The organism is Psychrobacter sp. TB55-MNA-CIBAN-0194 (genome assembly GCF_040309505.1).
Lineage (GTDB): Bacteria > Pseudomonadota > Gammaproteobacteria > Pseudomonadales > Moraxellaceae > Psychrobacter > Psychrobacter fozii.
Genome location: NZ_JBEOOW010000008.1, coordinates 1 through 57,671 on the forward strand (window position 1 = coordinate 1; position 57,671 = coordinate 57,671).

Below are 57,671 nucleotides of genomic sequence, written 5' to 3' on the forward strand. Positions count from 1 at the left end.
CAGAAGTGAAACATCGTTGCGCCAATGGTAGTGTGGGTTCGCCCATGTGAGAGTAGGTCATCGTCAGCTCTCTATTCAAAGTTAAACCCCCAACGCTCACGCGTCGGGGGTTTTCTTTTGCCTATAGTTTGGGGGAAAATGGCTAACATACGAGGTATCGAGCAAAAATACTTAGCAAGTTCATCCCAACGCATATGTTATCTCCTTTACTATTGAGTAATGGGTTAGCTTGACAGTATGCATAAATAAGGCTACATTTTTGTTAGTTCTAAAAAGAAATCTATAAGGAAATAGATATGTATAGAGCACCTGTAGCGGTTGTAATCGGAGCAGGGGATGCAACTGGCAGTGCTGTTGCAAAACGTTTTGCAAAAGAAGGTTTTACTTTATGTGTGACTAGAAGAAGCGTCGATAAACTAAACACGTTAGTCAGTGATATTGAGGCAGCTGGTGGAGTAGCCAACCCATTTGGTTGTGATGCGCGTGTAGAAAAAGAGATGGTCGAGTTGTTCGCTCATATTGAAAAGGATATTGGGCCGATTGAAGTAGTGGTATTTAATATCGGTGCAAATGTACACTTCTCAATTATTGATACCACAGAAAGAGTCTTTCGAAAAGTATGGGAAATAGCAGCACTATCTGGATTTTTGACAGGTAGAGAAGCTGCAAAAGTTATGATTCCACGTGGAAAGGGCACGATTATTTTCACTGGAGCAACAGCTTCTTTGCGAGGCAGTAAAGGTTTTTCGGCTTTTGCTAGCGCTAAATTTGCGTTACGTGCTTTGGCGCAAAGCATGGCACGTGAGTTAGGACCAAAAGGTATACATGTGGCGCACCCTATTATTGATGGTGCTATTGATACAGCATTTATCCGTGACAATTTTCCGGAGCGCTATGCACTTAAAGACCAAGATGGCATCTTGAATCCTGAGCATATCGCTGAGCAGTATTGGCAATTGTACTGCCAACCGAGAGACAGTTGGACGCATGAGCTAGATTTACGCCCGTGGATGGAAACTTTCTAACATTTATCTAACGATAAATCCCTAAGGTTTTAATATATATTGCAAGGAATGCAAAGATGAGTAAACAAATAGAGTTTTTCTTTGATGTGGGCAGTCCAGCCAGTTATTTGGCATGGACACAATTAGAGAGCATAGCACAACGTCACAATGCTGAAATTATTTGGCGACCTATGTTGCTTGGAGCCGTTTTTCAAGCCGTTGGTAACACTTCACCAGCTGCAGTACCTGCGAAAGGTGCTTATATGCTCAAAGACCTTAAGCGCTTCTCAAATATTTATGAGGTACCGTTTGAGTTCAATCCATTTTTTCCGTTGAATACGATGCATTTTATGCGAGGTATTACTGCTTACTTAGGAGAACCTGAGTTTCCAAGTTGTCTAACGGCCATCTTTAATGCTTTATGGGCTGAAAAACTCAATATGGAATCATCAGAGGTAGTCGCTGAAGCTTTGGTCAGAGCGGGTATTGATGCCACTCATTTTATGACACGTATAAGCGATACTGAGATCAAGGAGCGTCTGAAAGCGACTACTGAGGAAGCTGTATCGCGAGGTGTATTTGGTGCACCGAGTTTCTTTGTAAATGGTGAAATGTTCTTTGGTCAAGATCGTTTGAATTTCGTTGAGGATGCTTTAAAAGACTCACTCTAATGGGTAGCATTAATGTATGAACTGAAAGTACCTGAATGATGGTTCTTTAAATACATAGAAAACCCCTGCTAATATTGAAAATAGCAGGGGTTTATTTTGGTGTCTTATAGCTGAAGCCTTTCTAACTTCTAGTTTAGTTATGATCTACTACAAGCACTAATGGCAATTTATTTCGCCTGTAAAAAATCCTTGACCTCTAACAATAATAGTTCATTATCATCTGCTCGATTTGGGTCTCGGCTAGAGGAAAAAGGCAGATTGTTATCATTACCTACTACGATGTGGCTTTCATCGATGATGTCTACATTTTCAATAGTAAAGAATGGAAATACAAATTTATCACCTACTAAAGGTTTTTTAGTCACGCCCTTGGTATCTTTAATAGCCATCAAGTCAATGTACGCCACTTTTTCAGCGATCTGACTTCTAGGGTCTAATTTGACCTTATATATACGTTTGAATACGGCTGGTTTGTCAAAGCACTGGCTTTTATCTACAGCTGCTTTTTGACAAGCTTTATCACTTACACCTTCTAAATTGTCTCGTTCAATAATCAAACCATAAGTATCATCGATCATATTGAAATCTCCGATCGCATACTCGTCATTATCAAGTATGTATTTCCAGCTCTTATCAGTATAGGTATTACGCTTGGTATCAAATTGCAGGATGCGCAAGAAGTTATGACCATCGACTGAATCATATTGTTGGCTGTTCTGATTATAAACAGCGCCTTCTAACATAGGATATAAATAACGTCCATCTGGGGCTGATGCCATACCTTCAAAGCCCTTAGAGCGTTTAATACTGTATAACGGTAGATTGTCATCGGGTTTGCTTGGTAATTGTAAAGCGGGATGGTCTGGAGAATGTACGGTCTCCCCATCTACTTTTGTGTCATACATGGCTTTAAGTGTGCCTTTGCTATCAAATCTTAGTAACCATGGGCCAAACTCCTCACCGACCCAAATATCACCATCAATGATTTGGAAACTTTCAGGATCAAAATCAGATCCTGTTAGATAGCGGCGATTACTGTCTTGATGCGTAATTCGGTGAGGTATCACTTTATTCTGGTCATTAAAGAAAATAGTTTTTATAGGTTCAAAAATGCCTTTATCCCAATCCATTCGATACTGACGCATGAATAACATGGCATCTGGTGAATTGGCTTTACTACCAAAACCATTATCGGTCAATATCCAATAACTGCCATCAGGCATATATTTGATACCAGAATGTCCTTGCACAGGTTGTCCTGGAAACGGCAGCTTGATACCAGTGGGACGACCTGCCGATTTACCTTCAACACTGCCCAGTTTTTCAACCAATTGCCCAGTAGTATATTTACCACTGACTTGCAAATCTTCGGGCGCATCAGTTGGAGCAGAGATAAATGTTTGAGAGGGTAGTAGGGCATGTGAGACCAATTCAGCAGGGTAGGCATCCGCTGCTGTTGCTAACTGACCAATACCAGTCGTGGCGATGATAGCCATACTTATTCTCAAAAAATTAGCCCTTCTTGTGTACATTTTTTTCTCCAATTCTTCAATTTATTATTGTTGATAGTTAATCAAGAAGATTGAATTATGGCTATGAAGTATGTCTGTTTAATGACATCAAGACTCACGCTAAAGAAGCTGTTTAACTTGGTTCAAGATAGTATGAAAGAGATATGGTTGTGCTTATCTATGTATACATGCTCATTCAAATCAAAAATCTATAGATTTCGTTATTTCGTTATTTCGTTATTTCGTTAGATGAGTGATAACTATTTCTACTATCTAATCGTTTTTTATACAGAAAAGCTATTTAAAAACTACTAAAATGAATTAAATTCATCTTTTATTTAAATTAAGTCGTTTTTATTCATGTTGCGATTCAGGCATAATCTACTCCATACACAAATTTGGTTTTGTCTCAGATAATGAGAATAGATTAAGGCAGTAGATACCATGAGTAAAGAATTTACCTGTTCAATTAAGCGCATTCGTTTTGACGAAAACTATCAGCCTGTAGACAGCACGCGTTTGACGACTAACTTTGCGAATTTGGCACGTGGTGAGCACCGCGAAGAAAATTTACGCAAAACATTACGCATGATAAATAACCGCTTTAACGCATTGGCGCATTGGGACAATCAGACGGCAGATCGCTATTCTGTTGAGATTGACATCATTTCTGTCGACATGGATATCGAAGGCAATGGTCATACCTTCCCAATCATTGAGACGCTGCAAACAACGATTGTGGATCATAAGGACAATAAACGTATCGACGGGATGATCGGTAACAGTTTCTCATCTTATGTACGTGATTATGACTTTAGCGTAGTATTGCCAGAGCATCGTGATAAGAATCTAGCATCAATAACGCCAGATAATTTTGGTGAGCTGCACGGTAAACTGTTTCAATACTTATTGAACTCAGAAGCTTACACTGCCAATTTTCATAAAAAACCAGTGATTTGCCTCAGTGTTTCGACCAGCAAAACCTATTATCGTACGGCCAATCAGCATCCTGTTTTAGGCGTTGAGTACAGACAAGATGACTATTCATTAACTGATGACTATTTTCACAAAATGGGCTTAACCGTTCGTTACTTCATGCCTGAAAGTAGTGCCGCGCCTTTGGCATTTTACTTTGCGGGTGATTTGCTGAGTGATTACACTGATCTTGAGCTAATCAGTGCTATCAGCACGATGGAGACGTTCCAAAAAATCTACCGTCCTGAGATTTATAATGCCAACTCGAGCGCAGGTGAAGTGTATCAACCGAGCTTAAAGTATCAAGATTACTCGCTGACTCAAATTGTGTATGACCGCGCCGAGCGTAGCCAGATGGCAGTGACACAAGGCAAATTCACTGAAGAACAGTTCATTAAGCCTTACCAAGCCATTCTGGAAGAGTGGGCTGCAAGCTACGAAGGGACAAGTGAAGTGGCCAAAAAAAATGTGGCTAAGAAACAAGCTGCCTAACTGATCCTCACTAATTAACATAATAAAAAATAAATAAGAAGATGAATCACATGACATTATTATTACCGACCTCAACCGCTGGCAGCTTACCGAAACCTTCTTGGCTAGCAGAACCAGAGAAAATCTGGTCACCTTGGGCATTAGAAGGTGAGCAGTTGATGGAAGCCAAACAAGACGCTCTACGTGTGTCATTACAAGAACAAGTACATGCAGGGATTGATATTGTCAGCGATGGTGAGCAGACCCGTCAGCACTTTGTGACCACGTTCATTGAGCATTTGGATGGCGTCGATTTTGAGAAGCGTGAGACGGTCAAAATCCGTAATCGCTATGATGCGAGTGTGCCGTCAGTGGTCGGTGCGGTGAGCCGTCAAAAGCCAGTATTTGTAGAAGATGCAAAGTTTTTACGTCAGCAGACCAATCAGCCAATCAAGTGGGCGCTACCAGGGCCAATGACGATGATTGATACCTTATATGACAGTCATTATAAAAGTCGCGAAAAACTGGCTTGGGAATTTGCTAAAATTCTAAATCAAGAAGCAAAAGAGCTAGAGGCAGCTGGTGTTGATATTATCCAGTTCGATGAGCCAGCATTTAATGTATTCTTTGATGACGTAAACGACTGGGGCATTGCCACGTTAGAGCGGGCTATTGAAGGTCTAAAATGCGAAACAGCAGTACATATTTGCTACGGCTACGGTATCGAAGCCAATAATAATTGGAAAAAGACACTGGGCTCAGAGTGGCGTCAATATGAGAAAGCCTTTCCTCAACTGCAACAGTCTAAGATCGATATTGTCTCACTTGAATGTCAAAATTCACGTGTGCCAATGGATTTGATTGAATTGATTCGCGGTAAAAAGGTAATGGTCGGTGCCATTGATGTGGCAACCAATACTATTGAGACACCAGAAGAGGTAGCAAATACACTACGCAAAGCGCTACAATTTGTCGATGCGGACAAGCTGTATCCTGCAACCAATTGCGGTATGGCCCCTTTGTCTCGCCAAGTTGCAAGAGGCAAGCTCGCGGCATTGAGCGCTGGTGCTCAAATCGTGCGTCAAGAGCTGACTGCCTAGCGTTTATTGGTACACATGAGTGTTTACTGATCTGAAATTTAGGACTTAAGCAATGATTAAAGATATGATTGAAGCAACTGACTTTAGAGATGCCATGTCTTTATTGACAACCGCAGTAAGTGTTGTCACCACAGAAGGCCCATCTGGCCTTCATGGGTTTACGGCATCTGCAGTATGTAGCGTCACAGATACGCCGCCGACCTTACTTGTCTGTATGAATCAGACATCACGCTCACATGCACATTTTATTGAAAACAAAACGTTGAGCGTCAATGTATTGGGCGCTCATCATGAATCAATATCCAATGCGTTTGCTTCTAAATTGAATTCAGAACAGCGCTTTAAGCAAGGGTCTTGGACTCAACTAAAAACAGGCGCTCCCATTTTAGAAGATGCATTGGTCAGTTTTGATTGTGAGATTGAGCAAGTGCAGGAAGTGGGTACGCATAGTGTGTTTATGTGCCGTGTTGTCGCAGTCAAAAAACAAACGGAACAACACAGAGGGCAGGAGGAAAGTTTGGTTTACTTTAATCGTGCTTATTCTCGTGTTGGTCAAGCAGAAATCGCTTAAGTCCACTGTTTCAGTGTTGGCTAACCACATAACTAAATCTAACTAAGAAGTAAATAATCCGTGGAATTAATCATTTTTTTAATCATAGGTGCTCTAGCAGGATTTGCTGCAGGGCTTTTCGGTGTGGGCGGTGGCACGATCATCGTACCACTGTTATTTATCGTCTTTACGCAAATGGGTTACAGTCCTGACAACATCATGCATTTGGCTTTGGGAACCTCATTAGCGACCATTATTATCACGTCTATCAGCTCGTTAATGGCGCACAATAAAAAAGGCGCAGTTATGTGGCCTGTCTTTAAAAATCTGGCACCAGGCCTAGCGATAGGGTGTTTTTTAGGGGCAGGGATTGCAGGGCAGATATCTGGATTGTATCTTCAGCTCATTGTTGGTGTATTTTTGCTTTGGGTTGCCTTTAAAATGTTTAAGGGTGGTAAAAAGGAAACCACTAGCGATACCAGTAATCTTCATACAGTATTGCCTTCAAAACCTAAGCAACTGGCGGCAGGCGGGGTTATTGGTATTGCTTCTGCCATCTTTGGTATCGGTGGTGGCAGTTTAACCGTACCTTATCTCACGCGTTACGGTGTGGTCATGCAAAAAGCAGTGGGTACATCAGCGGCGTGCGGTCTACCTATTGCCATTGCAGGTGCGTTAGGGTTTATGTTTTTTGGAATGAAGCAGCAAGTAGATGTGCCCAATACGATTGGTTTTGTCCACATTTATGCCTTTTTAGGTATCAGTATCATGAGCTTTTTTACCGCAAAGATAGGTGCGAAAGTGGCTCATATATTATCACCACAATTATTAAAAAAGTGTTTTGCGGTATTGTTGACCATAGTAGGATGCTATTTTCTTTATAAAGGACTGGTTTGAGTATTTATAGTGGTGTGAGATATAAAGGTCACGAATAATATTTTAGTATGCAATGCGGACAAAACTATGTCTGACTTAGTCGTCCGTTATAAGTGGTTACATTATATCAGTCTGTCTTAAGTAGTCTGTTAATAGGATTTGGGGTGAGGTGGCTAGTTCCATTGGAGTATTCTTTCATTGACTGTAATATAGTGATTCCTGCTGTTAAATCCGTATAAACAAGCTGGGGTTGTTTTAATCATGCAGCTTAACGGTAATACCCATTGTTTCTATAATTTGACTTTACAGGAACAACAGATAATTTTTTTTGGGGAGGGATATACCGCCTATTTCAGGCTCATTTTAATGAGATTCTACAGCTTTACATGGCGCTACGTTTTTAACCCCATCCCTTGGATCCATAATTTAGTAGTCGCTTTTTCACCTGCTACCAGTACTATGTCCAAATCTAGTACTTTACTTAGTGACTAGTTTTATACTACTCACCATTTTAGGATCGAATAGATACCCTCTGATAATCTTTTCTGCCGTTGCCAACACATATCTCATCAATAACCTTATATGATAAACTTATGTCCATTTATCATGTTAATATTCATATCTCAGTTATATTTAGGAGGTACTATGGCAGCTTATATCACCGTAGGCGCGACGACAACTCATGGCGGTAAAGTGATTAGTGGGTCACTACATACGACTCACTATGGTCTTCCAATATCGCGTAAAGGCGATAAGGTCATCTGTAAAAAATGTAAAAAGATGACCACTATTGTGACAGGTGACTCCTCGTATATTGTCGATGGTGCACCCGTTGCTCGCGCAGGAGATGCGACTAGCTGTGGTGCTAAACTCATTGCGGTTCAGCAGTCCTTCGGTGAATCTGATTTTGAGGTAGGAGGTATCGAGTCGGATCCAGAGGAAATGGCGAAATGGGCTGATGATGCAGTAGCGCAAGCAGAAGAAGATGGTCTTTGGGCGGGTCCTCCAATAGTCCATCGTAATCCTAATGGCAGTTTAGAAACCGAACAACTTTCACCATTATCATCAAAAAAGAATCTAGATAGACTTGCTACGAATTCTGAAATGTTTGATCACTATCGATTTGGTAAAGGAGAGGCTTTAACCTTAGACAATTTAGGAGCAACGGAAACATTAAATAAAGTGATATTAAGAAGAGGCGCTTTTGATCGAGAGGGTTCTATACAAAGCCGTTTTGGTGTACAGATTGCAGAAAAGTATGATAATGGTGATTCAGATTATTCATTCGATAATGGTTATAATTTTGGCGCGGAAGGGCTACCTTGGGCATTTGGATCAGGAGATTTGTCCGGCATATTTAATGGTAACATCAATAAACTTAGCAATGGTAGTTTCCATCTTCAAGGTCAAGTAACTTATAAGTTCTCAGATATTTTTCAGGATCCATATGATACGTGGGATTGGGTAGAAGGGTCGTGGGACCCCAATGGCACGCCGTACAAAATTACAGGGATGATAAAAAATAATATAAATACCGTCATAACCCCTGAGGAAATTAATTAGTTATGAAAATAATGAGAGTAATTTCGTCTGTTCTAGCTTTAATTATAGTTATATCTACTGCTATCTATTACTTGTATCCAATACAAATATTAGATGACTTAAAACTAAAAAGAACTATAGGTGGTGAGCATCGTCTAATTTTTGACAATCAGAAGCTAGGCTATATTAGTGGCTTAGATTCATGGTACGTCGAAGGATCACAAATCTACGGTTCAATGAGCTCCAACAGAGATCGAACAAATACATCACTATTTTATTTTTATGTCGATGTCTGTACTGGTGAGAATCTTCTGATAAGTAGCTATTCTAAATTTGAAGATTTTTTAGATGATAAAGATATATCAAAAGAGAGACGCAACTATATGAGTGGCAATAATCTTATAAATATGAAAAAGTTTGATTATTCATCATCTATAGATTGCTCATAATATTTTGAATATTCTGCTGTTTATTTAATTGAAGGTCGAAATTTGGCCAAATTTTTTCTACGAACTTGACAGCAATGAGTTCTAGTAATCATTAAGCTAAGCTCATTAAGTACATTCAGATATACACTGATTTAATTTAATATTCCATACGCATTGAAATCACTTGGGCTACAGCCCATTGTTCAAGCCCTCACTAGGAATACATTCTTTGTTCCCATAACAGCGCTTATGTTAAATGAAAATCACAAAAAAAAGCCACCGACCCGAACGCTCAAAAAGGCATCCTAACTCCCTCCCATCTCGCTAATGCAAGATGGCAAGGGGTTAGGATGATACTTTATTACTCAGGATGATAGCTAATTACTCAATGACAATCATAATTATATCTTGGCAACAATCATTCCACCGTGACGCTCTTTGCTAAATTGCGAGGCTGATCGACGTCAGTACCACGCATAACTGCCACATGATACGACAACAGCTGCACAGGTACGCTATAAACGATAGGTGCTAGTGTCTCACAAACATCCGGTACATAAACCACATGCAATCTATCTTCTGCAATCATCTGACTAGACTCACTGGCAAACACAAACAACTCACCGTGACGCGCGTGTACCTCTTGCATGTTGGCTTTGAGCTTATCAAACATGCTGTCTTTAGGCGCTAGTACGACGATTGGCATGTCTTTATCAACCAATGCCAATGGGCCATGTTTTAGCTCCCCTGCGGCATAGCCTTCTGCATGAATATACGAAATTTCTTTAAGCTTTAATGCGCCTTCTAATGCAATAGGGAACTGTAAGCCACGACCTAAGAATAAGCAGCTTCTTTTGTCTTCAAAGCTTTCGCTCATCGTTTTAATAGGGGAATCAAGGTTTAAGCTGGCATGTAGTTGGCCTGGCAGCAGTTGTAGCTCACCAATCAATTTGCTTAAATAATCATCAGTCATGCGCTGTTGAACGACACCTACTTTCATGATTAATAACATGAGAGCTGCAAGCTGAGCAGTAAACGCTTTGGTAGATGCCACACCAATCTCAGGACCTGCTAACGTCGGTAAGAAAATATCTGTCTCGCGCACCAGCGATGAAGTAGGAACATTACATAACGCTAAGCTGACCAAACCTGCTGGGGTATGCTTTTGAATATCACGTAGCGCAGACAAAGTATCAGCAGTTTCACCAGACTGAGAGATGCAAATAACTAATGAGTTATCAACGACGACGGGATTACGATAACGAAACTCACTGGCTACCTCAACAGAACAGGGGATACGAGTAAGACTTTCAAACCAGTATTTTGCAACCAGACCTGAGTGATAGCTGGTACCACAAGCGAGAACTTGCACATGGCGAATACCTGAGAGCTGAGTTTCATGACGCTGTAAAAAGTCATCACGCAGTTTAGAGGTTTCACTTTTATCGATACCCATTTCAAGGGTACGTGCGACGGCATCTGGCTGCTCATAGATTTCTTTGAGCATATAATGTTTGAATTCGCCTTTATCTGCATTGTGTTGGGTTGCATCAATTTCATGTATTTGACGCGTAACTTGCACTCCATCCGCGTAGACTTGAATACTTTTACGAGTCAATTTGGCGATATCGCCTTCTTCTAAGTACATAAAGCGGTTAGTGACTGGTAATAGTGCCAACTGATCTGAGGCGATAAAGTTCTCACCGATACCTACACCAATCACCAATGGCGAGCCTAAACGCACGGTAATAAGCTCATCTGGATAATCGGTATGTACGATGCCAAGAGCGAAGGCGCCATGTAATAGTGGAATAACAGTGCGAACTGCTTCTAGCAAGTCAGGCGTTGCTTTGTAAATGTCGTTAATCAGGTGCGCGACGACTTCAGTATCTGTTTGCGACGTAAACTCATAGCCTTTTGCTATCAGTGTTTCTTTAAGCTCAGCATAGTTTTCAACGATGCCGTTATGCACCACAGCAATCTTGCCTGAGACATGTGGGTGCGCGTTACGTTGTGCTGGCTCACCATGCGTCGCCCAACGTGTATGAGCGATACCGATATGACCATCAAATAACTCTGGATTGACAGCGACTGCATCAACCAATGCCTGTACTTTGCCCACTTGGCGCTCACGGTGTAATTCACCATCACGAATGACAGTCAGGCCAGCGGAATCATAGCCGCGGTACTCTAAACGTTTAAGACCTTCAAGTAAGATATTGGCGATATTACGCTCAGCAACTGCCCCTACAATTCCACACATGGCTATTCCTTAAGTTTAATTTTTGATGTTTCTAGATTTTAACTTTTCTATATAGAGGTGCTTTACCAATCAACAAGCTGGTTGGCAGATAAGCCGTTAATTTTATAGCGTGTTAGATATAATTAAGCAGCACCACAAAGATTGCCGCGCTGCTTAATTTGTTTAAGTCTGACTGCTATTGACTCAACGATTGGCGCATCGATTACTTTTTAGTTGGTCGTTGAAAATCGTCTTTCTGTGTTTGTCGCGCGCGACCAAATGCCAATGCACTAGCGTCCACGTTTTTGGTAATTACAGAGCCTGCCGCGACTGTTGCAGTTTCACCAATCGTTACTGGCGCGACTAAGCTAGCATTCGAACCGATAAAGGCATTGTCTTCAATGATGGTTTTTGATTTATTAACCCCATCATAATTACAAGTGATGACACCAGCACCGATATTGACGCCCGTACCGACGGTGGCATCACCGACGTAACTTAAGTGGTTTATTTTGCTGCCTTGACCGATGATCGATTTTTTAATTTCTACAAAATTACCGACTTTACTGTTATCAGACAACACTGTCTCAGGGCGCAAATGGGCAAATGGACCAACGTCGACACCCGCACCAATCTCAGCACGATCGATGACGCAGTAAGGCTTTATATGACAAGCATTACCGAGTTGTGAGTTTTTAATAACACAGCCTGCTTCAATATAGACGTTGTCACCTAGCGTACAGTTGCCTTCAAATACAACACCGACGTCGATAAACACATCTTGACCTGCTGTCAACGTACCACGAATATCGACACGGGTAGGGTCAGCAAACTGCACGCCCGCTTCTTGCAAGTCAGATACTAGTTTAGTTTGCCATGTACGTTCTAAGCTGGCAAGCTGTTGACGGTTATTGACACCTTCAATCTCAAAGGTATGCTCAGGTTCAATCGCCGCAATCGTGATGCCATCAGCGACTGCCATTTTGACAATATCGGTAAGATAGTATTCTTGTTGCGCGTTGTCGTTAGACAGTTCGGGTAAGTATTTATGCAGTAGAGCATTATCGACACAATAAATGCCGCTATTAATCTCTTGAATCTGTTGTTCGTCAGCACTGGCATCTTTTTGTTCAACGATGGCAGTGATATTGCCTACATGATCACGTTTGATACGGCCTAATCCAAATGGATTGTCTACCGTCAAAGTCAGCATAGACATGCCATTAGTATTGGCTGTCTTCAGTGCTGATAGGGTTTGATGGCTCACCAAAGGCACATCACCATAGAGAATAAGGCTTTGTCCTTCTTTCGGTAAATCAGACAGCGTCACTTTGACCGCATGGCCTGTACCTAGCTGTTCAGTCTGCGCAACCCAAGTAATTGGCGATTGCGTATACTGGTCGATAATTTCCGATTTAACTTGGTCGCCGCCAAAGCCATGAACAATAATGGTCTCGTTGACAGTTAGCTTATGACACGTGTCTAAGACGTGACTCAGCAAAGATTTACCTGCCAAGGTCTGAAGGACTTTTGGCTTAGCTGATTGCATACGCGTGCCTTTACCAGCAGCGAGGATAATTACCGAGAGAGGAGATGTCATAGTAGCCCTACAAATGTAACAAAGTATAATATTGGATTATAACGCAAATGTTCAGTTAAAAAAATGCTGGAATGTGCAGGCATTTGTAATAGAATCTAATAACGATAAATAAATTCTCTATGCAAGAGGATAGCATTCAAATTGCTAGCATAAGAGGTTACGTTGTGGTCACTCACTATCATACGGCTAGGGTTATTTATAACAGCACACCAAACATAACCACTACCCATAACACTGCTGCCATGATACCTGCGATGATGTCATCAAGCATAATACCTAACCCACCAGCGACCTTTTTATCGGCCCAGCCAATCGGCGGTGGCTTAATAATGTCAAAAAACCGAAAGAGTATAAAAGCGATAACAATGGCGAAAATAGAAAGCTCTTGAGAGACATCTTGCCAAAAGTTTGTGGTCGCCACACCCATGTAAGAAAAAGGAAGCAGGGTAATCCAGATACCAGACCATTCATCCCAGACGATATGCGGGTCATCATGTCCCTGCATCAGCTCAGAAGTACGTCCGCAGATCCAAACGCCAAAAATACAAGATAGAATTGTCAGAATTAGAAAAGGTATGAAGCCCAAGCTCATCAGTGGTATGGCGATGATTAACCCACCAACAGTACCCCAAGTGCCAGGTGCACGGCGCGGCAGACCACTGCCCAAACCAATGCCTAACCAATAGACCATACGGTCAAGAGCACTGGCATTCTTAGGCAATGGTGGGCAGTCATTGGCTTTGCTGATATCAGGCTTGGATAAATCGTGATCAGTCATGGGCTAACCTGTAAAATGTTGGTAACCAGTAAGATTGGGCCATGTGGCAAATGGCGCGTGCTGAGTTGGTGTGATTGGCTGATTTTGATAATACAGTGTAGGGTGTAATGCTATAGACCTGTTTGCATCTGTCACTAGATCATCTGACAGTGCGATTACTTCACCGATACAGGTAACTGGTGTATTACCAATAGGTGGTTCAATACGTGCAGGTAAAGTAAAAGCTAACTCGTAATCATCACCACCCGCCAGTTGGCACAACAAGCGTTCAGATAAATCAATAGTTGCCAATGGTTCGCTAGTAGGTAGCTGCTCCACATCAATACGCATGCCTACAGCGCTTTGCTGACAGATATGCCCGATATCTTGATAAAGGCCATCAGAGATGTCTATCATCGCCGTTGCGCCAATCTTTGCCAGTGCTGCCCCTAAGGCGATACGGGGCGTTGGCATATGTAACCTGTGAGCCAACTCTTTACCTTGGGTACTGTCAGGATGTTGCAGGGCATAACTGGCATCGCCAAGCGTCCCTGATACATAAATCTTATCACCAACTTGTGCACCTGAACGATATACAGCTGGGGTGTCTGCGGCAAGCAATCCTTGCGCGCTGACACTCAGTACTAAGTTGTCACTGCGTGTGGTATCACCGCCAATAAGGGCAACACCAAATAGCTGGCAGGCATGAAATAAACCTTTGGCAAATTCAGTGAGCCATTTTTCGTTAGCAAGTTGTTTAGGTAACGCTAGTGCCAATAAAATACTATGCGGGGTCGCACCCATCGCTGCGATGTCTGAGACATTGACAGCGACGGTTTTATAACCAATCGCAAATGCCAGCTCGTTGACTTGCTGCCAATCAGCACTAAAATGTCGACCTTGAACCAATGTATCAATACAGCTGACTAATCGTGACCCTGCTGGCAAGGCCATGACAGCTGCATCATCACCGATACCTTTTTCGATACCAGTTAATGGTGCATTTGCCGCTTGCATTTGCGAAAATATACGCTCAATCAGCTCAAATTCATTCATGGCTAGTCTTGTTTTTTAGCATCGTCAGCGTCTTTTTTGCTCGCTTTAAACTCGCTAATATTTGCACTGGCTTTACTAGCGCTATTGCGTTTGACACTAGTGTTATTTGCGCTAATACGAGGTTTGTTTGATGCAGTTGGGCTGTCATCAATAGCGCTTTCGTTTGTGGCTTCTGTGCTATCAACTGGTTTCACTTGAGCTTGTTTAGCCGCTGATTTTTGTGACGTACGCAGGTTGGCTTTGGTATCTGATTCTACTTCAGTAGCGCGTAGCTCAACGGCCATTCTATCTAATACCGCATTGATCAATTTATGCGCGTCAGTGGCACCGAAATGATTGTTAAGCTTCATCGCTTCATCAAGTACTACCTTGTAAGGAATCTCTAAGCGATTCTGCAGCTCATAAGTACCAATAAGCAAAATAGCGTGCTCAACGGTGTCCAACTTATCAATGTCGCGATCAAGATGCTGAAGGATTAGAGCATCCAACGCTTCAATTTGCTCTGGGATATCACGCATCATTTCGTGATAGTAGCCGATATGTACGGTGTGCATGGCATTGGTCGCGCGCGTACGGGCAGCGATATCATGCGGCGCATTGGCCTTCCAGCCAAGCTTGCCATCTACATCAAAGCGGCGATCAGTGACCAGCCATTCGTATAGACCTTGCATCGCAAAGCGGCGCGCCTTACGAATAGCAGTGTGACTGGTCTTATAAGAAGACTCACTCATATCGAAGGTTTGATCACCCGCACTGCTGCTCGCTATACGAGTAGCTTCCGCTTGTTTATCATTGATTTGTGCGGTTTTCGCAGCATTAATAGCGTGCTTGAGTTGGTCAGTCATAAGGGGTCAATACCTGAATTTTGAAATAGAATGTTAAATAGTGGTCGGCTGGCACGTTTTGCCAGTCAGTCTTGGATACTGGAGTTACAGGGTTAGGGCTATGGTAACAACCATAACCTTCATCAAATTCACAAACAATATTACTTATAGATGCTGCTTAAATAGCACTGCTTATCTGTGCTAATAAAACCGCTAGACAGTCAAATAGGCACTGTCTAGTGGTCAATACTAACGGTCAATAAAACTAAGCGTCATCGCTTTCGTCATCAATATCTAACTGTGATAAGACAGCAAGCATTTCTATGACAACCATTGCCGCTTCTGAGCCTTTATTACCAGCTTTCGTGCCAGCACGCTCAATTGCTTGTTCAATGCTATCAGTGGTCAATACGCCATTTGCAACAGGGATATTATAATCCATCGCTACAGCACTCAAGCCTTTTGCAGATTCGCTAGCAACAAAATCAAAATGCGGCGTGCTACCACGAATAATAGCGCCTAAAGCAACAATCGCGTCAAAGCGATCAGACTCAGCGGCACGTTGGGCAACCAATGGCAATTCAAAAGCACCAGGCACACGAATCACGGTGATATTGCTACCCAATACACCATGACGTAGTAGTGCATCAATTGCACCATCTACCAATGATTCAACCACAAAACCATTAAAACGACCGACTACGATACCAATACGAACGTCTTTGTTTTGATGTAAATTACCGTCGATATGAGTCACGTCATTGCGTTGCTGTTGTAGATTTGACATAAAAAATCCTTTGCTTATTTGGCTTTTAATAAAGATGTGGGCGTAAATGAGTCGCTAAATATAGTGATGTGTTCAGATAACAGGTTCGATTGTTTGGCTTGTTATTCAATAGATACTGATAATCAAAGAAACCGGCAGTTAAATGAACGAAAATAAGTGGTTAGCGCTATGATAACATTTTTTTCTAATTTATTTGTATTTTACCAGTGTGTTATATGGGGCATATTAGACATTTATAAATGGGCATTGCCAGGTTCGAATGTTCAATATGCCTTGGTCGGCTTAATCACATTTAAATACAGGGTAGGCGAGTGAAAATACTAAAAATAGTAGGTTCAGCACGCCTAACGCTATATTTGAGTTATATGTGATTGACTATAAACGCATCTGTATCCCTTGCGCTGCCATATATGCTTTGGCTTCTTGTACTGTGTATTCACCAAAATGGAAGATGCTGGCTGCGAGTACCGCATCGACGCCGCCTTCTAATACGCCTTCGGCCAAATGTTGTAAGTTGCCGACGCCGCCTGAGGCAATGACTGGTACATTCACTTGGCTAGTGATTTGTTGCATTAGAGCTAAGTCATAGCCTTTTTTAGTACCGTCGCCGTCCATCGAGGTGACTAATAATTCGCCTGCACCCAGCTCAGCCATTTTCTTGGCCCAAGCAACCGCATCAATGCCAGTTGGCTTACGACCACCGTGAGTGAAAATCTCCCAACGTGGTACGATAATGCCATTAACATTGATATCAGCGACACGTTTAGCATCGATGGCAACGACGATACATTGATTGCCGAATTTTTGCGAGGCTTCACCAACGAACTCTGGGGTAAACACGGCTGCTGAGTTAATCGCTACTTTATCCGCGCCAGCATTGAGCAAATTGCGGATATCAGCGATTTTACGCACACCGCCGCCGACTGTGAGCGGGACGAATACGGTTTCAGCCATACGCTCTACGGTATGATAAGTGGTATCGCGCTCATCATTGGTCGCCGTAATGTCTAAAAAAGTAATCTCATCAGCGCCTTGTTCGTTGTAGCGTTTGGCCACTTCGACAGGGTCGCCTGCGTCTTTGATATCGACAAATTGCACGCCTTTGACCACACGGCCATTATCAACGTCCAAACAAGGAATGATACGCTTTGCTAACATAGGGTCTTTCACCTTATAATCAATTCATTCTATAGGCGCTAGTCTAGCAAAAACACTGCCGTCTCAGGCAGGTTTTCGTAAGATTATTATGCATTTCGCCATAGTTTGCTCATGCGCGGTACAATTGCTGTGATTACCGCCTCAATCTATTCTATTTAACTTCTTATTCAATTGCTAAAAGTGAGATGTCATGTCCGTCTATACCCAGTTAACCGATGACCAGTTTGCCGCCTTTTGCCAGAGCTTTGGCGTGTCTTTCGTGCGTGCCATTCCGATTACCCAAGGGATAAAAAACTCAAACTGGTTTATTCAAACGACTGATGATGTAGATGGTGCATACTCCTATGTATTAACTTTATTTGAAGAGCGTCCACCTGCTGATATCGAAAAAATGGCGGTCATTCTTAATCAGTTAGATGGCAAGCTACCTGTTGCTGCACCGCTATCCGTTATTGAATCAAATGGTTCTCAAGCGAATGGCGATGATAAACGCTATGTCATTCATTACGAAGACAAAGCTATTACGCTAGTGCCATGCCTAGCAGGGTCGCATCCAGAGCAAACCACGCAAGCGATGTGCCATGATATCGGTGCTGCGCTAGCGATGTTGCATGAGACGTTGCAAGCATTACAGCCTGCTGAGCAGTATGGCGTGCCTTTATACCCGTGGGCAGATGTACGCGATCGTGAAATGCAGTTTATGCCGGGTGACGAAGCCAAGTTGATGAGTGATATTTGGTGCTCTTACACAGAGTTACCACTGACAACATTGCCAAATGGTTTGTGTCATTTGGATATGTTTGCGGACAACACTCTATGGAATCTGCAAAAAGGGGAGGAGCGTCTCACTGGTTTATTAGACTTTACCGAGGTCAGTGTTGAGCATTATGTAATGGACATTGCCATTACCATTAATGACTTTTGTACTACGTGGGGCATGGCTGAGCAAGGCGAGTCAGTGAATTTTGACCGCAGTAAAATGGCGGCATTCTTGCAAGGATATGAGTCTAAACGCTCACTTGGCATTGATGAAAAACGTGCGTTGCCTGTTATGCTAGCCAAAGCGGCAGTGATATTTTGGTTGCTACGTTTAAACGTCATCCATTACAACCGTACTGAAGGTCGTACGGGTGATAACATCATGGTCAAAAACCCTGACTTGATGAAACGTCTGGCCGCTTATCACTGGGTGCATGTTGAAAAATCGCAAAACACCGTATTTGTGCTTTCTGGAATTACATCAGACAATCAAATAATCGGTGTGTTTAGCAGCATCACGCAAGCTGAACAAGCCCGTGAAAAATTGAGCAATAGTAGTGAGTTCGCAATCAAAGAATATACGCTGGATCAATTGTCGTAAGCATTGCTTATTCATTTATTCTGGTACCAAAACTATAAGGCGATCCCATGACCGATCAAGTTGACAACTGGCACAAGCTGGCACGCTACGACACCAATATGCAGGGCGAATTGCATGCCAATTTGCTGAGAAATAATAACATTACAGTATCGATGCAAGCGCTGAGTAGTATACCTGGTATGAACTCAGGGGCAGTGCTGTGGGTACAAGATACGGATTTGGCAGAAGCTCAACGTATCCTAGCGACCATTCCAGCTGATGGTGCGGCCTTACTGGATGAGATGAGTGATGCGGACTTTGATGCGTTATCTGCTGCTCAAAGCAATTCTACTCAAAGCAACCCGATAATAAATGATGATTTGCTTAATAACAATAATGGCGGTAACGATTAAATGTGTCAACTCTTAGGAATGAACAGCAACACCCCAACGGATATTGGCTTTAGCTTTGCAGGATTTCGCAAGCGTGGTGGTATGACTGACAGCCACGAAGATGGCTTTGGGATTGCGTTTTTTGAACGCAGTGACTGTGTGAATAGTGATAAAGCGGCAAATGACTCAACAGGTCTGCGTCTGTTTCATGACAATCGCCCAAGCCATCTGTCACCAGTGGCCGACTTGGTCAATAACTACCCAATTAAAGCCATGAACGTCATTGCGCATATCCGTAAGGCCACCCAAGGCCAGAACTGCTTGGCCAATACGCATCCATTCGTCCGTGAAGTCTGGGGCGAGCAGTGGGTGTTTGCGCACAATGGGCAGATGAATAGCGAATTCATTAAACGCTGTCAGCGCTTACAAGACAATGGTAATGGCTCACACTGCCAACCAGTTGGTTCAACTGACTCTGAAATGGCATTTTGTTATTTGGTCAATCGCCTAAAAAGCAGCTTTAAAACTCGTCCTGATGATCAGACACTGTTTAATTTTTTGACCACGCAGTGTCGCTATTTATCTGCCAACGGTTTATTTAATTGCCTGATATCAAATGGCAGGTGGCAACTGGCTTATGCGGGTAGCTTATTATTTTATCTCACACGTAAAGCACCATTTGGTGAAGCGAAATTGGCTGACGATGACTTGGCAATTAATTTTGGCGATGTAACCACAGATGCTGATAAGGTCACTATTTTAGTCACCGTGCCATTGACTGAAAATGAAAAATGGCAACAGTTAGCGGTTAATGAATGCTTAATATTTCAAGATGGCGATGTGATTTATAAAGACAGCCCAAGCCAGCGCAAGTTTTTGACCGTTGATGAAGGGATTGCAATCGCTAGAGCTGTTGGGGCGAGTGTTTAGGATGGTTGATTTGTATTTTTAAATTGGTTGTTCCACTATAAAATTAATAGTTTAATAAAAATTAGGTGAAGCCATGTTGGGCAATGACATTCAAATAAAACAACTGGTAGGTATCGGTGATGTGCATTTGAGCTTACAGCCAAAGCAAAGTGTGTATTGCCTGATTGGTGAAAACGGTATTGGCAAGACGAAATGTTTGGAGGCTTTGTTTAAGGCAGGCTTGGCATATAACGAGCAGTATGCTACCAGAAACTTGCTCATAGGTGTTGGAGCTCATCGAGGCTACCAAAAGTTTCGCACTAATAATATACCTATCAAAAGACGGGAGTCAGTAACTAGTGATAGTGACAATGCGCTTATCAGTTGGTCCAAAAAAATGACTGATAATCGCAAAGATCTGCTTGCTCAAGCATTTGAAGGTATGAATGATCACAACTTACCTGTTGTCTTTTTAGGTGCTCAAGATAGAGGAGGTATACATAATAAGCAAAAAACCGAAAAAGAATATCTTAAATCTCATTCAGATGACGGCATCGGTAGTAAACGGCAACGCATCAATGAATACTTCAATATGATTAATCAACATATTGAGCATACAAACCTAAATAATCTTAATATGAACGTTGATATAGAAAAATGGGTCAGCCAACGTGCGCGGTCCGCTAATCCTTACCAAGCTATTGAAGACAACCGTGAAGTAGAAATCACGACGTTGCTAGACTTATTGAACAAGGTTGACGAACGAATTGATAGTAAATTCCTTGAAATATCAGGAAATAATCGCGTATTTATAAAAGTTTCTGATAAAAAAACCGAATTATCTGAGCTTTCTAGCGGGTTTGCTTCAATTCTTAAAATCATGCAATCTATCATCGCAGGTTATAGTTATTTCACCAATGAAACCAATATTGCTCGTGTTAAAGGCGTGGTATTCATTGATGAAATCGAAAGTCATCTACATACTAAATGGCAAGCGACTATTATTCCTGTTTTAAAGCGTTTATTTCCTAATACAACGTTTTATATCACCACCCATTCCGCTATTGTTTTAAGTCAGTTGCAACATGGCGAAGCTTATGAGTTATACCGTGATAAAGAAGATGGCGTGGTCAAAACTGAGCTGATAGAGCATCCAAATAACGCTGCATTTGTAGACCTGCTAAAAGATGCTTTTGACATTGATATTAATAAGCTTAAGCTAGCGCGTGATAATGCGCCACAGCAAAAAAATGCTAAAAAAATACTGACTGAACTGTTAGAAAAACGGATCAATGAGCTTAAAGAAGGAACGCAATAATAATGGATACAGAAATTGCGAAGTTACTGGACTCAAACTTTTTGACTTATCTCTTGGAAGGTAAGAATATTGATGAAAATGATGTCGATCTTCTTGAGCGTCTGATGGATTTATTAGCACTCGTCAATGATGATAATGTCGAGCTGGCCATCACACCATTGCTGCGATATGAGTTTTTAAGAAAGTTTGGTCAGAATGAGAGTGAAGATTTTAATAAATTTAAAGCAGCTGTTGAAGAATTTACATGGCTAGATATCAGTAAAGACGTTACGGATTTGGCGACCAATTTATACCGTTTAGACAAATATGAAGCAGATAGCAAAGGTATACCAAAGAATTTAGAAAAGCGAAAGTTTGATGTGTTTCATTTTGCTACGGCTAAAATTAATGGTATTGAGCTACTATCTAATGATAAGCACATAGATCAAATGGAAGGTTTATACGAGCGTTATCAAGCGCTATAACTAACCCAAATAAACCCCACAACACCGTTTAAACTTCTCACCCGATCCACAAATGCACGGTTGCTTTTGGCTGATAGTCATCGCAACCGTCGGGTCTAAGAAATACCAGCATGCATCATGATTAGCTTTATTTGTAACCTTTACAAAGGCAGACAGTTCATGATGCGCCTGCACTTTCTCTTCTAAACTAGCTGTATTATTTTTGATATTAAAATACGCTTTGAACTCAACTTGCGCATGACGTTTACCCAGCTTTGGCATGTGCTCTACAATTTCCAATCCTGCCCAGTCCGTCTCTTTTGCCCAACTCTCAATCGCTTTAATATCAAGAAATTTTTGCTGTGCGGGTAGCGTAGTCTTGACGATATACTCTGGCTTAATCAATACAAAGGCACTATAGCGCGTACGCATCAATCGCTCGGCAGAGTCTGCATAGATGCCATCTGCTCGATCAACTTCTTCATTACAAAGACTCTCATGATAAGGCTGGCAGCAATCTTTATAAAGTAGCGTTGAGCTTGCAGATTCTGATGCTAGATTGATTTGGCAAGGGCAAGTAACTAGATGAGATTGCATGAGTTACTCTACTTTTCGTTTGGATTTTACGGCTTTGAGGTGCTTTTATTACAGCATGCTCTTTATTAACTCTGGCAATATGCCGACTTTGAGCTGTGCCCAAGGAGTAGGATCACGTAGCTGCGCCCAAAACGCCTCAAAAGGTGGTGCCATATAGACCAGTATAGCGAGCAAGGTATATAGCAATAGATACCACCATTTGTCGTCATGTTTATAAAACTTCATCGCAGTGCCTGATGAGCGTTTCATTTTCATATTGGATAAATTGACACTATACAGCTCGTCCAGTGATAAATGTACCATCGCACCGCCGAATAAGAATAAACCGTAAAACCAACTGGTCGTCAGTGGGAGCTGCGCCCCATAATAGCTTAGGCACGTCAGACCTAATCCCAGTATCGCCATATACGGCACAGAGTGGATGACGCCACGATGCACAGTCATAGTAGTGAAAATATGAAAGACCACATAACGCATAAAACCGTAGCCAGCTAGCCACAATACTATCAATGCAAGTAAGCTCAAATCACTGCGCCAATGCATGACGAGACCAAAGGCAAATATAAACGAGGTAATATTAAAACCGAGCTTAATCGGTGTGGAATTATCAGAATCTAAGTCCGGTAACAACCCGCCAATAGTCCCAAGCGCCACGCACACCAAAAAGCCTGAATCATCAATCAATCCAGCTTTATAAACCGTCAAACTCAGTGTGCCGCTGACCATAAAAGCGACATTTAGGTGAGTATTAAAATTTGCCATAAAATCATTTATCCATAACGCTCAAAAAGACCTTTCGAGCGGCGTATCTAGCAGTAAAAAAGCGCACCATGATACCATAGCGTAGCCAAATGCTTAACAGAGAACGCGTCTATGCTTACCACTGATTCCCCCGTTACCCTTGATGCTGATGTTTTATCTGAGATCTCACCTATGCTGGATAAAAGCTTCGCTGACATTGATTGGCAAGTGCCATGGATGTGCCATATAAATCAGCTGAGCATCATCAGCGCAATCATTAAAAGTCTAAGTTCATTAAGTGAACAAAACAATGCTGTAGCGTATGAGGGTTAGCCAATAGATGTGATTGCGGGTGTATTAAACAATGCATTTAATCAGCAAAGCAGTCATGAGCAGAGCAGTCATGGGCAAGTAGAGCTACCAACGACTAAGCCCACTCATAATAATCAAGCCCATACTCTAAAGTTTGTCTCACAGGATGCGCTGCCTGAAGGCGAAGCGTATGAAAGCTTTATTGCAACGACTGGTAATATCCCGACGCGTGATAATTTGCACGATTTATTTAACGGCAGTATTTGGCTGACCTTTCCGAAAACTAAAGCATTGCTCAATTATTATCATATGCTAGAAATAGCTGCGCAGGGTATCAATGCGAGTAGAGGGCGTGTGCGCGATACCATTACTGTCTTTGATGAGAATGGCGCAGTGCTCGTCACGGCAGATCCAAATATTGGTGAAGCGTTGATTGGGTTTGATTGGAAGGCAAGTTTAGTAGCACCGCGTGCTAAGTGGGACGACCCTCAACAGTCTAATAGCCATGCACAAGCAGCGGTCTATATCTTTGGGCATGCTTTGCTTGAGCAGTTGGTATACCCGCGAAAACCCTTATGCGCTCACAGCATTGTCATTCATGTTGCACAAGAATTCTTTACCCTATCGTTAGCTGAGCGTATGCGTTATTTAGATGATGAAGTTGCGCACTATATGGACGAATTATTATCAAAAAACGATGTTACACCGCGCCAGCTTGCACCGTTACCTATTTTGGGTGTGCCGCATTTTTGGTCAGAAAATGCTGATCCGAGTTTTTACGATGATGACTATGTGTTTCGTAGTGGTCGCCGTCAAAAAAGTAATTAGTGTGAAATGGCTGAAGTATTGGTAGATAAGTGGCTAAGCCGTTGTTACGTTTACGATTGTGCCACGATTTGACTACGTCTAGACGTTAACAAAGGTTGATATATTTGTTATGGTAAAAGGACGTTATTGTTAAATGATAAAGAAATGATTTAAAAGGTATTTAGCCATTTTATTCATTGAGATTTATGTCTCCTCATTCTAAATAACGATTAACTTTAATAAACAATGATGAAGGATTTATTTAGCCACCAGTTATCAGCACAAGCGTAAGACTGCTTATGTTCAGGATATATAACAACGATAAGGAAGCTACTATGAGTGATATTTTTGATGTAAAAGACACGATTGCGGTCGATGGCAAGGAACATACCTACTACAGCTTGCCAGCGCTAACCAAAACCTACGAAAACATCAGTAAACTGCCATTTTGCATGAAAATCGTACTAGAGAATCTATTACGTAACGAAGACGGCGGTCAATCAGTCGGAAAAAACCATATCGAAGCCGTTGCCAACTGGGATGCAGGTGCAGAAGCGTCAAAAGAAATTGCCTTTATGCCGGCACGTGTGGTGCTACAGGATTTCACCGGTGTACCATCAGTTGTCGATTTGGCAGCGATGCGTGATGCGGTAGTTGAGCTTGGCGGTAAGGCTGAGCAAATCAATCCGTTCATCCCTAGTGAGCTAGTCGTCGATCACTCTGTGCAAGTGGATGCTTATGGCCGTGAAGACGCGCTAGATCTTAACGAAAAGATTGAATTTAAGCGTAATAATGAGCGTTATGAGTTCCTACACTGGGGGCGTAACGCTTTTGAAAATTTCGTCGTCGTACCACCAGCCACAGGTATCGTGCATCAGGTCAATCTTGAGTATCTAGCCCGTGTCGTGATGGCTGCTGATGTAGATGGTGAGCTGACAGCTTATCCAGATACGGTATTTGGTACAGATAGCCATACGACCATGATTAATGGTATTGGTGTACTTGGTTGGGGCGTGGGCGGTATCGAAGCGGAAGCGGCCATGCTCGGTCAACCGTCATCAATGCTGATTCCACAAGTGGTTGGGTTTGAGCTGAAAGGCAAGCTAACTGAAGGTGTCACTGCGACAGATTTGGTATTGCGTGTGGTCGAGATGCTACGTGCGCATGGTGTGGTTGGTAAGTTCGTCGAGTTTTATGGAGAAGGCTTGCACAGTATGCCACTGGCTGATCGTGCCACTATTGCCAATATGTCACCAGAGTATGGTGCGACTTGTGGTATCTTCCCAATTGACCAAATGGCGATTGATTATCTGCGCCTATCTGGTCGTGATGAAGCACAAATTGAGTTGGTCGAAAAGTATGCCAAGGCGCAAGGCCTATGGCATGATGCTGATACTCCAGCTGCAACTTATTCAAGCAAGCTAGAGTTAGATTTGTCTTCTGTACAGCCAGCACTTGCTGGTCCAAACTTACCACAGCAACGTATCAATCTGTCTGATATGCATGAGAAGTTCGGTGAAACGTTAGAAAAAATGACCAAAGATCGCAAGTCAGAAGTAGAAGGCAAAGTACGCTTTGACCAAGAGGGCGGTGAGCAAGAACAAGCTGAACATTTAGCAGCTCAGCCAAAAATGAACGATGACCAAGATGATGGTTATCAGCCTGCAAATGGGGTCTTCTCGACCGTTAGTATCGATGAGAAAGACCACAAGCTACGTGATGGTTCAGTCGTGATTGCCGCCATTACTTCTTGTACCAACACCTCAAACCCTGCGGTTATGATTGGTGCAGGTTTAGTCGCCAAAAAAGCAGCAGCTAAAGGCCTGAAAGCCAAGCCATGGGTCAAAACGTCATTAGCACCTGGTTCAAAAGTCGTGACCGATTACCTAGAAAAAACCAAGCTGATGGATGAGCTAGAAAAAACAGGCTTCTATCTAGTAGGTTATGGTTGCACCACGTGTATCGGTAACTCAGGACCATTGCTTGAAAGTATCGAAAAAGGTATCGAAGAAAACGACCTAGTCGCTGCTGCCGTATTATCAGGCAACCGTAACTTTGAAGGTCGTATTCACTCACACGTCAAAGCCAGTTATTTAGCCTCACCACCGTTGGTTGTCGCTTATGCGTTGGCAGGTACGGTCGATATTGATATGACCACGCATCCGCTGGGTCAGGATCAAGATGGCAATGATGTGTTCTTAAAAGACATCTGGCCAACGTCAGAAGAGATCAATGAGCTGATTGCTAATAATATCGACGCAGATATGTTCCGCAAAAACTACGGTGAAGTGTTTGCAGGTAGCAAAGCATGGAATGCAATTAGTTCTGCAGATAGTCAGTTGTATCCATGGGATGAAGGGTCGACATATATCAAAAACCCACCGTTCTTTGATGGCATGACCATGGAGCCAGAAGGTATCCCTGATATCGAAGGCGCACGTATCTTAGGTCTATTCGGTGATTCAATCACTACTGATCACATCTCACCAGCGGGTAATATCGACCCAGACTCACCTGCAGGCAAGTATCTGCAAGAGCGTGGCGTGCTACAAGCCGATTTCAACAGCTATGGCTCACGCCGTGGTAATGATGCGGTTATGACTCGTGGTACCTTTGCCAATATCCGTATCAAAAACACGATGATGGCTGGCAAAGAGGGCGGTTATACTTATTACTTTAATGGTGATAAAGCCACTCTCCAAGATGGCGAAGAAATGGCCATCTATGATGCGGCAATGAAGTATAAAGAAGACAAGCGTCCGCTCGTGGTATTGGGTGGTGCGGAATATGGCTCTGGCTCTAGCCGTGATTGGGCTGCGAAGGGTACGATTTTACTCGGTGTGAAAGCAGTATTGACCAGCTCATTTGAGCGTATTCACCGTTCAAACCTAGTCGGTATGGGTGTGTTGCCATTAACCTTTAAAGAAGGTGAAAATGCAGCGACCTATAACCTAGACGGTTCTGAAGTGTTTAGCATCACTGGTTTAGATAATGGTGAAAGCAAAACAGCGACAGTCACGGCTACACGTGCTGATGACTCAACTGAAAGCTTTGATGTTAATGTCATGCTACAAACGCCAAAAGAGCGTGAATATGTGCGTCACGGCGGCGTATTGCACTATGTGCTACGTCAGCTGGCTGCTGAGAGTAAAGAAGCAGGCTAGTAATTAGTTAAGCTTCATATGACAAAAAGCCCAATCTTCGACAAAGTAGAGGATTGGGCTTTTTTATTGTTTGAGAAAAGGGAAAGCAAATAACTGAAAATCTATTTACTTAACTTATCTGAAATTCTCATTCCAGCTCTCTTTAAACACTTTATTTAGGAACATTTCTTTATCGATGCTACCATCATCGTTCAAACAAGTCTTATCGACAAAAAGGTAGTTCGTCCAACTAATATCAGGAGATAGTGCATTGATCTCATTTACTATGTCAGCTTCACTAATCTCAGAAAAATCTCTAGTAATAAGCTTTTGAGCCAGTTCTAAAATACGACTCTTTGTTTTATACTCGTAAGAATTTGGGTACTCAGAAATTTTATCAAAAAACTCCTCGTAGTTTACATTCCCATCTTCGTGTACATACTCTTCACTCCAGAATATATAGTCACTCCAAAACGGATCGGGAGATAATTTGTTTAGTTCAAGGTTTATTTCTATTTGTCTTGGCTCTGAGCATTTGGTATTCAGTAACTCTTCAAGTAGCAAAGTAAATTTTTTCTTAGTATCATCGTTCATTATTATGTCTTCTACCGTGTATTCCAATTCTATCAACTCTTCTCAGTCAACAGCTTAATTCCTAGCCCCATAAATACGACACCGCTTATTTTATTCATCATTGATTCAATTTTTGGATTCTCTCTTAGTTTTTTGCTGAACTTTGACGCCAGCAGTGCCAAACACAAGCACCATATAAAGCCAGTAACAGCAAAGGTCAGTCCTAACATTAAAAATGACAGCATGCCATAAGCGTAGCTTGAGTCAATGAATTGCGGGAAAAATGCGAGGAAGAATAATGCGACTTTTGGATTAAAGGTATTGGTGAGTACACCTTGCTTGTATATTTGCCAATAGTCTAAAGGTTTGATGAATTTCGGCTTCTCGCTACCCTGCAAACTACTGGCTATCAAGGGCTGCTGTTTACTCATTAGCATTTTGACACCCAAATAGCACAAGTAACCGGCACCAATATATTTGACGAGCATAAATGCCGTAGGAGAGTTGGCAAGCAACACGGACAACCCTAGTGAAGCCAGTAGCGTATGCACCAGAATGCCCGAAGTAATGCCCAACACAGAATAAAACCCTGCCGTTTGCCCCTGCGAAATACTACGGGTAATGATGTACATGCTATCCGTGCCTGGAGTTAGGTTTAATAAAATAGCAGCCAAAATAAACCCTAGATAGTTCTCAATACCGAACATAGCAAATCCCTTTGTTTTGATAACCCTAATTATCCGTGTGTCATACAGTCTGTATAGAAGTTATAAAACTCTTATAAGGTGGATAGTATCTAGCATTGAGTGAGTTAGCAATAGTGCCAATAGCCATTTGATAGTTAGAGTAAGGTTAAGAGATGTTTGAAAACCAACAGACATAAAAAAGCCCAATCACCGTATGATGACTGGGCTTTTTTATTGTTCGCTTACTAGTCTAATCTGATGCTAAGCAAAAGTGCTAGTAAGTGACGCCGAATAGTGGCGTCCCCAGGGGGATTCGAACCCCCGTTACCGCCGTGAAAGGGCGGTGTCCTAGGCCTCTAGACGATGGGGACGCATAGAGTGTTATAACCAATGGTTACAACGGTACTTCACAATATCAGATAGCTTACAAGTAAGCATTGCCTAGGTGCTGATATCGTCCTACTAGCGAGTATCTATTATAAATTTCAGTAGTACTGAGCATTGCAATAAATAGTATGGTGGAGCTAAACGGAGTCGAACCGTTGACCCCTTGCATGCCATGCAAGTGCTCTACCAACTGAGCTATAGCCCCTCGCTAAGAGTGTGCGTATTTTATGCAAGACCGACAGTCCTGTCAACTACTATTTTAAAAATAATCCATAAATATGCAAAAAAAAGCGTTTTAGCCTATTTTAATGGCTTAACAAGCCCAAATCAGCGTGGATTTTGCTTGAGAGAGATCTCTTTGATGGCTTTATCCGTATAAAATTCTTCTTCGGTACAATTAGAGTTGTCATCAGAAAAAATGATGACACAGCACTCAGTAGGGATATATTGACCCCCTTTTTCTCTGACGGTTCTGATACCTTTAAAGCCAGTGATGTCAAACTTGCTTAATTTGTCTAGATTATGGTTGGTATAACCACAGTAGGTGGTGTATATCCACTTCAAATCTTCAAAATCTTGACCTTTTGTCAGGGTGAGTTTTGCATCATAAAGCTCTTTTACGATGGCATCATAATATTTCTGCGCTTCTTTGAGGGTGTTAAAGACATAATCTTTGCTTTCTATCGTAACGGTTTTGGCGGCCATGTTTAATTCCAAATGAGAGATTTAATTTAAAAAATCGATTGGCTAAGGTATATAATCAATCCACTATAAAAGCGTTAACCTCGCTTGAAGTATGACATATAAGTCTGCACTCGGTTGCCTTGTACCATTTTTATATTAGATCAACTATAGTACGTGTTCAACTTAGCTTGAACAGCGCTTGTATAGAAAAAATTCCTACAAATCTAAATCTATCTCATCTAATTGATTTATATGAATTTCTATCTCTTTATGCTCTAGCAAGAAACTATTACCGATGCCTATTGTCTCTTTACGTAATAACTCTAAAGAAGCTTCATCAAGGATCTTATTCAAATTCTCAAAACCAATATAACTTGGTTGATTAATGTCGCCTAACCCATAATGAAAGCCAATATTCCTACCTGGATTCAGTTTTTCACTTATAGAGACAAATAAGTTGTCTATACTACTGGGGCAGCATGAAATAGTTGATAAAAACGACCCCAGATCGTTCAGCATGAAACTTACCTGTATAACATTGTTATCTTTGCGTGTAATGCTGCAATAGATATTATCTATAATGGTATTATAGTCTTCAACTATGAGGTAACAGCGGATATAGTCATTGAGAATAATTTTTTTATAATACTTATTGTAGTTATAAGTATCATTTCTTTTTAAGAAATCGAGAGTATTTGTTACTCGGATATGTATTGTGCCACTCTCTATACATCTCTTATAGAATTTTTCTTTTGCTTTTTCCGATTTTCTCAAAATAAAGCTAGCATAAAAATATTCTTGGATACTCTTATGAATGAAAGAATACTCTAAACCATCTTTCAGTAATAAGCATATAACTTTAGAAAAGTCTTCAAGAACATCTATAGAGTTAGCGTCTATACTCTGTTTATCTAAACAAGATTCTATAAAATCAATGGCTTCTGTATACGTAAGTACAAGCTTATCACTATTGTTTGTAACGAAACAAAACTGCTCAAAGACTTTCTGTAAGTCTGTTTCACTTATACCACTATTTAACGGTCGTTTATATCCAGGTTTAGTTTTATCGTGGCGAGAAATAAGTACAGAAAATAGTTCTTTATAAAACTCATTTTGATTCGTTGGTATTTCTAAGTTCGACCGATAATTCATTATAAACAAAGTAACCATTAGTGGCGTAGTTAATAAGTTCTGTATCTCAGTAGTACTACCTTCAATAGCTTTTTTCAGCAAGTTTCTGGATTCTTCTTCGTCTACAAGTTTGTCGATTAATTTACTTTGTTCGTTAAAATCATAACTAGAAAGCTTAAATACTCTAAAGAAATTTGATTTTTGAATGTCAGCTTCTGGACGAGAGCTAATAATTATTTGTAAATCTTCATAACGCTCACACCAACCCTCGATTTCATTTATCAACCTACCAACTTTTTCATACGGTACTTCATCAAAACCATCTAGAAATAAAACTAAGCTACCGCTACTAGCAAATTTTTCAAAATCATCATCATTGAATAGTGGTATCCAGTTTTTGATCTTATCACTAATAGCCGCTTTTAGACTTTGGCTGTCTTCAAGTCGTCTTAATTCAAAGAAAATAGGAACTCTCTGACCTTTTGTAGCTTCCTGATAGGTTAGGTAACGCATAAAAATAGACTTACCTTGACCGACAGTTCCTTCTAGAACTATAGACTTATCACTTATATTTAATATACTGTCAACAGCTCCCTGAATCTTATCTATCTTAGTGGCGACGTAAAATTCATGTAAATTAATACTATCATCACCTTTATAAATAGTTTTTACCTTAATTACTTCAAGGATTGTTTCAGAAAGAGTTTGAAGTGATTTTTCTATATTTTGATTGCGAGTACCTTTTAATGCTTCCTTAAACGTCCAACCTAGAGCCTTAGTTAAAGGATCTTTTAATAAGGTAGCTAGGACAGCAGCCGTAATACTCATAAGGTTTACCTGTCATTTAAATTTAATCAAAAAAAGCTACCCTAATCGTATAGTGATTAGGATAGCTTTAATAGTACTTGTAAACTATTTTTTCTAACTAAAAAACTACTCAGCAGCAGCTAAGAAATCTGGCAACTCTGCCGCTTGTTTTTCAAGTTTTTTCAGTTTCTTTTTACCGAGGCCACCCAATACATCAACCGCATGACGCAAGCGAGTTAGGGTCATGTCAGCACCGATAATCGCCATAGAGTTCATGACTGGCGTCGATGACGTGCTACCAGCGATAGCGATAAAGAACGGCGCCATAAAGTCACGCATCTTGATATCGAGGTGAGCGGCAAGACCTTTTAGCGTGGCGTAGATATTTTCTTCTGACCACGTTGGCAATACTTCTAACTGCCATAATGACAGCTGGAGCATGTCCATGATTTGCTCAGGTGTGAACGACTTATGCGTAAAGCTCTCAGCATTGATAGCAGGTAGGTTCTGGAAGTAGAAGCCACTCCAATTCACCGCATCAGACAATAGCTCGATACGTGGCTGAATCGCCGCTGCGATAGCCGTTAGTTTGTCACTGTTGCTGGCCCATTCAAGGATTTTATTCTTTAATTCTTCAGGGGTTAGGGCGCGTAGCCATTCTGCATTGAGCCAGTTGAGTTTTTCGATATCGAAGATAGGGCCGCCAAGTGACACACGTTGAATATCAAAGCTAGCAATCATTTCTTCTAAGGTAAACTGCTCAGCATCATTTGGCATTGAGTAGCCCATACGACCGAGATAGTTGAGCAACGTTTCAGGTAGCACGCCTGCATCACGATAGTAGGTGATAGAGGTTGGATTTTTACGCTTAGACAGTTTTGATTTGTCTGGGTTACGCAGTAATGGCATGTGGCAAAGTACTGGCATCTCCCAACCAAAATATTCATAAAGCAACTGATGCTTAGGCGCAGAGTTCAACCACTCCTCACCGCGCATCACATGACTGATATCCATCAAGTGGTCATCGACGACATTGGCTAAATGGTATGTTGGCATGCCGTCTGTTTTTAGCAGCACTTGCATGTCGACTTGGGTCCAAGGAATTTCAACCGTACCGCGCAGCATGTCATGTACTTGGCAGATACCTTCGGTAGGCACACGCATACGAATCACGTGAGGTTTGCCTTCAGCGACCAGTTTTTCGGTGATTTCTGGTGCAAGGTGAGCACAGCGACCGTCATAACGTGGCGTCTCGCCATTGGCCATTTGCTCAGCGCGCATGATATCTAGCTCTTCACTGGTACAAAAACAGCGAAATGCATGGTCTTTTTCTATGAGTATCTCAGCGTGTTTGGTATAAATGTCGCTACGCTCGCTCTGACGATAAGGGGCATGAGGACCACCGATATCTGGACCCTCGCTCCAATCTAGACCGACCCAACGTAGCGCGTCTAAAATCATTTGTTCTGATTGCTCGGTTGAGCGTGTTTGGTCAGTGTCTTCGATACGCAAAATAAACTCGCCGCCATGCGCTTTAGCAAAGGCCAAGTTAAATAGTGCGATATAAGCTGTTCCTACGTGAGGAAAGCCAGTCGGTGAAGGCGCGATACGAGTACGAACAGGGCGCGTTGGTGCTTGGGTCGATGTTTGGGTCATAGGAATCTCAAAATACGTTTGTTAATGAATGTGTTGGTTAATGAATTTAGCAGTGAAAGAGGGTAATAAAAAATCGCAATGACAAATATGCATGAAATATTTGAATAAAAAATACGGATGAAACAATAGTCGTCAAAGTAGAAAAATAGCGTAAAATATAGCGCTAGTATAACAGAGAGATAGGATATTTTTAATGAAAAGCCCTTCTAGCGCTTGACTACAGATATATCCTTGCGATAATAATGCTAGGCAAGGCATAACTTGTTTATTTTCATCTGATTTTTCACTATTACTGGCCAAAATGGTCGTCATCTACTGAGTCGTGTGTGTCATTATTAAATAATAAGCAAAAAAATAAGTCAAAATCTACAGCAACTCCTTCGTCAACCGCTGAGCACTCTGACTCAGCGGCTAGTTTGTCTACGGTAGAGAATACGTCTGCTGATCAGTCTGCCCAAGTATCTGTAACAGATAAAACAACCTCTGACGAATTGAGCTTTGTCCATGACGCGGTGTTGCTGCAAGAAACAGTCGCCGCCGTGCTGGGCGTCAAGTCCTTGCCGAAGCAAACGGATGATAACGACCAGAATGGCTTGCAGATAAGCGGTATTTACGTTGATGCGACCTTTGGGCGTGGTGGACATAGTCGACTACTATTAAGTCAGCTTGCCGATGACGCGCAGTTGATTGTTTTTGATAAAGATCCGACAGCCATAAGCGTGGCTCAAGAGCTGGCAAGTACAGACAGCCGCGTGAAAGTGGTTCATGACAGCTTTGCGACATTAACGGACAGTCTAGCAGCCATGGGCATCGTGCAAGTTGACGGCTTGATGGCGGATTTGGGGATTTCCTCACCGCAGATTGATGACGGCAGTCGCGGCTTTAGCTTCATGCGTGATGGTGCGGTTGATATGCGCATGGATACCAGTCGTGGCCAATCGGTCGCTGAATGGCTGATGAAAGTTGATGATGAAACCTTGGCTAATGTGCTTTATGACTTTGGCGAAGAGCGTCATAGCCGCCGTATTGCACGTGCGATTAAGCAAATGGACAGCTTTGAGTCCACGCTTGAGTTGGCAGAAGTGATCAAAGTTGCGCATCCTAATTGGCAGCGCGGCAAGCATCCGGCAACTCAGAGCTTTCAGGCCATGCGCATTTTTATTAATAATGAGCTTGGCGATGTCGATGCCTTTTTAGAACAAAGTATCCCAATTTTGAAATCCGGTGGACAGCTTGCGGTTATTAGCTTTCACTCACTTGAAGATCGCCGTATCAAGCAGTTTTTGCAGCGTCATAGCAAAGGTCAGTACCCAGAAGACGAAAAGCTACCGATGCCGCCCAATCGTCCACGTTACTTTAGCAAGCCTAAGCGTGTGGGTCCGAGCAAAGCTGAAACCAGTCAAAACCCACGCTCGCGTAGTGCATGGTTGCGCATGGCAACACGTACGGATATCGAATATCTACCTGTCGGCGACCAGTAGAGTCTAGATAGTTGGTACATAAATATCTACTTATTCTGAGTACTTGGATATATATGTGTTTAGAAATATAAGTGCTTAGATGTTTCAACGCTCGGGCATGGTATTTGGTCAGCTATCTGTTTATGAGATAGGACTGATGTTTTAATGGTTACGTGGCTGTTAAAAACCTGTAAACATTCTCTGCTAGGCTCGACAGTTGCTTTCTTTTTTGTCTGTTTGGTTTTACCTTTATCTTTTCTGATGGTGCTGATGGCTCATGAGTGTTGCATCACTCATAGACGGTTATCGCTTTTTATATTTTGAAGTTCAATTTTTGAGATCGTCATGGCAATATCTGACAAACCGACAAAACGTCGCGCCGCACCGCCCTATAATAACGATATCGGCGAACTATTCGTGCGCCGATTTAATGTGGTCAGTATCTATGTGGCAGTGCTATTGATAATAGCTGCTGCGATTGTGTGGAGCGGTATCAAAACAGCCGAAGGCGTTCAGCAATATCATCAGGACTATAAAACCTTGCAAGACATGAAAAAACAAGAGCGTAAGCTACAAGTTGAGCACCAGCGCTTGCTCATTGAACAACAGACATTTAGTGCGACACCGCAAATTGCCAGTCGTGCTGTGTCTGAGTTGGGTATGTTCTCACCAACCCTTAAAGACAAGCTCATTATCCAGCCAGGAGCCGCTACGGTATTGGTACCAGTGGACACTACTGATTCAGATGACGAAGAGTCATATGCTGTTGGACCACGGGCTTCTACGGATTTGTCTCCTGATGTTACGGAAGCGGAGGCAGGACAATGAGTGATAAAAAACCTGTCAAAAGTACCAGAAAAAAACCAGCCAGCGGTAAGGTCACTAAGCCATTGCGTCCTGCTAGCGCGGCTAAATCTGGACAAACGAGCAGTAAGCCTGAAAAACAATCTTCTGGTAACCGTAAAGCCAAACTATTTGATCGCCTAAAAAAGAATGAAGATAAGGGTGCCTATACCAGCGTCAAAAATCAAAAAGCCAAAAGAGCATTTTTGGGTAAGGCGTCTGGCGCTTCCTCTCGTGGCGGCTTTGAGCATGATAAGAATCGCTTCCGTACTATTTGGGGTATCGCACTGGTCGTATTGGGATTACTCATAGCTCGTGCGTATTATTTACAAGTCGCTAATGCGCAGTTCTATCAAGATAAAGGTAATGAGCTTATTACCAGCGTGCGTACGCAAAAATCCTATCGTGGCATGATTACCGATCGCAATGACCTGCCATTAGCCGTCAGCGCACCACTTGCCACCGTGTCTTTTAGTCCACATGATTATTCGCGTGAATATTATGAACTAAAGCGGATTATTCTTACCAACCCTAGCAGTCCACAATTACAGGCGCGTATGCAAAAGCGTCTAGATAATATGGATCTGACCACGCTTGCTGCTGCTGCCAACATCTCAGTCGACGAGTTAAAAAAAGTCACCGCCATTGATGACAGTATTGATGTCACTGACGAAGTAGCAGTAAAAGCCGCACTGCCGTCGGGCGCAGGCTCGCATTATCTGCCATTGTTGAATAAAGTAACGCCTGAGATTGCTCAGAGTGTCAGCTCGCTTGATTTCCCTGGCATCTATGAAAAGAATTTCTTTCAGCGCTATTATCCGCAGCCGCAACCAAATTCGCAGTTATTGGGCTTTATGGGACAAAGTGCGAGCGACCCTGAAGGGGGTTATGAAGGTCGTGCCGGTATCGAGCGTCAGTATGAAACCGAGCTGGCAGGTGATGATGGTAAAGTATTGGTATTAAAAGATGCCAAACAAAACAGCCTAAAAGAAATTAAGCAAATTGAACCCGAAATACCGGGTAAAGATGTGGCATTGACCATTGATTCGCGCTTGCAGTATTTGCTTTATAAAGAGCTAGAAAAAGCAGGTCGTTTACAAAAAGCACGTTGGTCAACAGGTATGATCGTCGATGTGCAAACGGGTGAAGTTCTTGCACTGTCGACATGGCCGTCATTTAACTCAAACAACCTAAATGAGATGACTGGTGAAAACCAGCGTAATCGTGCACTCCTTGATGTGTTTGAACCGGGTTCAGTAATGAAGCCATTTACGGTTGCTGCCGCCTTGGATTCTGGTAAATATACACCGACCTCTTTAATCGATACCAATCCTGGATCTATTCGTGTGCGTGGCTATACCATTCGGGATCACAATAATCTGGGTATGATTAATCTGGCAACGCTATTACAGAAATCTAGTAACGTAGCGTCGACTAAGATTGCGCTATCACTGCCAGCCGATGCTATTAGTAATATGCAAAGGCAGTTTGGTTTTGGTTCGAAGACACCATTAAAATTCCCTGGTGAAGGAAGTGGTCTGGTTGTGACACCAAAAGAGAAAGAGACAGCACGCCGTGCAACCGTCAGTTATGGTTATGGCCTACAAGTGACTCTGGCGCAGGTGGCGCAAGCTTACTCAGCGCTAGCCGCAGGTGGCGTCATGCATCCATTGACCCTAATCAAAAATGATAAGCCGCTACCGAGCAAGCGTATTATGGCGCATGAAAAGGCAATGTCGATTGTCCAAATGCTAGAAAGTGTCACCGAGCAGGGTGGTACGGCAAAAGCTGCCGCTATCGATGGTTATCGTGTCGCTGGTAAAACAGGTACATCGCGCCGTATTAATCCAGATGGCGGCTATTATACTGACCAGTACCGCAACGTCTTTGCTGGCATGGCGCCAGCGTCTAATCCAAGGTTAGTGGGTGTGATGCTCATTGAAGATCCACGCGGTCAAATTTATGCTGGCTTGACGGTAGCCCCTGTGTTCCATAACGTCATGAAAGAGGCGCTACGTTTATATAATGTACCTTTGGACAAGCCGTTAAAAACGGAAGAGCCATAGCAGTAAAAGTGTAACTGACCGTTTTTGAATGTTTAGCGCTTAATTATTCGATTTGTTTTAACTATTTAGGATTTGCCAATGACTATCTCATCGCCGAGCAATGCTCCTGTTACCTTGCAACAATTGCTTGAAGCCAATAGCAGTCATAAACAGGGTTTGCAGCAGGCATGGACGACGATGGTAGCGGCATCGGATAATCAGGCGGCGACTCAAGAGAAGTCGAATCATATAAATGTAATCGCTAATATCCCATTTCATCAGTTCCGTTTAGACAGTCGTCAGCTTGAAATGAATGATGCATTTGTTCTTTTAAAAAGCCAAACACCAAACTGTCAAAAAAGCCGAGACTATCTATCCCAAGCTGCTAAGAATGCGGCTTTTATTGTATCGGAAGTCGATCCTATCGCGCTGTTTGCTACGGCGAATGTATCAAATTTTACTGATATCGCCTTATCAGGGGATAGTGTCTCGAACGCACAGCAACAATTAGCTGCGCTGCCTTGTCCAGTATTATACGTACCCAATATTCGTGACTTTTTAGGCAGCTTAATCCAATCTCGTTTGCAATATCGGCAGTCAGTGACCTTACCAAGGGTCGTTGCTGTAACGGGTACCAATGGCAAAACCACTATCAGCCAATTGGTGGCGCAATTAACCCAATTAACTGGCATGAGTAGTGCAGTGATGGGTACAGCGGGTAATGGTCGACTTGGTGCATTGGTACAGGCCAGCCATACCACGGGTGATGCCTTAGCGGTCCAGCAGTTCTTGTATCAAATGGGCACAGAGCGTGCTGAACTATTAGCATTAGAAGCCAGCTCTCATGGATTAGATCAGCAGCGCTTGCAAGGCATGCCAGTGTCTGTGGCGATTTATACCAACTTGAGCCGTGACCACCTCGATTATCATGCCGATATGGCCGAATACGCTGCGGCAAAAGCCAAGTTGTTTGATAAAGCGCATTTTCCTGATTTGACGCATGCCATTATCAATATCGATGACGAGTATGCGCAGGTTATGATCGATACTGCGCAGGCCAGTGATGTAATCGTTTGGACTTATAGTTTGGATGCATCAAAGACGGCTACTTTTGTGGCGGCTGACATTAAGCCAAGCCTACAAGGTGTCGAAATTACTCTGCGTAGTAGCATTAAAAGTGATAGCTCTGGTAATCATAATATAAGTAATATAAACATCGTGAGTCCATTACTAGGACGCTTTAACGTCGCTAATTTGCTCGCGGCTATTGCTGCTTCAGTGGCGCTTAATGTGAGCTCGGACGATGTTGATAATGGTATATATAGTGAGATTGAGCGTATAGCCGCCGTTGTACCGCAATTACAAGGTGCTGTTGGACGCATGCAGCGTGTACCGTCCAATGATGGCTGTTTCATCGTGGATTATGCCCATACGCCTGATGCATTGAGCCAAGTGCTGGCCAGTCTCAAGACTCATTGTAAGGGACAGCTGTGGGCGGTGTTTGGCTGTGGTGGCGATCGTGATGCTGGTAAGCGTCCGTTGATGGCACAAGCGGGACTAGCGGGTGCCGACCAAGTTGTTTTAACCGCTGACAATCCGCGTACTGAAGACCCCAATGTCATTTTGCAAGACATGCAAGCTGGTATGAATACAGAGCAATACCAGCGTACGCATATCGAACCTGCACGCCAAGCCGCTATTGAGTATGCTGTCAGTCATGCTGCTGCCGATGATATTGTCGTTATCGCTGGTAAAGGCCATGAAACGTATCAAGAGATTAATCATGTCCGTTATGATTTCGATGACAGTGTGATATTGCAGCAAACGCTAGCACAAGCGGGCCGAGTATAGGCAATCAGATGGGATAGCTTTTACGTCACAAATATTTCTAATATTTATAAAAATTAAGTAGTCATCATATAAGGTAATCACTATGACAGCCGACAACGATACTGCCACTCAGTCGCAAGGGCTGTATGTCTGGCAAGTAGATAATCTGCTTGCTGCGACAGCATCTCTTGATGGTCATTGGCAATTATCACCAGAACAAATAAATGCAGGACAAACCGCGTTGCCCAACGATGCTGTTACTGGCAATCGTATCGCTACTGATACCCGCACGATAAAGCCGGGTGATATATTTTTAGCGCTGAGCGGCCACAATTTTGATGGTCATGATTATATCGATATGGCGGCATCAAAAGGTGCTATCGCTGCTATCGTATCGCGTCCTATCACCAGTCCAAATAGCATTCCGCAGTTAGTAGTGAGTGATACACGCTTAGCGCTAGGTCAGTTGGCTGCGTATCGTCGCCAGCAGCACACAGATTTGACTGTGATTGCAATCACTGGTTCTAGCGGTAAGACCACCTGCAAAGAGATGCTTGGTAGTATCTTTGGTAGATTGGCACCAACACTGATTACCCGTGGCAACCTAAATAATGACTTGGGTGTACCGATGATGCTGCTTGAGCTATCGGATCATCATCGTTATGCTATCTTGGAGTTGGGTGCTAATCATATCGGTGAGATTGCCTATACGACTGAGATTGTTCAACCTGATGTAGCTTGTATCCTAAATATTGGTACCGCGCATCTGGGTGAGTTTGGCAGTCGCGAAGGTATCTGCCAGACCAAGGCTGAGATTTATAGCACATTAACCAATGACCAGTTTGCGATTGTTCCTGATAAGGATGATTTTACCAATCAACTGCGCCGTATCGCTGAAAAGCATACCTCACATGTGATTGGATTTGGTAATACCGATGTCAGTGCTAGCCATCTCGATGTAGAGCCTGAGCGCAGTGAGTTTAAATTGCATATTGGTAGCCAAGTTCATGATATCAACTTGCCACTGGCTGGTGAGCATAATGTCAATAATGCCTTGGCCGCTGCTGCCTGTGCGCATGCACTCAATATTGCTGTCAGTGACATCGTGATTGGTCTTGAAAATGCCCGTCCAGCCAAAGGCCGTTTGAACAGTCAGTTGCTTGGTATGCATCGCTTAATTGATGATACTTATAATGCCAATCCTCATTCGGTACGTGCTGCAGCCAAAGTATTGGCCGCGCAAACAGGTACACAAGTGATGGTGCTAGGTGATATCGGTGAGCTCGGTGAAGCAGCCGTGAGCGAACACCAAAGTTTGGGCCGTACTATTGCAACTACAGGCATCAATGTACTGCTTTGTGTTGGTGAGTATGCCCCTTATACCGTGGCTGGCGCGCAAGAGATTGCTGATATTAGCGCCCATGCATTTGCGGATAAAGACAGTTTATTACAGTATTTACAGCCGTATTTGCAAGCGCAACAAGCGAAGCCTTGTACTGTGTTGTTCAAAGGCTCTCGTTCCATGGAAATGGAAACTCTTATAAATGCGCTAGTCGAGGAGTAGGCGGTGTTAGTTTGGTTGTTTGGCTGGCTTGGCCAGTATTATACGCCGTTTTCTGCGGTTTCTTCATTGACGTTGAGAGCATTACTTGCGGTCGTGACCGCGCTTGCTTTTAGTATGGCGTTGGGTGGACCTGTCATTCGACATCTGCGTTCGCTCAAGTACGGTCAAGCGATTCGTAATGACGGACCACAATCGCATTTGGCTAAAACGGGTACACCAACCATGGGCGGTGTCCTGATTCTCAGTGCCATTGGGGTATCGACGCTATTGTGGGCACGTCTAAACAATCCTTATGTCTGGATTTTGCTCGTTGTCATGGTTATTTTTGGGGCAGTGGGTTGGGCAGATGATTGGCTCAAGATTAAATATAAAAACCCTAAAGGCTTAATCGCTCGCAAAAAGTATTTTTGGTTATCGATGGGCGCGTTATTTGTCGGTATATCTTTGTATTATATCGCGACGTTACAGCCAGATATCGCAACTACCCGCGAGATGCAGGATTTGTTATTACCTATCTTTAAAGACTGGATGATTCCATTTTCGGCAGTGCCTTTTGGCATTGGTTTTATTATCTTTACCTATTTTGTGATTAATGGTGCTTCTAACGCTGTCAATTTGACCGATGGTTTAGATGGTTTGGCTATCTTGCCAGTGGTTTTAGTCGCGGCAGGTTTAGGTGCGATGGCCTATGTATCAGGTGATGTACGCTTTGCTGATTACTTACATGTACCTTATATCGCTTACAACTCTGAAGTCATCATTGTCTGTGGCTCGATGATTGGCGCAGGACTTGGTTTCTTATGGTTCAATGCGCATCCAGCACAAGTATTTATGGGTGATGTCGGCGCACTTGCCCTCGGTGCGATGCTAGGTACGATTGCGGTTATGACTCGTCAAGAGATTGCCTTCGCCATTATGGGTGGTCTGTTTGTCGCTGAAGCGCTATCAGTTATGCTACAAGTTGGCTCGTATAAACTGCGCAAAAAACGTGTCTTTCGTATGGCGCCATTACATCATCACTTTGAAGAAATTGGCTGGAAAGAAACGCAAGTGGTGGCAAGGTTTTGGATTATCGCTATCATTCTTGTTATTTTAGGTCTTATGACTTTAAAACTACGTTAATAAAGCTACGTTAACTTTAAAGGTTCGTTAGTTTTAAAGCTATGTCGATATCGTCATTCTGATTGACGTTGAACTAATATCAATACTGTTGCTTAAAAAGCTACTTCAAATCTATTTGAAGTGGCTTTTTGTTTTCCAGCCATCACGTTTTTAATAGCTTCTTTTCTGCATGAACTAACTCGAATTTTGCTAAAATGTCAGTCATATTTGTATGACTTTGAGAAACTCGTGTCTTTATTTATCTGCCCTCTTTGCCAATCTCCACTACAGCCTGCTGCAGATACGTGGCGCTGTGATGGTAGCCTACACCCTAGACAAACGGTACATCCATTTGATGTGGCGCGTCAGGGCTACGTCAACCTACTGCCAGTCCAACAAAAAAAATCCAAAGCACCGGGAGACAGTCAGCAGTCTGTTGAGGCTCGCAAGCGGTTTTTGCATGCTGGGCATTATCAGCCATTAAATGACTTAATTTGCCAAAAAATGGTGGTGTTATTGTCGCCAAATGAACAGGTAAATTGGTTGGATATTGGTTGCGGAGAAGGCTACTACACACAGTCAATGGCGCAACTGGGATCGGATGTCATAGACACTCTAATCGCTGCTGATATAAGTAAACCTGCATTGGTTGAATTGGCTAAAGCCAGTAAAGCAGCAGGTCGGTTGTGGTATCAACAAAATAAAGAGACATCTATTCAGACGACAGCGATTTATCCGTTAGTCACTAGCGCCGCGCACCTACCATTACGCGCTCATAGTATGACGGGTATCAGTAGTATTTTTAGTCCCATTCTGCCAGAGGCTTTTGCTGAAGTATTGGCTGATAAGGGCTATCTAATCATTGCCAAACCTGATGCAGGTCACTTGGCAACAATGCGTGATGCCTTATTTGATGATGTTCGCGAGCATGATTCTGATAAATTTTTAACAGAGTTGTCACCGTATTTTACGCTATTAGATACTCATCGTGTCAGTACAGAGCTAACGTTATCAGCAGGTGATTTGGCTGATTTGATGACCATGACGCCCTATGCGTATCGTGCACGTAACGAGAAAAAACAGGCATTACTAACAGCCGTTGAAACAAAGCCATTTAATACTGAGGCAAAATTTGTGGTTTATTTTTTGCAAAAGACGACCGATAAGTAGCTGCTTATATCAGTATGCCTATATAGATGTATAGTGCTGATGATGAGAATATAGCTAGCATTAATACTCTCCTAATAGCCAACCACTCACAAAGGCAAAGTACTCTCGAAACCACGCATTATAGCGAATAGATAAAGGCGTAGGACTGGCGACAGTGATAGGCTGTTCATAGCCTTGATGCTTGGCGATACTGGCTGCGCGAATGGTATGAAAGTCACTGGTCACAATAGCAATGGGCTCAGCGATAGACAGCCCGTTTGCTTCTAAGATGTCTCCGCTATTGGCTAAATTCTCTTCGGTACTGGTACTTTTACCTTCTTGTAAAATACGCTCGAAAGCAATGCCATGTGATTCGTGTAGATACGTTGCCATAATATCGGCCTCGCTACGTGTACGTTGAAAGCCCACGCCGCCACTGGTTATGACCAATGCATTAGGTTGTGATTTGATCAGTGGTACAGCGCTGTCTAGACGCTTGGCGAGGGTCGGTGTGGGTTTGCCTGCAACTGTCCCCGAACCCAATATAATAATCGCTGTTACAGTCGGTGCCGGCTGCATGCTAAGCGTAATTTGCTGCTGTAATGACCAGATGAAAAGCCCAAAGCTGATAAGCCAAAGCGTAAATGCAGCCCACAGTCCATACCATAAACGATTTAACCAAAGGTTTTGGCAGCAATATCTGCGAATGGCTTGCCAAAATAGCCCATGAGCGACAAAGACAATCCCTAATAGCAACGGTACTACCGAGCCAAAATTAATTTTACCGACAGCCATCAAAGTAACACAGTCAACGATGATCACGATACCGATAGTGAATAAGATGACACGAGTGCTAGTAAGTAATGCTTTTGACATAGAAATAATACGCTTGTATGTAGATGACCGACATATTGGAAAATGGTTTTAAAGGTGACGAGTCTAAGATTATCACAGTCGTACATTATGATAGATGGATAGGATATGGATTTTTAAGGCGGGTTATCAATCATCAAATAAAAAAGAGCTCCCTAATTGGGAGCTCTTTTTTTGAAAGATATATAAAACTGCTATTTAAACAACCTCTAGCGATGCATACCACGGACAGGATAGTTGTTTTCTGGATTTCTAATAAAAGCCAAGCCGCCAGCCAGCACTTCTAGATCTGGACGGGCAAATGGTGCATTTGAAATATCAAGGATTTGGATATTACCTTCTGCATTGATAACAAACAGACCAGGTTCAGCGAATGGATGATCAGTTTCTTTCTCTGAGCGTGGGTCAGAGATGTATAAACCTAGCGTGTTCATCTGCTCAACAGTTAGACCGTAAGCGATAGGGAAGTTAATATCTAGCTCTTCTAGGTGCGCGTTTAATTGCTCTTTGCTATCACCTGAGATGGCGATGATGTCAACGCCTACCTTAGCAAACGACTCTTTTATAGATTCAAGCTGAGTGAGGTATTGAGTACATTTTGGGCAATGTTTACCGCGATAAACAACGACCATTTTCCAGTCATGACCGTTTTCGAGCGTACCTAATGATTTTACTTCGCCATTTAGCATGGTTACGTCTATCTCTGGGAATTTTACGCCGGCATGAAGTTTTTGAGTGTAGTCTGTTGACATTGTTTTTATCCTTATCGTTTTATTAAAAAGTTATTTATGTTGAATTTGATTGATCGTTCAATATGCTCAGTACCGATACTACAAATAAACGCTCAACAATGAAGTTGGCTTTTTGTTAGCGAGTGCAAGGTTTTATGACTGTCGGTATCCTTTTTATTTTATGAATCTAAAACGTATCTTCAGTTCCTTTAACTATTGATTATAGATATTTCTAATAGGAGCTATCACCAAACGTATCCTCGTAGCTGTCATACATTTAATCTTGTATCTCATTGCCTTTTTCGAGTCTCTTATATAGGTTTTCGTCTGCAAACAATACAACCAAATAAACACTATGTATCCATTGGACAGATATAACCACTTCTTATCCTAAGCCTACTCACCACGCTGTGCTATCAGTTCATTCCACACTGGTTATTCATTGATAAAAAGCGAGTGGTAGTTAATGGGATAGTTGAGCTCGTATTTTGGCATGCCCTTTTAAGTAAGATGTTCATATTTATCACAAAATATATTCATGGAAAATGATGAATATTTCTGCTATACCTAGTTATACTAATTAATTTGGTTAGTTTATCTAATTAAATTAATTGGCTGTATGGATTTCTAATCTTACGTATCGGAGTTAAGCAACCATAAAGGACGATAACTATGAAATTAGCAAAAGCTGTACTCGCCAGCATCTGTATTTTACCGTTAGCCACCATCGCTTATGCTGAAGACGTTAATACTCAAAACTTACGTATCTCTGAAACCTCAATGATGAGTGTCAATGACGCGGCACCAGCAACCATGAAAATGCACAATGATAATGATCATATGGGCGAAAAATCGAACGCCATTCAAGACGGCAGCGATGTAGAAGTGGACAAAGAAAGAACGTGGCGCTGGCCTTGGCAGAAGAAGAACAAAGAAGTAGCGACACCTGAGCGTCCAAAGTGCTGTTAGTTCATTAACTATAAAGGACTACCACGATGAAATTATGGAAAGCCATTTTAACTAGCATTTTTATTTTTCCGTTAGCTATCATCTCTCATGCTGAAGACGTTGACACCCAACACTTACGCATCTCTGAAACCTCAATGATGAGTGTCAATGAAACAGTGCAACCAACCATGCAGAAAAAAGAAAAAGTACCGACAGATAATAAATCCAGTGCCATTAATAATTCAAATGATGTTGAAATGGATAAAGAACAAGGTTTCAGATGGCCTTGGCAAAGAAGAAAAGACAAAGCTCTTGAAGCTATCGAAGACTTTAAGAATCAATCAAGACCCTGAAGAGGCTCAGAGAGAAAATCCATCATGTGGATCATTTGATGGTAAACCTAGCGTAGTTTTTTACAGTAGTTTCAGCTATTCATAGTGGTTTGTTGATATTAAATACTTTTACACAAGGATGTATATTATGAATATTTATAAGCAAATAACGATACTGACACTTAGTATGTCTCTAATAGGGCTCAGCCATGCTGCCGATGATATGGCAGGTGCCAAAAGTGGTATGACTGTAACGGAAAACAGTGCGATTGCGGCGTGGACTCATAATTGGAGCACCACTGGGAAAGAGAAGAAAAAGGGCAAGGCAAACATGGTGTCCTCAAAGGTGAACGTGCCGTTGGAAGAGGATGCATCGCAAGTAGCCCTAACCGAGTTTGCTGAAAAAAATAACATGACGAACAAAAGCTACGGCGAGGTTTGTGGCGCATTCGTTGAAGGTGAGATGACTGAAACTAAGCGAGGAGGTCATCGTTGGGGCAAGTCTGACTCGCATTGGCCCAAAAAATCTTTTAAGATTTTTAAAGCACGCGAATTTACGAGCGGTGAAGAAGAACTGGCGAAAAGCGCAGGTCATCTATTTGGTAAAACCCGTAAAACCCATAACTGTATCACTACTAAAGTAGGGATCAACGATGAAAACGTTGAGCTTGAGTCTATGAAGCTAACAAAATAATTGAGCAATGCTACATATGCTATCTACGAGTAGAACAAGGTGACAGTTAAACGTTTAGCTGTCATTTTTTATGTACTAAGCCACATTTTGGAGAGTATTCATGAAAACTTTTTGTTACCTACTGGTGAGTCTGCTTTTTTTGTACTCTGCTCAAGCCAATGCCCTAAATACTAACGAGAAAATGATCAATGAGCTGTATCAGGATACTGAGCTTGATATTGATAATGTAGATGACGTTTTTGAATATGTGCTATCACAGACTGACGATACCCTCACTATTTACCCTTCAGAGGGCTATTATTACTTTAACTTTTACCATCAAGGCAACTTAATAAAAGGCAATATGTTGGTAGGTCATAAGTTAAGACAGCAGGGCAGCTTATCCTTTATATATTTTTATGACATAGCCGGAAAAGAACGGGGTGAATTTAAAACGCATCATAAACTATATAAGTCATCAGACATATTTAGCCTGAAAAAGCATCAACCTAACTTATATCAATTAACTTTCAAAAATATCAAAAAAAATCTTGAGATTAATCAGATAGAGCCGGATGCTGATTTTGTAAAGACGCTTGAGAGTCAAGGTTTTGAAGTCAACCTACCCATGATGGATGATTCGGGAGTCACACTCTATTTGGCATTTCATCCTACTACCAATAACTTCTATTATATTAATCCTTTATCCAGAGATGATGAATTTTACTATCCTTTTAGCGACGTACTTAAAGTGGGTGCTAGGACTCAGTTTGTCTACCTGCCTATGGAAAAATTTGCCATATTAGTAGGCGTTAATGCCAATAATGTTTACAAAAATAACTATTACGATGGCCCTTTTGATCAGCTCCCTGACGAGGCATTAGCTAATATAGACTATAAGTCTTATTTGTATCGAGTAAATCCAAGTTGGAAAGATAAAATATATGATGACGGCTATTTTATAAACGACCCTGACGCCCGTGTTGCACTGACCAATTATTTTGAATATCTATCGCTTGATGAACTCAAAAAAATCCAACCTTGTGCGTCTGATAAAAACCCGCTGCAGTGTTTAGAAGACAGTGGGATGCGCTTTTGATTTTGCACGATGCTTTCTTATATAAGAACACTGCTAGTTATCGTCATACGTTGTATGGCGATTAATGATAGTAGATCAGGCGAAGATATAGTCTATGGGATTTCCATAGTAAAAAACGCAATAGGACTTAACATTTTTTAAAGTGTATCTAAAGTAAAAATTGATATTATATTCTCAATATAATGAATTCATCATTTTGTCACTATAATTTTTTGTGTGAGTAACGACGAGTAGCCACGATGGTTAGACAGGTGCGTATACGCATATCAGTCTGACTATGACTAATTTTCAAATATCAATCCAAACGAGAGCGTGTTATGACCTTTATAAAAACGGCTCGAGCTTTCAGCTTGCTGGCTATTGTCACTGCCATACAAGTTTCATCACTGACCTCTGCCTACGCCCATGATCCTAGTGCACATACTCTGCCTGCCAAAGAATGGCAGATCATCGGCCAGCCTAGTGTCGCTGCTGATTTTATTAAATTAGAAGACGACATGGTTTATCTAACCGACAGTCACCATCAGCTACTCTCTTTTAACTTGTCAGACTTTTCAGCCAATGATCAAACCTATATTCTGGAAAAAAACGCCCATATTCAAGCGATCAATCAGCTAGCAGTGATTGAAAATCTAGTAAGTAGTAATCAGTTAACGGCTATCCAAAATCCAAGCGATACTACTGTTATCGCCAATGATAATGGGACTGCGCTAAACAAAATTGATGCGGAAAGTTCTGTTATAACGGATAACAGTGACACGCGCTCTGTTTTATTCTTCTACCTCTTGGGCGGCTTGATCTTAGCGAGTGGTTTGGTTTTCTTCTATGTTTTGAATATACGCCACAAAAAAAACCGAACCTCAAAAATGGCCTATTCAGTTTTTGGTGTATTGGGTTCAGCTGCGTTGCTTGTGGCTTGTAGCAGTACTGAGACGGCCCAAAATATCGGTGCAAAGACGAAAGAGGCGATTGCTCATTTGCCAGTACCTGCCAATGACATTGACTTTATGACCTCAGTATTTGGCTCATTTGATAACGTCAGTACCCATCATGATGATAAATATCTGTATGTCGAATCAAATGGTGTCCCAAGCCATGAAATGATGACAGGTATCACCAGTTGGCAACAGCAAGTACCTATCGACCAGGATTATACCAATGAGAACAGTTGGGTCATTCCCTTACAGCCTGAGCTTGCCGATGAGCCTTTGATGGCCAAAGACAATTTTATGAAAGGGGCCATCGCGATTGCAGCCAATGGCATTCCTATATTCAACCCATTAAACAATCGTGGTGAGGACGCCAAAGCATTCGGAGAATTAGACAATTGGGGCGGGCATTCTGGACGCGCTGATGACTACCATTATCATCTTGCACCAACTCATCTACAGTCACAAGTTGGTGAAGGTAAGCCCATTGCTTATGCACTAGACGGCTTTCCTGTCTATGGTGAAACGGATGATGAGCTGGATGAATATCTAGGCAAATTCAATGAAGACGGTAGCTATGAATACCATGCTACCTCAGAGTTTCCGTATTTAATTGCAGGCTTGCGCGGTAAGGTCACTGTGAACCCAGATACGACAGCGCCAGAAAATGAGATTGCACCGCAAGCGCATACGCACGGCGTTCGTCCAGCGCTAACGCCTTTGCGCGGAGCCGAGATCACAGATTACAAAATTATAAGCCCGACTCAATATAGTCTAACCTATACCCATGACGGTCAAGAGCATAAACTTAACTATGGTTGGGGTGCTACTGAAGCGACTAAAGATACTTATACTTTTGAGTTTATTGATCCAGAGGGTACGACTGTACAAACTTATAAACGCACTGATGATACACAGAAAAAATAATGTGCATCTAATGATAATAATCAGTTATAGAGACAAATAAGCTGAGTTTTAGACCATCTTATATAATGCTAAGGAATCCTAATGAAACCTATTTTAATACCTGCTTTGCTAACCACGACAATATCTGCTGTATTGCTAGCGGCGTGTAGCCAAACTCAAATAGACTCAGCGGCTACCGATGCCAATGAGCAAACGACGGCATCAATAAGTAGTGCAGATGCCAGCAGCTATACTGGCACCGCTAGCATCACCCAAGGTGTTGCTCAGACTGACGTGACAAACGCCTATGAATGTGACCGCGGTCGTCAAACCAACATCGGTAGTATCCAGTCAACTGACGGTAAAACATGGACAGTACCAGCAGCGACCAATTTGCTCAATACAGGTTTCCCAGTGGCATCCGACTTAAACAACCCTTGTACGGGCAACGACTATCGCACCGCCAGTGAAGCTTTATCTCAACTTGATGGCTCAGACATCATTGAAATAGACGCAGATGGCGAAGTGTATACCGCTTACGTCTTTGCAGATAATTATTTTGAGATGTATGTAAATGGCGTAGCCGTCGGACGTGACAATGTACCATTTACTCAGTTCAATTCAAACATTGTACGTTTTAAGGCAAAAGCACCGTTTACCGTTGCTATGCATCTGGTAGATTGGGAAGAAAACTTAGGTATTGGTTCAGAGAGTAATAACGGCTCAGAGTTTCATGCAGGAGACGGTGGTCTCGTCGCTGTGATCAAAGATAAAGATAACAACATCATCGCCAAGACCGATGAAAACTGGAAAGCACAAACCTTTTATACCGCGCCGATTAGAGACTTGTCCTGTGTTAGTGAGTCAGGTAGCGAGCGCCTATCTAGTAATTGTGTTACCACCGGCAATGTGCAAGATAGTTCGGCAGATTATGGCCTGCATTGGGAATTGCCTACCAACTGGCAACAAGCAGACTTTGATGACTCTAGTTGGCCGAATGCCACCACCTATAGTAACCAAACCATTGGGGTAGACAACAAATCAGCTTATACCAATTTCACAGATATTTTTGATAATGAAAAAGCAGATGCTGAATTCATTTGGTCAACCAATGTAGTACTCGATAATGAAGTTATCGTACGCTACACAGTAAATGGATTATAAAATCTGGAAAGTATTGGTGTTGTTCCAAACGAGCTGACAACACACATATTTAGGTTGGCAGGAATTATTTTAGAAAAATGGAGCAAGCCAAGTATATCTTTGGCTTGCTCTATAACCTAACGACAGATCATACGTTAGAAAAAACCTCGCTATTTGTATGAGTATCCAATGCGTACTCTACATTCATCTATATTTGCATAAACTACTGACTAACAAACGTCACCGTCTTCTTACCGTTAATAGATGGCTGATTTAATGTCACCTTGCTTGCTAAGATATCGCCTTTAGCATTGATCTTGTAGCATTCTGATGAAGTGCTTACCATTACTTAGCTATTGACACGAGTCATGCTCAGCTAGAAAAACACATACCAAAGCCTGCCTCTAAGGATATGGTGGAACTGTATTTGAAAGAGTAAACGTAGCTAAGAGCATATGACAAATTTCCAGAGTTATCTATAATAACTCCAATAAATGGCAGTGCTCCTTTCTATGGTATAGACATTAGCTTTTCTCTTTAAAAAGACCCAAATACGGTACCGAGTATGATGACTAGGACTAAAGCAATTAAAGGAATGATTACAGCAGTAGCAAATATATCTTTATAGGACTCTCTATGAGTCAGACCACAAATGGTTAACATTGTTATTATTGCCCCATTATGTGGTAATGAATCCAAACCGCCGGAAGCCAAAGAAGCTATACGATGCATCAGTTCGGGGTCAATGTTATATTGTTCTGCCAATTGCATGTAGCTTGCGCCCATAATTTCTAACGCTATACCCAAACCACCTGAAGCTGATCCTGTAATACCTGCTAAAACGTTAATCATGATTGCTTCTGATATGAGAGGGTTTCCAGGTGAAATTCCCATGAGAGACTGTTTGATAATCGCGAAACCTGCCAGAGTTGCAATCACGGAACCATAACCCACCTCTGAAGCTGTGTTAAAAATAGGCAGTAAAGATCCGGTAGCGCCTTTGTTTAAACTTTCTGCCACACTATCTATTCTTTTGAAACTCGAAGCAATCACAAATATACAAGCTAAAAACAACGATAAAATAATGGCCCATATACCAATAACTGAGCTCAAGGCTACACCACCAAACTTTTCGTCAGCTAAGTAACTGTTGTTCCATAACGGTATTATGATTTTTGAAAAAGTATAGTTGCCTATTATCACAATGAGAATAGGCGATAATGCGAGCCAAAAATTGGGTATGTCGATACCTGAGTGAGGCTCTTTTTCATTTAACGTATGATTTCCATAACCTTCATTATTTGCACTTGCAATACGTGTTTGGCGATTCATCCATAGCATACCTCCGCCTAGCATAACGATCGATGCAATAATGCCTAAACCAGGAGCTGCAAATGCATCGGTCTCAAAATAAGGCATCGGTATAACATTGTGAATGGCAGGTGAACCTGGTAATGCGGTCATGGTCAAGGTTAGAGCGCCAATACAGATGGCTCCAGGTATTAGTCTTTTAGGTATGTTCGTCTGCTTAAATAAGGCGGCAGCAATGGGATATATTGCGAAAGTAACGACAAAGGCTGATACACCTCCATAAGTCAAGATTGAACATGCTAAGACGACGGCTAACAAAGCATGTTTGTCTCCCAGTTTATCCACGATGTTGCGTGCGATGCTATAGGCGTAACCAGAATCTTCCATCAACTTGCCAAAAATCGCACCTAAGATAAATAGTGGGAAATATTTCACAGCAAAGCCTCCAAGACCCTGCATAAATACTTCAGTATAAATCCCCATGGTTTGACTGCTATCGCCACTTAAAACAACAGCTACAATAGCGAGTAAGGGAGCCAAAACTAATACGCTAACCCCTCTATAGGCAAAATATATCAAAAGTGACAAAGACAAAAAAATAGCAAAAATGCTCATAGTTTCAATTTCCTTCCATGGAAAAATACGCTTTAAATTATAATTTGTGAATCAGGTGATTCTTCTTATAAACAGAATTTAGTCTAGTTTTTATTAAATAATACTTTCTAGAGTCTTCTCAGTAGTTGCTATTTAGATAGTGAAATATCGTCATGAATGACAAATGAATAAAATTACCTTATGTCATAGTGTCAAGGGAGAGGTACTGATATCTAAGCATTTTGCAGATAGAATATTGCGATTAATGCTTAATATATTTAAGATATTGAATGCAACCTGACTTGTTCTCTCTATCCAAGAGTATTCAGAGCAACAAATACTTATAGCTATGGCCTTGTAGCGAAAGCTAATGCTATTTGATTGATCGATACTTGAATATTTTTAGCTTGTAAGAGCGAACCTAGGGAGTGATTGTTCATAATAGCTATCCTTAGCATGAACCAAATAGGACTAATACAATTTTCATAGATGAGGTTATGTGAGAGCATCAAGTCATTATCTGCTACCCATCTACGAATATAAATAAAACGATACATTATGTATCAAGTTAAAATCTAACAGACATGTAAATAAATATCAACTATTAAATCTTAATAGTCATTAGAGGGTCCTAGCGGTTTACTCTGAAAAGTAAGATGACGTTATGCTGAAGAAGTGGTAGTGATAAGCTTGGTTAAATAATGATGTGATGATGAGGGTGTCATGGCTAATGAGACGTACAGTTATAGTTCGGAGTTCAAAGTAGAAGCCGTCAAAAATATAGTAGTCAACAATGCTAATTTGAGCGCAACGGCTCGCAGATAGGAATAGCGATGTAAATGTTATTTAACTGGTAGACAAATAAAATGATGAAAATCTTGTCGATAATTGGCACAGAACAGTATCTTCCTAAGATTGTTACCGCTCTTAAAGAAGTAAAGTGTCTCAAACGATAGCTTAAAATGATCTAAGACGACCATGCGATTTTAAAATTGATGAAGCTATTTGCTGCTATTGATAGATAGCAGCAAATAGCTTTAATATTGGTTTGCTCTATAACCTAAAGATAGGTCATACGTTAGAAAAAAACTCGTTATTTGTATGAGTATCCAGTGAGGAATCTACATTCAACGATATTTGCATAAACTACTGACTAACAAACGTCACTGTCTTAGTCCCATTTGTAGATGGCTGCCTTAATGTCACCTTGCTTGCTAAGATATCGCCTTTGGCATTAATCTTGTAGCATTCTGATGAAGTGCCTATAGGATCAGAGCTCAGTAATAAGTTTTTTGAGTTTTCTATACAGAGCCATGCCGTATTATTGGTGTCTCGCGCAAGAGACCAGTCTTGTTCGTACGACCCTATTTTTTTATGCATACTGCTGTCAGCATAGACGGTTTCAGTCATTAACTTACTTGAGTCGCCGACGGTAGCCATCTTAGGAATGATAGTTGTTTGGTTCGATAGTGAATATTTGCCTGTGCTATCTGTAAAGCCATGAAACACTAATGGATTCAGGGTAAAGTAATTGATAGCGACTGACTGATCAGTGATTCGATTATTCACTTTATTGATGGTATTTACTTCGGCACCTTGCACCGCTTTATTATTGAATTGAATGCTGCCCTTAGGCGTGATTTGAATGTCTGCTGAGGCACTTTGATTGCCTACAATAGCAACCAGTTTTTCACTCCGTTGTTTGGTATAGATGTTGAGCATAGCAGTCTCAACGGGGTATTGCGTGACAATTTTATCAGTATCATTATTTTGATTATTAACCGTCGTCCCACCACTTATGCCACTAGCACAAGCGCTTAATCCCAGTCCTGCTGCAATACACAATCCTAGTGTTTTCATGGTTTAATTCCTTTATTCTATTTAAATAAGTGTGATAAGTATGGGTGGTTTGTACGGATTTGACCACAGGTATCAATCTTTAAATGTGACTTTGGTTTGTACCTTTAATCAGTTTAGAAAATGCGATTTATTTAGTAGAGATCCTTACTTAATAAGCCGCTATCGTCATAAATACACAAGTCGCTATTATGCTTAATACTTTCCGGAAGTTGTTTAATTCTATTGCCTTTAAGGTATAGAGTTTTTAACTGGCTCAAATGTCCGATACTCTCAGGCAGTACACTCAAACCGTTATCGGAAAGATCAAGTATCTCCAAACGCCTAAGTTGTCCGATGCTTATGGGTAATTCGCTGAGCTTATTGCCACTAAGCATCAGTTTAGTCAAGTTACCAAGCTGTCCGATACTTTCAGGTAGCTTGCTGAGGTTATTGTTATCAAGATTTAGTATCTCTAAACGATCAAGCTGTCCAATGCTAATAGGTAATTCATTAAGATTGTTATCACTGAGAGTCAGTTGAGTTAGCTTGTTAAGCTCACCAAAGCTTTCGGGTAATGTACTGAGTTTATTGCCACTAAGCGTTAGTGTTTCTAAGTTGCTAAGCTGACAAATACTCTTAGGTAATGCGCTCAAATGGTTATTAGCAAGAAAGAAACAAGTTAAGTTATTAAGCTGTCCAATGCTAGTAGGTAAAGAACTGAGATTATTGTCAAAAAGTGAAAGATAAGTCAAATTATGAAGCTGTCCGATGCTCTCAGGTAATTCATTAAGAATATTACTACCAAGCGTCAGTTGAGCTAAGTTGCTAAGCTGTCCAATACTTTCAGGCAGTTCTTTGAGATTGTTGCCAGTGAGACCAAGTTGAGTTAAGTTACTAAGCTGTCCGATACTTTCAGGTAGTGCTTTAAGACTATTGCCATTAAGACCAAGTTGAAGTAAGTTTTGTAGTTGTACAATGCTTTCAGGTAACGCCTCAAGGTGGTTATAATTTAGTTCAAGCGTATCTATATAACTAAGCTGCCCGAGACTCTCTGGTAGTTCAGTAAAACCTTGAGCTTCCAAAACGATACTTTTTAATGCTAGCAAAGCTTTTTTATCACGCGGTATAGCATCATCATTAATGTCAAAACTATCTGCCCAACACCAAATTTTCTGTATCCAAGTATCATCAAGTGCTAATTGACTAGCTTTATGCTCAGTTATGATTAGGTTAAGCTCATCATAGTTTTTACCAAATGCTGTGAGCGCTTGAAGGTTGACTATTATTTGATCGGTATCATTACCATTTTGAGACATCGTCTTTCCCAATATTGCTAGAGCACGTTAAGGCTTTATTTTGATTAAATCATATCATTTATCGTTAGTGGCAAGCTAATTGATAGGAATCAACAAAATACGCATTTATTCATTCAATAAGCGTTCTACTGGGGTTTAGGAATAATGCCCAAAGCGGTTTAGCTAAAGTATCAGCAGTTTTTATATGGGTTTGACAGTAAATATCTATTTATGGCTTGTATTACTTCGAAATAAGCAAAAAGAGTGAAGAAATAAAGTAAGTTGAACGGGAGTATTTCGGACAGAAGAAGATAATAAGTAGAGACTGAAAGTCTTACTAGTAAAGAATTTGATGAGTATTTAGGAAAGGGTAGAACAAGATGTGGAAACTGATGCTTTGATTAAGCAGAATAAGATTGGCGGTGAAGGAGGGATTCGAACCCTCGATACGCTATTAACGCATACACACTTTCCAGGCGTGCGGTTTCAGCCACTCACCCACTTCACCGTTTTTTGACTGGCTCAGTATAGCGGATACCATTTAAAATGTCACCAATTACACCTTATCTTTCTTTATTTGTAGACGCCTGCTAGGATAGCGTATCCGTAATAACAAGCATAGATGGTTGAAAGTTAAATGATAAGTGTTGGTAGGCTCAAATATACTCTCAAAAATAGCATAATAATGACCATTGCGACGGTTGCCATAAGCATGACTTCAGCAAATGCTGATGATTTTACTCAGTGTAGTGAGTCTTTTTATGGTGGTGTTTACCCCGAATTTACCAATGACAAACTAAGCAATAAGACACAAGAGTTATGCATGGACGGCTTTGCCGTTATGTATTCAGGTGTATCACGCACACCACTGTGGTCGGCAGAGCATCTAGATCGCAAGCGCTTACAGCAAGCCAAAGAGATTGATCGTGAAGACAGTTTTCATGAAGAAAGCAAATTGCCAGAATCCGCACGCGCTTCATTATCTGACTACTCAAAGTCTGGCTATGATCGTGGACATTTAGCACCCAATGCTGATATGGCCAATCGCAGCCAACAATATGATAGCTTTAGTTTGGCCAATATTGCCCCACAGTCACCTCGTAATAATCGTTATATTTGGCGTAATATTGAATCAGCGACTCGATATCTGACGCAGCAGTATGGCGAAGTCTATACGATTACAGGGGTTTCATTTACGAATAAAAAAACCAAGCAGCTCGCTGATCGTGTGCTTGTACCCAGTCATTTCTTCAAAGCTGTTTATATCCCAGCGACTAATCAAGCAGGGGTTTACTACGCACCAAACGATGAGTCGGAGCGTATAGAAATTATCAGTATTGATGAGTTGGCTACCGAAATCGGTATCGATGTCTTACCCATGCTGGACTCTCAGACCAAAAAACAAGCATTCGATTTGCCACTGAAAGCGGGTGAAAGTTCTGATTTACCTGCTGATGAGCCAACAGAAGAGCCTACTTGGATGCTATTTGTTTGGGCGATTATTGAGTGGCTGTTGGGTCAGTTGCAAG

Annotated in this window: 49 protein-coding genes and 3 tRNA genes (1 of these 52 running past the window's edge); 29 read left to right on the forward strand and 23 right to left on the reverse strand. The window is 41.8% G+C overall.

Annotated elements, in window-relative coordinates:
* Nucleotides 1–296: 296 nt before the first annotated feature.
* Together AAEY75_RS10260 and AAEY75_RS10265 are read left to right on the forward strand one after the other, a co-directional pair.
* Entirely contained in the window at nt 297–1,025 is a 729-nt protein-coding gene (locus AAEY75_RS10260) for an SDR family oxidoreductase (RefSeq protein WP_197217989.1), read from the forward strand.
* 56 nt (nt 1,026–1,081) lie between these two features.
* Nucleotides 1,082–1,675 (forward strand): 2-hydroxychromene-2-carboxylate isomerase, encoded by a 594-nt coding sequence (locus AAEY75_RS10265; protein ID WP_197217990.1) that lies wholly within the window; start codon nt 1,082–1,084, stop codon nt 1,673–1,675.
* 167 nt (nt 1,676–1,842) lie between these two features.
* On the opposite strand, the gene AAEY75_RS10270 is transcribed toward AAEY75_RS10265, so the two are convergent.
* Nucleotides 1,843–3,171, reverse strand: coding sequence for an esterase-like activity of phytase family protein (locus tag AAEY75_RS10270; RefSeq protein WP_352259525.1), 1,329 nt, complete (start codon nt 3,169–3,171; stop codon nt 1,843–1,845).
* Nucleotides 3,172–3,630: 459 nt separating this feature from the next.
* Here AAEY75_RS10270 and AAEY75_RS10275 point away from each other — a divergent pair, with 459 nt between their 5' ends.
* The 5 genes from AAEY75_RS10275 (at nt 3,631) to AAEY75_RS10295 (ending at nt 8,721) form a co-directional block, all read left to right on the forward strand.
* On the forward strand, nt 3,631–4,653 hold the full coding sequence (locus AAEY75_RS10275) for a DUF1852 domain-containing protein (protein ID WP_352259526.1): 1,023 nt from the start codon (nt 3,631–3,633) through the stop codon (nt 4,651–4,653).
* A gap of 50 nt (nt 4,654–4,703) precedes the next feature.
* Nucleotides 4,704–5,732, forward strand: coding sequence for a methionine synthase (locus tag AAEY75_RS10280; protein WP_352259527.1), 1,029 nt, complete (start codon nt 4,704–4,706; stop codon nt 5,730–5,732).
* 64 nt (nt 5,733–5,796) lie between these two features.
* Nucleotides 5,797–6,303: a flavin reductase gene (locus tag AAEY75_RS10285; protein ID WP_352259591.1), complete on the forward strand. Its 507-nt coding sequence runs from the start codon at nt 5,797–5,799 to the stop codon at nt 6,301–6,303.
* Between the two features lie 60 nt (nt 6,304–6,363).
* Nucleotides 6,364–7,179: a sulfite exporter TauE/SafE family protein gene (locus AAEY75_RS10290; protein ID WP_197217995.1), complete on the forward strand. Its 816-nt coding sequence runs from the start codon at nt 6,364–6,366 to the stop codon at nt 7,177–7,179.
* A 624-nt stretch (nt 7,180–7,803) separates the two neighbouring features.
* Entirely contained in the window at nt 7,804–8,721 is a 918-nt protein-coding gene (locus AAEY75_RS10295) for a PAAR domain-containing protein (protein WP_197217996.1), read from the forward strand.
* An 825-nt stretch (nt 8,722–9,546) separates the two neighbouring features.
* On the opposite strand, the gene glmS is transcribed toward AAEY75_RS10295, so the two are convergent.
* From glmS to hisF, 7 genes are all read right to left on the reverse strand, one after another.
* Nucleotides 9,547–11,391: a glutamine--fructose-6-phosphate transaminase (isomerizing) gene (gene glmS / locus AAEY75_RS10300; protein WP_352259528.1), complete on the reverse strand. Its 1,845-nt coding sequence runs from the start codon at nt 11,389–11,391 to the stop codon at nt 9,547–9,549.
* 202 nt (nt 11,392–11,593) lie between these two features.
* Nucleotides 11,594–12,970 carry a bifunctional UDP-N-acetylglucosamine diphosphorylase/glucosamine-1-phosphate N-acetyltransferase GlmU gene (gene glmU / locus AAEY75_RS10305; RefSeq protein WP_352259529.1) on the reverse strand — a complete coding sequence of 459 codons (1,377 nt, stop codon included), beginning with the start codon at nt 12,968–12,970 and terminating at the stop codon, nt 11,594–11,596.
* Between the two features lie 196 nt (nt 12,971–13,166).
* Nucleotides 13,167–13,748, reverse strand: a complete 582-nt coding sequence (locus AAEY75_RS10310) for a phosphatidylglycerophosphatase A family protein (protein ID WP_352259530.1) — start codon at nt 13,746–13,748, stop codon at nt 13,167–13,169.
* Between the two features lie 3 nt (nt 13,749–13,751).
* Nucleotides 13,752–14,783, reverse strand: a complete 1,032-nt coding sequence (gene thiL / locus AAEY75_RS10315) for a thiamine-phosphate kinase (protein WP_197218000.1) — start codon at nt 14,781–14,783, stop codon at nt 13,752–13,754.
* Nucleotides 14,784–14,785: 2 nt separating this feature from the next.
* On the reverse strand, nt 14,786–15,628 hold the full coding sequence (gene nusB / locus AAEY75_RS10320; RefSeq protein WP_110923696.1) for a transcription antitermination factor NusB: 843 nt from the start codon (nt 15,626–15,628) through the stop codon (nt 14,786–14,788).
* 244 nt (nt 15,629–15,872) lie between these two features.
* Complete coding sequence (gene ribH, locus AAEY75_RS10325) at nt 15,873–16,394, reverse strand: 6,7-dimethyl-8-ribityllumazine synthase (protein ID WP_194197873.1); 522 nt, start codon at nt 16,392–16,394, stop codon at nt 15,873–15,875.
* A 375-nt stretch (nt 16,395–16,769) separates the two neighbouring features.
* Nucleotides 16,770–17,552, reverse strand: a complete 783-nt coding sequence (hisF, locus tag AAEY75_RS10330; RefSeq protein WP_197101880.1) for an imidazole glycerol phosphate synthase subunit HisF — start codon at nt 17,550–17,552, stop codon at nt 16,770–16,772.
* Between the two features lie 190 nt (nt 17,553–17,742).
* On the opposite strand from hisF, the gene AAEY75_RS10335 reads away from it, so the two are divergent.
* The 5 genes from AAEY75_RS10335 to AAEY75_RS10355 all read left to right on the forward strand — a co-directional run bounded on the left by AAEY75_RS10335 (nt 17,743) and on the right by AAEY75_RS10355 (nt 21,974).
* Entirely contained in the window at nt 17,743–18,912 is a 1,170-nt protein-coding gene (locus AAEY75_RS10335; RefSeq protein ID WP_352259531.1) for a homoserine kinase, read from the forward strand.
* A gap of 47 nt (nt 18,913–18,959) precedes the next feature.
* Nucleotides 18,960–19,304 (forward strand): hypothetical protein, encoded by a 345-nt coding sequence (locus AAEY75_RS10340; protein ID WP_352259532.1) that lies wholly within the window; start codon nt 18,960–18,962, stop codon nt 19,302–19,304.
* Entirely contained in the window at nt 19,305–20,213 is a 909-nt protein-coding gene (locus tag AAEY75_RS10345; RefSeq protein ID WP_201592282.1) for a class II glutamine amidotransferase, read from the forward strand.
* A gap of 73 nt (nt 20,214–20,286) precedes the next feature.
* On the forward strand, nt 20,287–21,510 hold the full coding sequence (locus tag AAEY75_RS10350) for an AAA family ATPase (protein WP_352259533.1): 1,224 nt from the start codon (nt 20,287–20,289) through the stop codon (nt 21,508–21,510).
* 2 nt (nt 21,511–21,512) lie between these two features.
* Entirely contained in the window at nt 21,513–21,974 is a 462-nt protein-coding gene (locus AAEY75_RS10355) for a type II toxin-antitoxin system VapC family toxin (protein WP_201549812.1), read from the forward strand.
* Here AAEY75_RS10355 and AAEY75_RS10360 read toward each other — a convergent pair whose 3' ends face one another.
* Together AAEY75_RS10360 and AAEY75_RS10365 are read right to left on the reverse strand one after the other, a co-directional pair.
* Nucleotides 21,975–22,550, reverse strand: a complete 576-nt coding sequence (locus tag AAEY75_RS10360) for a YchJ family protein (protein ID WP_352259534.1) — start codon at nt 22,548–22,550, stop codon at nt 21,975–21,977. It abuts the gene before it with no gap.
* Between the two features lie 48 nt (nt 22,551–22,598).
* The gene (locus AAEY75_RS10365; protein ID WP_352259535.1) at nt 22,599–23,312 is read right to left on the reverse strand and encodes a hydrolase; all 714 of its coding nucleotides are present in this window, start codon (nt 23,310–23,312) and stop codon (nt 22,599–22,601) included.
* A gap of 111 nt (nt 23,313–23,423) precedes the next feature.
* Between AAEY75_RS10365 and AAEY75_RS10370 the strand changes: the two genes are divergently transcribed.
* From AAEY75_RS10370 to acnA, 3 genes are all read left to right on the forward strand, one after another.
* The gene (locus AAEY75_RS10370) at nt 23,424–23,624 is read left to right on the forward strand and encodes a hypothetical protein (RefSeq protein WP_352259536.1); all 201 of its coding nucleotides are present in this window, start codon (nt 23,424–23,426) and stop codon (nt 23,622–23,624) included.
* 9 nt (nt 23,625–23,633) lie between these two features.
* A complete protein-coding gene (locus AAEY75_RS10375) occupies nt 23,634–24,431 on the forward strand; it encodes a DUF3025 domain-containing protein (protein WP_352259537.1) in 798 nt (265 codons plus the stop codon).
* A gap of 314 nt (nt 24,432–24,745) precedes the next feature.
* On the forward strand, nt 24,746–27,574 hold the full coding sequence (acnA, locus tag AAEY75_RS10380) for an aconitate hydratase AcnA (RefSeq protein WP_352259538.1): 2,829 nt from the start codon (nt 24,746–24,748) through the stop codon (nt 27,572–27,574).
* 114 nt (nt 27,575–27,688) lie between these two features.
* Here acnA and AAEY75_RS10385 read toward each other — a convergent pair whose 3' ends face one another.
* From AAEY75_RS10385 to gltX, 7 genes are all read right to left on the reverse strand, one after another.
* The gene (locus AAEY75_RS10385; RefSeq protein ID WP_352259539.1) at nt 27,689–28,147 is read right to left on the reverse strand and encodes a hypothetical protein; all 459 of its coding nucleotides are present in this window, start codon (nt 28,145–28,147) and stop codon (nt 27,689–27,691) included.
* A 32-nt stretch (nt 28,148–28,179) separates the two neighbouring features.
* Nucleotides 28,180–28,833, reverse strand: a complete 654-nt coding sequence (locus tag AAEY75_RS10390; protein WP_194197881.1) for a LysE family translocator — start codon at nt 28,831–28,833, stop codon at nt 28,180–28,182.
* A 274-nt stretch (nt 28,834–29,107) separates the two neighbouring features.
* Nucleotides 29,108–29,183: transfer RNA gene (locus tag AAEY75_RS10395), tRNA-Glu, on the reverse strand.
* A 145-nt stretch (nt 29,184–29,328) separates the two neighbouring features.
* A tRNA-Ala gene (locus AAEY75_RS10400) sits at nt 29,329–29,404 on the reverse strand.
* A gap of 122 nt (nt 29,405–29,526) precedes the next feature.
* A complete protein-coding gene (locus AAEY75_RS10405) occupies nt 29,527–29,904 on the reverse strand; it encodes a hypothetical protein (RefSeq protein WP_201592305.1) in 378 nt (125 codons plus the stop codon).
* Between the two features lie 195 nt (nt 29,905–30,099).
* Nucleotides 30,100–31,842: an NACHT domain-containing protein gene (locus tag AAEY75_RS10410; protein ID WP_352259540.1), complete on the reverse strand. Its 1,743-nt coding sequence runs from the start codon at nt 31,840–31,842 to the stop codon at nt 30,100–30,102.
* A gap of 105 nt (nt 31,843–31,947) precedes the next feature.
* Nucleotides 31,948–33,477, reverse strand: a complete 1,530-nt coding sequence (gltX, locus tag AAEY75_RS10415; RefSeq protein WP_352259541.1) for a glutamate--tRNA ligase — start codon at nt 33,475–33,477, stop codon at nt 31,948–31,950.
* Between the two features lie 491 nt (nt 33,478–33,968).
* Between gltX and rsmH the strand changes: the two genes are divergently transcribed.
* The 7 genes from rsmH (at nt 33,969) to AAEY75_RS10450 (ending at nt 43,490) form a co-directional block, all read left to right on the forward strand.
* Nucleotides 33,969–34,958, forward strand: a complete 990-nt coding sequence (gene rsmH, locus AAEY75_RS10420; protein WP_352259592.1) for a 16S rRNA (cytosine(1402)-N(4))-methyltransferase RsmH — start codon at nt 33,969–33,971, stop codon at nt 34,956–34,958.
* 324 nt (nt 34,959–35,282) lie between these two features.
* Nucleotides 35,283–35,765 (forward strand): cell division protein FtsL, encoded by a 483-nt coding sequence (gene ftsL / locus AAEY75_RS10425; protein ID WP_110923679.1) that lies wholly within the window; start codon nt 35,283–35,285, stop codon nt 35,763–35,765.
* Nucleotides 35,762–37,846 (forward strand): peptidoglycan D,D-transpeptidase FtsI family protein, encoded by a 2,085-nt coding sequence (locus AAEY75_RS10430; protein ID WP_110923678.1) that lies wholly within the window; start codon nt 35,762–35,764, stop codon nt 37,844–37,846. The genes ftsL and AAEY75_RS10430 overlap by 4 nt, the downstream gene beginning before the upstream one ends.
* Before the next feature lie 78 nt (nt 37,847–37,924).
* A complete protein-coding gene (locus AAEY75_RS10435) occupies nt 37,925–39,676 on the forward strand; it encodes a UDP-N-acetylmuramoyl-L-alanyl-D-glutamate--2,6-diaminopimelate ligase (RefSeq protein WP_352259542.1) in 1,752 nt (583 codons plus the stop codon).
* A gap of 82 nt (nt 39,677–39,758) precedes the next feature.
* The gene (locus tag AAEY75_RS10440) at nt 39,759–41,219 is read left to right on the forward strand and encodes a UDP-N-acetylmuramoyl-tripeptide--D-alanyl-D-alanine ligase (RefSeq protein WP_352259543.1); all 1,461 of its coding nucleotides are present in this window, start codon (nt 39,759–39,761) and stop codon (nt 41,217–41,219) included.
* 3 nt (nt 41,220–41,222) lie between these two features.
* Nucleotides 41,223–42,341, forward strand: coding sequence for a phospho-N-acetylmuramoyl-pentapeptide-transferase (mraY, locus tag AAEY75_RS10445; RefSeq protein WP_110923675.1), 1,119 nt, complete (start codon nt 41,223–41,225; stop codon nt 42,339–42,341).
* Nucleotides 42,342–42,569: 228 nt separating this feature from the next.
* The gene (locus AAEY75_RS10450) at nt 42,570–43,490 is read left to right on the forward strand and encodes a putative RNA methyltransferase (protein WP_352259544.1); all 921 of its coding nucleotides are present in this window, start codon (nt 42,570–42,572) and stop codon (nt 43,488–43,490) included.
* 60 nt (nt 43,491–43,550) lie between these two features.
* Here the strand turns inward: AAEY75_RS10450 and AAEY75_RS10455 are convergent, their stop codons facing one another.
* The gene (locus AAEY75_RS10455; protein ID WP_352259545.1) at nt 43,551–44,345 is read right to left on the reverse strand and encodes a YdcF family protein; all 795 of its coding nucleotides are present in this window, start codon (nt 44,343–44,345) and stop codon (nt 43,551–43,553) included.
* Nucleotides 44,346–44,551: 206 nt separating this feature from the next.
* A complete protein-coding gene (locus AAEY75_RS10460; protein ID WP_352259546.1) occupies nt 44,552–45,094 on the reverse strand; it encodes a redoxin domain-containing protein in 543 nt (180 codons plus the stop codon).
* 651 nt (nt 45,095–45,745) lie between these two features.
* On the opposite strand from AAEY75_RS10460, the gene AAEY75_RS10465 reads away from it, so the two are divergent.
* The 6 genes from AAEY75_RS10465 (at nt 45,746) to AAEY75_RS10490 (ending at nt 51,124) form a co-directional block, all read left to right on the forward strand.
* Nucleotides 45,746–46,042, forward strand: coding sequence for a hypothetical protein (locus tag AAEY75_RS10465; RefSeq protein ID WP_194363816.1), 297 nt, complete (start codon nt 45,746–45,748; stop codon nt 46,040–46,042).
* A gap of 26 nt (nt 46,043–46,068) precedes the next feature.
* Nucleotides 46,069–46,374 (forward strand): hypothetical protein, encoded by a 306-nt coding sequence (locus tag AAEY75_RS10470; RefSeq protein ID WP_110923671.1) that lies wholly within the window; start codon nt 46,069–46,071, stop codon nt 46,372–46,374.
* Between the two features lie 127 nt (nt 46,375–46,501).
* Entirely contained in the window at nt 46,502–47,047 is a 546-nt protein-coding gene (locus AAEY75_RS10475) for a hypothetical protein (protein WP_197218035.1), read from the forward strand.
* 100 nt (nt 47,048–47,147) lie between these two features.
* Entirely contained in the window at nt 47,148–48,125 is a 978-nt protein-coding gene (locus tag AAEY75_RS10480; RefSeq protein WP_197218037.1) for a hypothetical protein, read from the forward strand.
* Nucleotides 48,126–48,442: 317 nt separating this feature from the next.
* Nucleotides 48,443–49,981, forward strand: coding sequence for a YHYH protein (locus AAEY75_RS10485; protein WP_197218039.1), 1,539 nt, complete (start codon nt 48,443–48,445; stop codon nt 49,979–49,981).
* An 81-nt stretch (nt 49,982–50,062) separates the two neighbouring features.
* A complete protein-coding gene (locus AAEY75_RS10490) occupies nt 50,063–51,124 on the forward strand; it encodes a hypothetical protein (protein ID WP_352259547.1) in 1,062 nt (353 codons plus the stop codon).
* A 516-nt stretch (nt 51,125–51,640) separates the two neighbouring features.
* Here AAEY75_RS10490 and AAEY75_RS10495 read toward each other — a convergent pair.
* The 4 genes from AAEY75_RS10495 to AAEY75_RS10510 form a co-directional block, all read right to left on the reverse strand.
* Nucleotides 51,641–53,029 (reverse strand): GntP family permease, encoded by a 1,389-nt coding sequence (locus AAEY75_RS10495; protein ID WP_352259548.1) that lies wholly within the window; start codon nt 53,027–53,029, stop codon nt 51,641–51,643.
* A 1,125-nt stretch (nt 53,030–54,154) separates the two neighbouring features.
* Complete coding sequence (locus AAEY75_RS10500) at nt 54,155–54,868, reverse strand: hypothetical protein (RefSeq protein ID WP_352259549.1); 714 nt, start codon at nt 54,866–54,868, stop codon at nt 54,155–54,157.
* Between the two features lie 131 nt (nt 54,869–54,999).
* Nucleotides 55,000–56,163, reverse strand: a complete 1,164-nt coding sequence (locus AAEY75_RS10505) for a leucine-rich repeat domain-containing protein (protein ID WP_352259550.1) — start codon at nt 56,161–56,163, stop codon at nt 55,000–55,002.
* 396 nt (nt 56,164–56,559) lie between these two features.
* Nucleotides 56,560–56,650, reverse strand: a tRNA-Ser gene (locus tag AAEY75_RS10510).
* A 204-nt stretch (nt 56,651–56,854) separates the two neighbouring features.
* Here AAEY75_RS10510 and AAEY75_RS10515 point away from each other — a divergent pair.
* Nucleotides 56,855–57,671 carry the 5' portion of a DNA/RNA non-specific endonuclease gene (locus tag AAEY75_RS10515; protein ID WP_227681475.1) on the forward strand. It continues 5 nt past the right edge of the window, so only the first 817 of its 822 coding nucleotides appear in the window; its start codon is at nt 56,855–56,857; its stop codon lies beyond the right edge, outside the window.

Excerpts from the sequence above, each read along its gene's own strand:
- AAEY75_RS10500 (WP_352259549.1), bottom strand. The coding sequence starts at position 54,868 with ATGAAAACACTAGGATTGTGTATTGCAGCAGGACTGGGATTAAGCGCT.
- AAEY75_RS10310 (WP_352259530.1), bottom strand. The coding sequence starts at position 13,748 with ATGACTGATCACGATTTATCCAAGCCTGATATCAGCAAAGCCAATGAC.
- AAEY75_RS10505 (WP_352259550.1), bottom strand. The coding sequence starts at position 56,163 with ATGTCTCAAAATGGTAATGATACCGATCAAATAATAGTCAACCTTCAA.
- AAEY75_RS10285 (WP_352259591.1), top strand. The coding sequence starts at position 5,797 with ATGATTGAAGCAACTGACTTTAGAGATGCCATGTCTTTATTGACAACC.
- AAEY75_RS10475 (WP_197218035.1), top strand. The coding sequence starts at position 46,502 with ATGAATATTTATAAGCAAATAACGATACTGACACTTAGTATGTCTCTA.
- AAEY75_RS10280 (WP_352259527.1), top strand. The coding sequence starts at position 4,704 with ATGACATTATTATTACCGACCTCAACCGCTGGCAGCTTACCGAAACCT.
- AAEY75_RS10480 (WP_197218037.1), top strand. The coding sequence starts at position 47,148 with ATGAAAACTTTTTGTTACCTACTGGTGAGTCTGCTTTTTTTGTACTCT.
- AAEY75_RS10410 (WP_352259540.1), bottom strand. The coding sequence starts at position 31,842 with ATGAGTATTACGGCTGCTGTCCTAGCTACCTTATTAAAAGATCCTTTA.
- AAEY75_RS10465 (WP_194363816.1), top strand. The coding sequence starts at position 45,746 with ATGAAATTAGCAAAAGCTGTACTCGCCAGCATCTGTATTTTACCGTTA.
- AAEY75_RS10440 (WP_352259543.1), top strand. The coding sequence starts at position 39,759 with ATGACAGCCGACAACGATACTGCCACTCAGTCGCAAGGGCTGTATGTC.
- AAEY75_RS10275 (WP_352259526.1), top strand. The coding sequence starts at position 3,631 with ATGAGTAAAGAATTTACCTGTTCAATTAAGCGCATTCGTTTTGACGAA.
- AAEY75_RS10460 (WP_352259546.1), bottom strand. The coding sequence starts at position 45,094 with ATGTCAACAGACTACACTCAAAAACTTCATGCCGGCGTAAAATTCCCA.
- AAEY75_RS10295 (WP_197217996.1), top strand. The coding sequence starts at position 7,804 with ATGGCAGCTTATATCACCGTAGGCGCGACGACAACTCATGGCGGTAAA.
- AAEY75_RS10365 (WP_352259535.1), bottom strand. The coding sequence starts at position 23,312 with ATGGCAAATTTTAATACTCACCTAAATGTCGCTTTTATGGTCAGCGGC.
- acnA (WP_352259538.1), top strand. The coding sequence starts at position 24,746 with ATGAGTGATATTTTTGATGTAAAAGACACGATTGCGGTCGATGGCAAG.
- AAEY75_RS10340 (WP_352259532.1), top strand. The coding sequence starts at position 18,960 with ATGACCGATCAAGTTGACAACTGGCACAAGCTGGCACGCTACGACACC.
- ribH (WP_194197873.1), bottom strand. The coding sequence starts at position 16,394 with ATGTCAAATCTACAACAGCAACGCAATGACGTGACTCATATCGACGGT.
- AAEY75_RS10490 (WP_352259547.1), top strand. The coding sequence starts at position 50,063 with ATGAAACCTATTTTAATACCTGCTTTGCTAACCACGACAATATCTGCT.
- AAEY75_RS10430 (WP_110923678.1), top strand. The coding sequence starts at position 35,762 with ATGAGTGATAAAAAACCTGTCAAAAGTACCAGAAAAAAACCAGCCAGC.
- AAEY75_RS10355 (WP_201549812.1), top strand. The coding sequence starts at position 21,513 with ATGGATACAGAAATTGCGAAGTTACTGGACTCAAACTTTTTGACTTAT.
- glmU (WP_352259529.1), bottom strand. The coding sequence starts at position 12,970 with ATGACATCTCCTCTCTCGGTAATTATCCTCGCTGCTGGTAAAGGCACG.
- AAEY75_RS10385 (WP_352259539.1), bottom strand. The coding sequence starts at position 28,147 with ATGAACGATGATACTAAGAAAAAATTTACTTTGCTACTTGAAGAGTTA.
- AAEY75_RS10335 (WP_352259531.1), top strand. The coding sequence starts at position 17,743 with ATGTCCGTCTATACCCAGTTAACCGATGACCAGTTTGCCGCCTTTTGC.
- AAEY75_RS10345 (WP_201592282.1), top strand. The coding sequence starts at position 19,305 with ATGTGTCAACTCTTAGGAATGAACAGCAACACCCCAACGGATATTGGC.
- AAEY75_RS10455 (WP_352259545.1), bottom strand. The coding sequence starts at position 44,345 with ATGTCAAAAGCATTACTTACTAGCACTCGTGTCATCTTATTCACTATC.
- nusB (WP_110923696.1), bottom strand. The coding sequence starts at position 15,628 with ATGACTGACCAACTCAAGCACGCTATTAATGCTGCGAAAACCGCACAA.
- AAEY75_RS10495 (WP_352259548.1), bottom strand. The coding sequence starts at position 53,029 with ATGAGCATTTTTGCTATTTTTTTGTCTTTGTCACTTTTGATATATTTT.
- ftsL (WP_110923679.1), top strand. The coding sequence starts at position 35,283 with ATGGCAATATCTGACAAACCGACAAAACGTCGCGCCGCACCGCCCTAT.
- AAEY75_RS10390 (WP_194197881.1), bottom strand. The coding sequence starts at position 28,833 with ATGTTCGGTATTGAGAACTATCTAGGGTTTATTTTGGCTGCTATTTTA.
- AAEY75_RS10360 (WP_352259534.1), bottom strand. The coding sequence starts at position 22,550 with ATGCAATCTCATCTAGTTACTTGCCCTTGCCAAATCAATCTAGCATCA.
- thiL (WP_197218000.1), bottom strand. The coding sequence starts at position 14,783 with ATGAATGAATTTGAGCTGATTGAGCGTATATTTTCGCAAATGCAAGCG.
- AAEY75_RS10265 (WP_197217990.1), top strand. The coding sequence starts at position 1,082 with ATGAGTAAACAAATAGAGTTTTTCTTTGATGTGGGCAGTCCAGCCAGT.
- glmS (WP_352259528.1), bottom strand. The coding sequence starts at position 11,391 with ATGTGTGGAATTGTAGGGGCAGTTGCTGAGCGTAATATCGCCAATATC.
- AAEY75_RS10405 (WP_201592305.1), bottom strand. The coding sequence starts at position 29,904 with ATGGCCGCCAAAACCGTTACGATAGAAAGCAAAGATTATGTCTTTAAC.
- AAEY75_RS10485 (WP_197218039.1), top strand. The coding sequence starts at position 48,443 with ATGACCTTTATAAAAACGGCTCGAGCTTTCAGCTTGCTGGCTATTGTC.
- hisF (WP_197101880.1), bottom strand. The coding sequence starts at position 17,552 with ATGTTAGCAAAGCGTATCATTCCTTGTTTGGACGTTGATAATGGCCGT.
- AAEY75_RS10350 (WP_352259533.1), top strand. The coding sequence starts at position 20,287 with ATGTTGGGCAATGACATTCAAATAAAACAACTGGTAGGTATCGGTGAT.
- gltX (WP_352259541.1), bottom strand. The coding sequence starts at position 33,477 with ATGACCCAAACATCGACCCAAGCACCAACGCGCCCTGTTCGTACTCGT.
- AAEY75_RS10270 (WP_352259525.1), bottom strand. The coding sequence starts at position 3,171 with ATGGCTATCATCGCCACGACTGGTATTGGTCAGTTAGCAACAGCAGCG.
- AAEY75_RS10470 (WP_110923671.1), top strand. The coding sequence starts at position 46,069 with ATGAAATTATGGAAAGCCATTTTAACTAGCATTTTTATTTTTCCGTTA.
- AAEY75_RS10435 (WP_352259542.1), top strand. The coding sequence starts at position 37,925 with ATGACTATCTCATCGCCGAGCAATGCTCCTGTTACCTTGCAACAATTG.
- AAEY75_RS10370 (WP_352259536.1), top strand. The coding sequence starts at position 23,424 with ATGCTTACCACTGATTCCCCCGTTACCCTTGATGCTGATGTTTTATCT.
- AAEY75_RS10260 (WP_197217989.1), top strand. The coding sequence starts at position 297 with ATGTATAGAGCACCTGTAGCGGTTGTAATCGGAGCAGGGGATGCAACT.